We start from the raw sequence: 57,671 nt of genomic DNA, 5'->3' as shown, positions 1-57,671 counted from the left end.
CACTCGAACTCGATGGCCGGCGGAGCGATCGAGGCCACAGCGATCGAGGCCGTAGCGATCGAGCCCGGCCCGGCCGGAGTCGGGGAGGTCGAAACGAGAAGAAGAGGTATCGAACCGGCTGATTCAGGCCAGCCGAATCTCGGGCTCGCCGTCCTCGGAGAGCGTGATGACGCCGTCGAAGAGCTGTTTGAGGGTGTTCATCGCCTGGTCGTCGTGGGAGGTCGAGTCGATGCTGAACAGCCCGAGTCCGTTCACGCTCTGGATGCGCCCGGTGAACACGTGAAGGAACCGAAACACCGTCTGGAGGTCCGAGTACATCAGCAGCGTCGACAGCGAGTGGACCATCACGCGGTTCTCTTCGATGCCGCGGTCGCCGAACGCCTGCAGGAACTCCGAGAGCTTGATCCCGATTCCCGTCATATCCACCGGCGAGGAGGCGTACTTGATCCGATCCGACTCGCGGGCGTCGCTGACGCCTTGTTGGCGCGTGACGCAGTCGACGACGGCGACCGGCTTTCCCCCGTAGGGCGTCCGCTTCTCGTATTCTTTCAGGACGCGGTCGGCGCCGTCCTTCGTGGTCACGACGATCGCGCCGTCGCCGCGGTCGGTCCCGGCGGCCAACACGTCCATCATCATGGACCGCTTGCCGGTCAGCGGCGGGCCGGTGAGGAGGAGGTTCGTCCCGGGGTCGACCTCCTTGTCGAAGTGCGGCCTCAGATCATACATGGGCGCACCTCGACGACGGGAGCGAACCGGGCCACTCATTCGGCTGGCAGGCCGGACGACCAAGACACATCTACTAAGAGATACATACCCAGTCCCGATAATATTCTTTTTGATCGCTCGCGGTCACGAACCCGAGAGCCGTCGATGACGACTATCCGACGCTTCCGAACCGCGGGACTTAAAACGTCTAACGAGATAGCAAACGGTACGGGCGCTTAGCTCAGTCTGGATAGAGTGCTTGGCTTCGGACCAAGCTGTCGCGGGTTCAAATCCTGCAGCGCCCATGTATCTCTGCACCGCGAACACTCGGGTAGCAAGGCGTTTTTCGGCCGATTTAGCCTCCGTTTGGCACCGGCACAACCGTTATGAGTGGCGGAGATGAATCGGATCCCGCATGCGAACCTCGACGATTGTCATCGTGGTGGGCGTGGTCGTGTTCGCTCTCCCGCTTCCGGGAACGTTTATACTCGGCGGGATACTCGTACTCGCGGGCGTCGTCGCCCGCCTGCTCGGCGTCTGAGAGCCGCGGGGTGAACTGAAGCCCAATCGCCGGCTCGCTCCCCTCTCTCACGTCTCTCTGCGAGTTCCCGCGACTCCCGGAGTCGCTCGTCTCGGGTGAGCCGGCGTGTCAGTTCACGGTTCGCGAGCACGATCCCTGAGCCGCCGGGACCCGACCGCTTTTACTTGCATCACTCTCGGCCGTGCGAGTTCGAAACGAGCACCGTCGAAACCCGCAAAACCCGAGGGGAGTGACGGGCGACCGAGGGCATACGTATTACGAGATCGACACGGTCATGCGAGCCGGATGCGGTGCGAGGCGTCCGTCCCGACGGACGGTGAACTCAGTATCCGCCTCCGTCATCGAAACAGCGACCGCATTTCGTGGCGGTCGTCACGAGGCTGTCGCTGGACACTCGACGAAGGTGCTCGTCTGCGACGTTGTACGTGACGCCACACGGAGTTTCGACGGCCGATGCGCCGGGCGTCCGTTTGTGGACTGTGTTCGTTACCTCGTTTAGGATATGATCCATGTGATCAATACACATGCAAGAGGAATAACTCGTTGACTTGGTGGATCAGGGCTCATGACCCCGTCTAACTACTGCTCGGACTAGAACGGCTCCGCGCCCGACGGCCGGCACGGGCCTGCGACTCCCGGGGCGGCGCGATCGATCCGTGCCACCGAGCGATACATTCAGACGAATGAGTCGTCTCCGACGTAACGGCCCGACATTCAGCCGATATTTCGTCACCCCGGGGACGACACCGTCAGTGCTACCGAAGCCCGGGATTCGATCTCTCTCGGCCGAGCTACCGGTTTAATATACCACTATAAGATTTTATGTATTCGACTCCAATCAAAGTAGCGCTCCGTTCACGACTGGAGACAAGAGGTCGGTCCGCGGAGCGTCGCCAACAAAGTTCGTCAGAAACTGACAACGTCCGATAGCGTCTCCCTCGATGAGTTCGCGATTCGCCTCGACAGGCGGAGATATCGGCCGTACGCCGCCGTGGACCCCGGACTGACCGATTCGTCACACGTAGAGCTTGACTTGACGGGATCGAGACCGCCTGGAGCTCGTTCGCGACGATTCACGACGAACACGACGCAGACGGCGCGACCTCGGGCGTCGACGGCGCGGCGTCCCCTCGTCGGTGGCGCGACATCTTCCCGTCGAATACACGACGTTCCCTCGTCGACGGCGTGATACTGTACGTCGGCGAAGCGGTTCCACATCGGCGGTCCTCTGCGAAACCGGTCGTCTGTTTTGGGGACGAACGACGCGGAAATCGGCAGACAGATAGAAGTGTATGTTAAAATATATTACGACGGAAATACCATATTTATATAATAATAAGGCTCCTGAACAGAAACCGCCGATGAGCGGTTCGATCCGGTCGCTTTCAGATGGGCGTCGTTCGTCTGAACGACACTCCGGGACCGATTCGCGAATCTATCCGATCCGTCGTATCGGTTCGGACGCTTCGGCAAGCGGCGACCGTCGACCCCCCCTGCAGTGGGACGCGCGCCCGACGAGTCGGGTTGGACCCGATCTCGGAGGCGTCCGTTTTCGAGCGAAGGACTGCCGGATCGGCGGCCAGCACTCACCTCCGACGGCCGCTGAGCGGAATCGCATGTACAGTCGTTCAACGGAATTCGATACATGACTCCGTATTTTCATATCCGATCCCGACGTGTCGACGGCCATGAACGGCTCTCGGCTGATCGCCGCCTCGCTCGTGGTCGCGGTACTTTTGGCGGTCCCGGTCGCTCCCGCGGCCGCACAGGAGGGGGGCGAAGCGGCGGAGGAGTCGGGTGAAGGCGGTATCGAAGGACAGATCGAGGGCTTCGTCGAGGAGCTCGGAGCGGCGGGCGCCGTGGCCGTGCTCGTCGCCGGTGGCGTCGTACTGACCGTCTGTGTCGAGAAGCTGATAAGTTACCTCACCCGGGCGGCGCTGGGGTTGCGAGTGTCGCTGTTCACCCTCGCGATCATCTTCACCGGGATCGAGTTCGACGACGCGGTCCTCGCGCTCGTGTTGTCCGCGGGCGACCTCGAGGGAGTCGCGCTCGGAACGGCGCTCGGCACGGGGCTGGCGATCCTCGGCTTCACGCTGGCGCTCGCCGCGATCGTCAGGCCGTTCCCGGTCGACCTCCCGACGGACTACGTCGTCCTCTTCGCGCTGGGTCCGATACTGCTGGTCCCGTTCGTACTCGCGGGGACCCTGACGACCGTCCACGGGGTGGTGCTCCTCGGCTTCTTCCTCCTGGCGTTCGGGTACATCGTCCTCCGCGAGCGCCAGCGCGACACGCCGGTGTTTCGCAACACCGAGCTCGGCGAATCGATCAGGGCCGACGGCGGGGTCGCAGCGCCGCGGGCCCTCTCGGAGATTCCGGAAGACCGGCTCGTCGGCGGTCGGTCCGCGTCCGGGTGGCCGTGGATGGCGCTCGCCGTCCTCGCGCTGGCCGGGATCGTGTTCGCGTCGATGCTGCTCGAGGCCGGTTCGGAGGTCGTCGTGGAGGGGTTCGGCCTCGAACAGACCGTCTTCGGCGCCACCGTACTGACGGCGATCCTGACGTTCGAGGACGTCATGCTCACGATCGAGCCGGTGCGGCGGGGCGTCCCGGAGATCGGCGTGGGGAACGTCATCGGGAGCGTCCTCTTCTCGGTGACCGGCAACGTCGGCGTCATCATGCTGCTCAGCGACCTCGAGATCTCTCGGTCGGTCCTGACGTTCCACCTCCCGTCGGTGGTCCTCGTCACGACGCTGGCGGCGTACTTCCTCTACTCGGGAGAGCTGAAGCGCTGGCACGGGGTCGTCCTCGGCGGGCTCTACGCCGTGTACTGGGTGGTCGCGATCCTCGTCTTCGGCGGCGTTCCGATCGGCGGGTGACCGGCGGCGTTCCGATCGGCGGCTGATCGGTGGGAATTCGATCGGTTCGGCCCGTCCCCGAAGACGCGGGCGCCCGCCGGTCGCCGAGGCGAGCATTTTTATCTCGCTTCGACGCATACGTGAACGATGGACACGGTTGAACACTGGGTGCTCGACGGCGACGACCGCGCGCTCGTCGAGCGACTCGCGGCGGGGCTCGGCCGCGACGCGGCGCGCGTGCTGGCGTACCTCCTCCTGCGCCGCGACCACGACCGGATCGAGCGGGCGCGAGCGACGACGATGGCGATCCGCATCGGGACGGGGCTGGGGGAGAAGGCCGTCGGCGACGCCGTCTCGAAGCTCGAAGCGCGGGACTTAGTCGAGCGAGCGACCGTCGAGTCGTCCGGCGGGGGACGGCCGCCGAACGCGTGGCGACCCGTCAGCGGCCGACGGAAGAGCCTCGACCGCGTGTACCGCACCCACTCTGCAGCCCTCCTCGAGCGGGGGGCCGCGGTCGCGGACGTCGAACCGGGACCGACGGAGGGGTCCGACCCCTTGGTCGGACCGGACGACGACTCGGCGATCGAACGCGACCGCGGGGTCGTCGTCGCGCTCAACTGGCGCCCGAACGCGCTCCACCTCCCGCTGTACGCCGCCCTCGAAGAGGGGGCGTACGAGCGACGGGGGCTCGACGCGAGGGTCACCGCCCATCGCGGCTCGCACCGGGCGCTCGAAGCGGTGCTCGACGGGGACGCCGACGTCGCGCTCGTCGGTGCCGGATCGGTCGTCCGGGCGCTGGCCGCGGGCCTCCCGGTCGTGCCCTTGGCCGTGGTCCACCAGCGGACCGCGACGGTGCTGTACACGGTCCGCGACCGCTTCGGCGAGCCGTTCGAGAGCGTTGACCAACTGCGCGGACGGCGGATCCTCACGACCGCGGGCTCGGAGACGTGTCTGCTCGCGAGGCTGTTCCTCTCGCAGGCCGACCTGCTCCGCGACGTCGAACTCGTCGACGCCGACGGCGAGGAGCGCGGCGGGCTGATCGCGGGCGACGCCGACGTGGCGACGGGGTCGTTCGCCGACCCGCTCGAACTGGAAGCGGACGACCGGACGGTCGACGTCCTCTCGATCGGCGACCACTTCCCGATATACGGGCTCACGCTCGTCGGTCCGGCGGCCCCGCTCCGGCGGACCGACGACCCCTGGCGACAGTTCCTCGCGGGGACCGCGGCGGGCTGGGCGGCCGCGCGGACCGACCCCGGCCCGGCGGCCGCGGCCGTGGCCGCGGAGACGGACGACTCCGCGAGCGCCGTGAGCGAGCGCTTCGCGCGCGGGGTCGAGTCGTTCGGGACGGGCGACGCGGTGAGAGACGAGGGGTGGGGGTGGCACGGGCGGTCGACGTGGGACCGGCTGGAAGTCGCGCTGGAACAGGGCGACCTGCTCGGTGAGGGCCCGTGATCGAGATCGACGGCGTGACCGTCGCGTTCGACGACGTGCGGGCGGTCGAAGACGTCGATCTGACGGTCGATGACGGGGAGTTCCTCACGGTGGTCGGCCCGTCCGGCTGCGGGAAGACCACGCTGCTGCGGACCGTCGGGGGGCTCCAGGAGCCGACCGCGGGTCGCGTCCGCGTGAACGGGCGGACGACGGACGCGGCGCGAGCGAACGCGGAGATCGGGTACGTGTTCCAACAGCACACGCTGCTCCCGTGGAAGTCGGCCGTCGAGAACGTCGCGTTCCTCCGTGAGATGGCCGGGAAGCCCGCCGACAGAGAGGGGGCGAGACGGCTCCTCCGTGAGGTCGGACTGGAGGGGTTCGAGAGCGCTCGCCCGGCGGCGCTGTCCGGGGGGATGAAACAGCGGGTCGCCATCGCCCGGGCGATCCACCTCGGGGCGGAGATCCTGCTCATGGACGAGCCGTTCGGCGAGCTCGACGAGATAACGCGGGAGCGGCTGGGCGTCGAGATCCGCGGGCTCTGGCGGGCCGAGCGGAAGACGGTCGTGTTCGTCACCCACAGCGTCCCGGAGGCCGTCTTCTTGGCCGACCGCTGCGTCGTCATGGAGAGCGACCCGGGGCGGATCGTCGAGACGTTCGACGTCGATCTGCCGCGGCCCCGGACGGACGAGGCGTACAGCAGCGACGCGTTCCAGGAACAGGTCGCGGCGGTCCGGGCCGTGTTACACGAGGACCGCTCGAACCCCTCGACGGCCGGGACGACGCTCACGGAACTATGAACGGACGCGTCGGCGAGCCCGGGTCGCCGGTTTCGGTGGCCGACGTGGCCCTCCCGCTCGGCGGGCTCGCGGTAGCGACCGCCGTCTGGTGGGCCCTCGTCGCCGCGGCGGACGTCCCCCCGTATCTCCTCCCCCCGCCTGACGCCGTCGCCGCGGTGCTCCTCGGCAATCCCGGGCTGTTCGTCCGGAACGCCGCCGCGACCGCGCGGAAGATCGCGATCGGCGGCGGCGTCGGGATCGCGGCCGGCTTCGTCCTCGCGGTGTCGATCTCGCGCCTGCGGTGGCTCCGGCGAGCGGTCTACCCGTACCTCGTCACCGTGCGGGTGCTCCCGAAGATCGCGATCGCTCCGCTGCTGTTGATATACGTCGGCACCGGCATGACGACCGCGGTCGTTTTCATCGGACTCATCGCGTTCTTCCCGATGGTGTTGAGCGCGGCGGCGGGGTTCGAACGCGTCCCGGCCGAACAGCGGGACCTGCTCCGCTCGGTCGACGCCGGCTCGCTGGACGCGTTCCTGCGGCTCGAACTGCCGTACGCCGTCCCGGACCTGTTCGCCGGGCTCAAGCAGTCGGTGACGCTCGCCGTCATCGGGGCCGTCGTCGCCGAGTGGATCGTCGCCGACAGCGGGCTCGGGTTCCTCGTCCTCCTCGCCTCGGAGAACGTCCAAGTGGATCTCATGCTCGCCGCCCTGGTGGTGCTCGTCGCGCTCGGACTCGCGCTGTACGGGCTGATCGCCGTCGCGCAGCGCCGGCTCGTCTGGACGCCGACCGCCGACTGAGCGGCCGGGGGACGGCTCGGCCGGAGGCAGGGAGCGCGGACTCACTCGGTCCAGACCGCGCGTTCGAGGAGGACTGGAACGAGGTAGAAGGCGACGCCGAGCGCCGACAGCGCGACCAGCGCGGCGTACGTCTCCGCGGTCCGGAGGCGCTCCGCGGTCACGAACACGCGGTAGCCGATCCCGGCCCTGAGCGTGACGAACTCGGCGACGACGGCCCCGACGATCGACAGCGTCGCTGCGAGCTTGAGCCCGGCGAACACGCTCGGCGCGGCCGCGGGGACGCGCACCCGGAGGAACACGGACGGCTTCGACGCGTCGACGGAGCGCGCGAGCGCGAGGTACCGCTCCGGCGTCGACCGGAGCCCGTCCAGCGTCGCGACGGTCATCGGGAACAGCGCCAGCGTCGCGACCAGCGCCGCGCGGGCGGGAATCCCTCGGCCGAACCAGAGGAAGACGAGCGGGGCGATCGCGATCAGCGGCGCGATGCGGAGCGTGATGACGTACGGTAAGGCGATCCGGGCGGCCGTCCGCGAGTAGGTCATCGCGAACGCGAGGAGGGCGCCGACGGCGCAGCCGGCGAGCAGGCCCGTCGCCGCGGTCGCGCCCGTCACGGCGGCGTCGGCGAACAGCGTGGCGCCGCGGGCGACGAGCGCGTCTGCGACGGCCGCGGGCGGCGGCAGGATGATCGCCGGGATCCCGAGCGCGACGACCGTCCCGTGCCACGCGAGGACGAGCGCGACGAACAGCAGCACCGGCGGGGCGACGCGCTTCGCCGCCGCGAGGAGCCGGGTCCGGACCCGACGCGCTCGACGCCCGGGGCTCCGACGGACGGAGGGCGTCCGCGACTCTCGCGTGCGCTCGCGCTCGGCCATCGCTCACCGCACCTCCCCGACGGAGCCGTCGCTCGCCGCCCCTCGGTCGACGCTCGGCGCCCCTCGGTCGACGCTCGGCGCCGGTCCGCCTGCCCGGGGGGAGGGGACGGGAGTCACTGGTCGACGAGGTCGGCGTAGTCGGCGACGTGTTCGTCGTCGGTGTCGATGTGCTCGTTCGTCCAGACCGCGTCGGGGTCGACCGAGCCGTCGAAGAAGTCCGCGGCGTCCAGCGTCTCGTAGGTCCGCTGCCACGGCTCCGGCTCGCTCCACCCCCATCCCTCCTCGCGGACGGCCTCCGAGAGCATGTACTCGGAGCGCATCAGGTCCCACTTGTCGCGCTGGTTCTCGCGGACCTCCGCGAGTTCGCCCTGCGCGTCGACGAGCGCGTCGATCGCCCCCTCCGGATTCCGGTCGGCCCACACCGCGCCGCGGGCGGTCGCCCGGAGGAACGCGGCCACGGTCTCCGGGTTCTCCTCGGCGAACGACTCCCCGACGGTGAGCACGTGGCCGTAGGACGGGACGGCGTCGTGCACCGAGAGCACGTCGACCTCGGCGCCCTGGTGGCGCGCGTCGACGACGTCGCCGAAGACGCCGCCCGCCGCGTCGATCTCCCCGGCGAGGAGCCGCTGTACCGTGTCGTACCCGGTGTCGACGTACTCCACGTCGGTGACGCCGGCGGCGTCGAAGTACCCGCGCACCATCTGGCGGACCATCCCGGGACCGCTCCCCACCGTCGCGCCCGACAGCTGCGACGGGTCCGTCAGCTCCTCGCCGAACCGCTCCCGCGACGAGAAGACGACGACCGGGCTCCGCTGCATCACGACCCCCACGGCCAGCGGGGAGAGGTCCCCGGCGTTGACGCCGAGGACCTGGTCGCTGCTGGAGACGCCGAACTCGGTGTTACCGAGCGCGACCTGCTGGGCCGAGAAGTCGGACCCCTCGCCGCTCTCTATCGTGACCGACTCGAACCCCTCCTCCTCGTAGAACCCCTGCGACTGCGCGGCGAAGTACGGCGCGTGGAGACCGCTTATCCGCCAGTTGAGCAGCAGCGACGGGCTCTCGACGGCGGGGGCGCTATCGGTCCCGCCGTCGTCGTCGCCGTCGCTGCCGCTCCCCCCGTCGCCGCCGTCAGTGGCGTTGCCGTCGCCGTCACCGTCCCCGTTCCCGCTCCCGTTTCCGCCGTCGACGCCGCCGTCGCCGCCGAAGCGGCCGGTACACCCCGATACCGCTGCCGTCCCGACTGTAGCGAGAACCGCTCGTCTGGTTCGGATCATCCCGTTTGAGGGCATGTGAATGAATATACATAATGGTTTTCCGTAAACATTTATACTAGACCGGGTTCGGCGGCTCCGTGAGCGGCGCGGACTGACCGGTGACCCGCCCGCGCGAGACCGCGGTCAGCCGCTCTCGTCGGCGTCGAGGCGACCCGCGAGCGAGCCCGTCTCGTCGTCAGCGGGCGGTTCGGCCGCCGAGCCCGCCTCGCCGTCAGCGGGCGGTTCCGTGTCCGCGTCGCTCGGGGCGACCGCGTCGAGCGCCCGTTCGAAGTGGTCGCCGGTGATCCGGATCCCGTCGGCGTCGACGTCGTCGCCGCGGACGTACTCCCGCACGGCCTCGGCCGCGGCCTCGCGACAGACCGCCTCGATGTCCGCGCCGACGTACCCCTCGGTCCGGTCGGCGAGGGCGTCGACGTCGACGTCGTCCGCGAGGGGTCGACCGCGGCAGTGGACCGAGAGGATCTCCCGCCGCGCCGCCGCGTCCGGTCGGGGGACGCGGAGGTGCCGCTCGATCCGGCCGGCGCGCAGCAGCGCGTCGTCGATCAGGTCCTTCCGGTTGGTCGTGGCGACGACGACGACGTCCTCCATCTCCTCTAACCCGTCGAGCTCGGTGAGGAGCTGCGAGACGACGCGCTCGCCGACGTTCGCGTCGGTCGACCCGCCGCGCTCGGCCGCGATCGCGTCGATCTCGTCGAAGAAGACGACCGTCGGCGCGTTCTGTCTGGCCTTCGAGAACACCTCGCGGACGCCCTTCTCCGACTCGCCGACGTACTTGTCCAGCAGCTCGGGCCCCTTCACCGAGACGAAGTTCGACCGGCTCTCGTTGGCGACCGCCTTCGCGAGGAGGGTCTTCCCCGTCCCGGGCGGACCGTACAGGAGGATCCCGCGGTCGGGAGCGAGCGAGACGCGCTCGAACGCCTCCGGGTGTTCGAGCGGCCACTGCACGGTCTCGCGGAGCCGCTCTTTCACCGCCTCGAGCCCGCCCACGTCGTCCCAGGTGACGTCCGGGACCTCGACGCTGATCGCTCGCAGCGCCGACGGCTCGACCTCCCGCAGCGCGGTCTTGAAGTCGTCGTCGGTGACCGCGATCGACGCGGTGGCCTCCGGAGGCGCCGACGCCGGGTCGTCGGCGAGATCGGGCCACACGCGACGGATCGCGTTCATCGAGGCCTCCGTCACCAGGTTCTCCAAGTCCGCGCCGACGAACCCGTGGGTGTTCTCCGCGTAGGCGCCGAGATCCACCTCGTCGCTCACGCGGAGGTCTCGCGTGTGCACGTCGAGGATCTCCTCGCGGCCGTCCCGGTCGGGAACGCCGATCTCGATCTCGCGGTCGAACCGGCCCGGGCGCCTGAGCGCCGGGTCGATCGCGTCGACCCGGTTCGTCGTGCCGATCACCACGACGGGGTCGCCCTCGCCCAGGTCGTCCAGCAGCGAGAGCAGCTGGCCGATGAGCCGACCGTTCGCCTCCCCGCCGCGGGGCCGGTCGCCGGCGACGGCGTCGAGCTCGTCGAGGAGCAGAACCGACGGGGCCTCAGCCGTCGCCTCCTCGAAGGCGTCGCGGAGCCGCTCCTCGCTTTCCCCCCGGTACTTCGAGGTCACGTCGGGGGCGCGGAGCCGCACGACGTGGGCGTCCAGCTCGTTCGCCACGGCGTTCGAGAGGAGCGTCTTCCCCGCGCCGGAGGGCCCGTGTAACAGCACGCCGGTCGGCGGGTTCGCGCCGAGCTCCCGGAACAGCGACGGGTTCCGCATGGGGAGTTCGACCGTCTCACGCAGCCGTCGAACGGCCGCGTCGAGGCCGCCGACGTCGTCGTACGTCGCGCGGCCCTCGGGTTCCGCCGCCGGGAGCTCGACGTCCGTCGCGGGTTCCTCGGAGATCCCCAACCGCGTCCCCTCCCGCACGAGGACCGGGCCCGACGGGCTCGTCTCCGCGATCTTCACGGGGACCGTTCGCTCCGGCGCACCGGGGACGGAGTCGAGGCCGAGCGCGACGGGGACGACCTGTCCGGCCGTCAGGACCCGGTCGACGAGCGCGTCGCGGAAGGAGAGCCCGAGCGCGTCGTCGACGTCGACCGCCTCCGGCAGCGCGACGACCGCCTCGTCCGCGTCGCGCGCGACGGCGGGACGGACCGCGACGGAGTCGTCGACGCCGGCACCGAGGGACCGCCGCGTCCAGTGGGACGCCCGCACGGTCCCGTCGTCGTCGGGATCGGCGGGCCAGGCGCGCGCGGCGACCGATCCCCGCGGCCCCTCGAGGACGACGACGTCGCCCCGACTCGCTCCGAGCGACCCCATCGCGTCCGGTCCGATCCGCACCACGCCGTCGTCGTCGTCCGCTTCGCCCGGCGCCGACGCGACGCGGAGGGTCGCTTCGGGCCGTCGATCGTGGTCAGTAGACATGGTGGTTCTCGTCGGGACGACGGCGGGGAGCGTAATGAAACCGTGGGGCGCCGCGCCGACCGCGGGAGGAACGGGTCGACCGACCCCGACGAGCCGGGTCCGACCGGTCCGACGGGCTCGACCGACCGATCGGGACCGACGCTCCCGACCGTACGTTGAAGGGGGTCGCGGACGTGTGACACGGTATGACGCGTCAGAACGCGCGCTGTGCGGACTGCGGTTCGTGGTTCCCTCGGTCGCGCGCCGACACGGGCGGCACGGCCGCGCTGGAGTGCCCGATCTGCGGCTCCGGTCTCGTTCAGGGGAACCCGACCGACGGAGTGCGGATCGACCGGAACAACGCGCGATGCGAGTCGTGCGGGGCCGAATTCCCCCGACGGGAGAGCATCACGGACACGAAGGGCGTCCTCGAGTGCCCGGCCTGCGGGTCGACCGGCGACGTCGTCCTGATCGAGGAGTGACGCGCGAGAGCGAGAAGGGCTCACGCAGCGAACTCGAGGCCCGATGTCGGCGACGGTAACGGACCGCGATCGCGGTCTCGACCGGCGAATGCCACGACCCGAACCGAGCCTCGCGCTGCCGCCGCGGCGACCGACGGACCGACCCGGTCGCGTTGCTATCAGACGAGTGTTATTTTTCCGTGGTTCGCGCGCAGACGAGCGGAGCGCGCCGAGAAGTTATACATTACTGATATGATAACGACAGCCGAATATCAATTACAGACGTAGGACTGTAACGGCCTTCCCGGCGGGTGATCATTGGGGTTGTATTCATAATTAATATCCCTTATAATCAATTCCTTTATATAACAATAATTAAATTTCTGATTCACGCCACGGAGAAATATAACGAAGAGTATAGCTCTCCCCGATATCGGCCGTGATCGGGGCCGATAACGCGACGGCTCTCGTCGCGTCGTCCGCGGGAGCCGTCGCGGTTCGGAGTGCGACGCGTCGCTCTCGCGCCGCCCGGGGCGGCCGGGGATCGGTCCGGCGCAACCCGCGCTCGGGCCGGCTCTCCCCGCGCTCGGGCCGGCTCTCCCCGCGCTCGGCGCCGCCCCTCGACGCGTCACGTGCATTCGGCCGACGATCGTCGGACAGAGGCCCGCGACGCGCCGTCTGGCGCGCATACATATCAATCTGTTATAATAATTATTATATGGTACAAAGTGCCAGTCGATACTGCGGGTGCATGGGGAGTTTCCGCACCACGATACCACTATGACGAGACAACAGATCACGATCGACGGCCGAGACGAACTCACAGACGCGCTCGGCATCAGTCGGTCGGACGTCGGCGAGAGACCCACGTTGTCTGAGCTCAGACAAACGGTCGAGACGGAAACGGACCCGGAGTTCGCCTCGATGGGCGAGGCGATCCGCGACGACATGGCGGGAGCGCTCGACGCCGACCTGCTCGCGTCGGAACTCGCGGCCTTCGAAGAGCAGATCGCTCGGCTCTCGGAGGTCCGCGACGCGGGAATTCCGGAGGGAACGGAGGAGCCGGAGGCGCTGTACCGTAAAATCGTGCAGCCCTCGTGGCGCCTCTACGATCACCTCGTGGAGGCCGGATTCTTCGAGAGCCTCGAGGAGCGGCTCCCCCGGTTCACGCCGGAGCACATCGAGCAGACGGCACACGAGCTCGTCCGGCTCGACGCGCTGAGCGAGGAACTCGACGGTCTCGGGTTCGACGAGCGGGAGAAGACCGTGCTCGTGATGAACGTGGTGAACAACAACACTCGCCTCGCTCGGTGGGTTCCCACGAAAGAGATCCCCAGCGACGTGGAGTTCGACGTCGAACACGTCCCGCCGCTCCACAAGCGCGCGATGGGCGGGGCGCTGCTGTGGGTCAACTCGATGGACGTCCACCTCTGGCAGAAGGAGGTGCTCGTCACCGAGGAGATCCTCGACGACGGCTACTGGGACGTGAAGGCGATGCTCGCCGGCGTGGATCTGATCGCGCGGGCCGCGCTCGACATCGCCGAAAACGGGGCGATGAGCGACTCTCAGCTGGTGGCCGCGCTGACCGGCGGTGCCGCGATCGCGATCGTCAACCAGGAAGAGATCTGTAAGGACGTGTACTGGATCACCGAAGAGAAGCGCAATCCGAGTCCCGCACGCTAGGAGGGTATACCAATGGCAATAGAAGAAGACAGGGCGGTCAAGGCCGCACAGGACACAGTCGTACGTGAAACGGATCAGGGGTATCGGGTGCTCGGATCGCCCGAGGAGTCCGTCACCCACCAGCACGACACGGATCGGATCCCACGGAGGGACATCACCGAGGAGGACATCATCGACTCGGCTGACGATCCGGAGTCGTGGCTCACGTACGGCGGGAACTACGAACAGCACCGTTGCACCACCGCGGACGTGATCACTCCAGAGACCGTCGGCGACCTCGAGCTCGAGTACGAGCTCCACGTCGGCGCGGAGTCCAGCATGGAGGGCACGCCGCTGGTGGTCCCCGGCGACCCGCCGGTGATGTACCAGTCGAACGGACCGAACCACGTCAAGGCCATCGACACGCGGGCCGGCGACGTGCTGTGGAGCTACACGTACGCGGTGCCGTCGGACGTCGTCCTCTGCTGTGACGACAACAACCGCGGCGTGGCGGTCCTCGGCGACAAGGTGTTCATGACGACGCTCGACTCGGGCGTCGTCGCGCTCAACCGGTACACCGGCGAGGAGGAGTGGTACACGAGCACGGCCGACCACGAGTCCGGCTACTCCGCGACGTGGGCGCCGGTCGTGTACGACGGCAAGGTGTTCACCGGCAGCGCCGGCGGCGAGTACGGCGTCCGCGGCTTCCACGTCGCGCTCGACGCCGAGACCGGCGACGAGGTGTGGCGCACGATGACGTCGCCCGACGAGGAGTGGGTCGGCGACAGCATCGAGCAGTCGTGCGCGACCAACTGGATGACGGCGACGATCGACACGGAAAACGAGAAGCTGTACATGCCGGTCGGGAACCCCGGCCCCGACTTCGACGGCTCCGTCCGACCGGGGCCGAACCGGAACAGCGCGGGAACGCTCTGTCTCGACTTAGAGACCGGCGAGCGCGAGTGGTTCCACCAGGAGTCCCCCCACGACGTGTGGGACTACGACTCCGCGGCGCCGCGGCTGCTCATCCCGGACTTCGAGATGGAGCACCGCGACTTCGAGGGCGACGCCGTCGTCTCCTTCGGAAAGACCGCGTGGGGCTACACGCTCGACGCGGACAACGGAAAGCTCCTCAACCGGAGCGAGCCCGGCGTCCAACAGCTGAACATGTTCCGGATGATCCCGCACATCGACGAGGGCCGGCGGATGCCGTTCATGCCCGGCGCGATGGGCGGGAACGACTGGCAGCCGCCCGCGTACAACCCTGAGCTCGGCCTCGCGTACTTCAAGATGAACAACTCGCCCCAAGAGGCCTGGTGGCGCTTCGAGGAGTACGAAGAGGGCAAGAAGTACTGGGGCGGCATCCTCGAAGACGAGATCGACCAACCCCCGGAGGGGTACAACGACCACATCAGCGCCGTCGGCGCCGTCGATCCGGAGACCGGACAGCTGGTCTGGCGCGACTGGATCGACAGCGACGCCTACATCTGGGGCGGGCTGGTGACCACCGAGAGCGGCGTCGTGTTCGGCGGCACGCAGAACGGCGACGTCATCGCCTGGGACGGCGAGACCGGCGACCGCCTCTGGGAGTACTCCACCGGCGAGACGGCGATCTCCGGCAGCCCGATGAGCTGGTACGACCCCGAGACCGAGAAGCAGTACGTGGCCATCCAGGTCGGCGGGAGCGGCTGGCTCCGCCGCGGGACCGCGGGCCGCGACGACCGGCTCTGCGTGTTCTCGCTCGAGGCGTAATCCGCCCGCCGCCGACTTTTTATCGCGCGCACCGACGACCCCCGGAGCGCCGTCGCAGCGACTCCCGGAAGAGCGACGGCCGACTCACGTCGGCGCCGCGACGAGGACGACGTACGGCTCGTCGCCGTCGCGCCGCGGGACGCGCGCGGCGGTCCGGACCGAGAGGCCGGCGTCGCCGACGCGGGTCCGCCAGTACCGCTCCGGGGACGCGTCGACCCGCTCCGGAACGATCGGGAGTTCGAGTATCCCGACCGCGCCGTCTGCCCGGCAGACCCGGCGGAGCTCTCCGAGCGCGTCGCCGTGCCGGTCGGCCGGGAGGTCGTGGAGCACGCGGCACGCCGTGACGACGTCGAACGACCCGGACGCGAACGGGAGGGAGCCGGCGTCGCCGCGGACCGGCTCGACCGCGATCCCCGCCGTCCGGGCGTTCCGTCTGGCGAGCCGGGGGCCGTTCCCGAGTATCACCCTGTCGTCGAAGACGTCGACCCCGACGACCGTCGTTGATCCGGAGAGCCGGGGCGCCAGCCCGACGAGCGACCGCCCGGTCCCGCAGCCGACGTCGAGGACGCGGCCCGCGTCGGTGAGGGGGAGCTCTCGGGCGAGCGCGTCGTACTTGTACCGCTCGAGACGCCACGGCGGGGGCGACGTCAGCGTCGAGAGCGTCCGGACCGCGCGGGCCCCGCCGAGCGCGACGGCGACGGCGGCGAGGGCCCGACTCGCCCGATCTGACCGTCGCCGCGCCAGCGCGACGCCGGCGAGCGCGACGACCAGCCCCTCGCCGACCGCGCGGAACCGACGTCGCCAGTGGTAGAGCCCGAACCAGTACATTTGATCAGTACAGCCGACCGGTGCGTCCCGCCTCCCACCGGTGGAGTCGCCGCGCGATACGTCGCGATACGACGGCGCTCAGGCGACGTCGATACCGCCGCCCTCCGTGCGTTCGGTGAACTCCACCTCGAGTTCGAGCTCGCGCTCCCGCCGAGAGGAGAACTCGACCTCGACCTCGATCGGCTCGGCGAACGCGAAGGGGATCTCCCAGTCGTCCCCGCTGATCGTCAGTTCGTGGCCCTCGTCGAGCGAGTCCGCCACAGACCGGAGGAACGCCGCCGTCTCCTCCGCCGAGAGGTAGACTTCTCGCTCGAAGAACCCGTCCGAGACCGTTCGCTTACCGCTCTCCTCGGACTCCGGAAACTCCACATCGTCTGTCATACGTACACGATACACGTCCCGTATCTTATCTCTTGTGACCGTGTGTCACACCCGGCCCGGGATTCGCCCCTTGGGTAACGTTGATTATCGCTCGTCCGGATCGGATCGGTATGGCACGGATTCCGACGGCCTGCCCAGAGTGCGGCGTCGAGTGGTACCGCGGCGGAACCGCCACGTCCCGGAAGCACCACCGAAAGATCGACGAGGACAGCTGGCAGTGCACCGAGTGTCACGCCGTCGTCCCCGAGCCGTCGGCGACTCCCGACTGACGCCGTCGGTCCCGCCGGCCGCGCGAATCACGCGTCGGACGGTCTCGCGAAGAAACGCTTTTATGTCTCTGTATTGAGGCGTAGACGATGTCGTTGATCGACGCGCTGGGAAACCCGCAGCGGCTCCGGATCATCCAGCACCTGTCGGACGGACCGATGTACGTCACGGAGCTGGCCGACGCCGTCGGCATGAACGGGAAGTCGGCCGTCCACCACCTCGCCGTGCTGGAGGACGAGGACCTCGTCGATCACTACTGGGACGGCAACCGGAAGTATTACCGACTGGTCCGGGCAGTCGAACTCGACATCTCTCCGCCGCCGGAGCGCCGGTTCATCCTGCAGCGTGGCGCGGAGCGAGCGACGGGGCCGGTCGGTGACGAGTGACGTGGGCGGTCAGGACCGGGCGACGGGCCTGGTCGGTCGCTGACGAGTGACGTGGGCGGTCAGGACCGAGCGACGGGCCTGGTCGGTCGCTGACGAGTGACGTGGGCGGTCGGTGACAGGTGACGACTCCGGTCGGTGCCGAGCGACTCGGCGAGTCGCCACCAAAATTTAAGCGGTACTATGTTAATTGTCATCGTATGGCTACGTTGCCTAACACGCCGGACCTGGATCCGGAAGAGACCGAGGAACCGACCGTCGCCGCCGAAGTCGAGGCGGACGACGACCCATCGGCCGACGTCGAACCGGGGCAAGACGGGGAGGCGGCGGGCGACACGGGGGCCGAAACGGGGCCCGACGGGACGATAGAGCGCCAGATAGAGGCGCTGATCGACGAGCGCGTCGCCGAGATAGAGCGGGACATGGAGGCGCTCGAGGCCGAGCTGGAGGAGTTGGACGACTTCGCCCGGATCAGCCTCGGCGAGCGGTATTCGCAGCGGATCGAACAGAACGTCTCGGAGCTCTCCGACTCGCTCACGGGGTTCGCGGAGCGGAACTTCCAGAAGCTGAACAGCGTCGAGGGCCGGGTCGACGAGATGTCGCTCGTGTTGACGGCGGTGATCGAGGCGCTCGACGACGCGGACGTCGACGTCGACTTCTCCGAGGTCCGACGCATGCAGGAGGGGGTCGTCGAGGAGGCCCCGGCCGAGCGACTGGCGGCCGCGAGCCGCGACGAGTGAACTCCGGCGACACCGCACCGGCGCCGCCGGAGCCGTTCCGACGCCTCGTCAGACCTCGCGCTCCCCGATGACGCGGTCCTGCAGGTAGTCGAGGTGTTTGGCGCTGTGGATCACCCGAACGTGGTCCGTCGCGGGCTTGCTCTGACAGGTCAGTCGGATCCCGCGCTCCTCGACCTCCTCGTCGGTGATGATGAGATTCATCTCCATCTCCAGTTCGCCGTCGACGAGGATCCCGGCGCAGTTCGCACAGGAGGCGGCGCGACAGGAGAAGGGCCACTCGAGCCCGTTGTCCTCGGCGGCGTCCAGGAGCTTCCGGTTCCTGCTCACCTCCATCGTGCCGTACTCCTCCTCGGTCAGGTCGGCGGCGGCCGCCTTCTCGAAGAGGTCGTCGTCGTCGATCCCCCAGTCGTTGGCGTCGACGACTTCGTAGTCGAGGTACTCGACGGTCGAAACCTCCGTCTCACCCCCCTCGAAGTCGGGATCCTTGGCCGCGTCGCTTCCGATCTTGACGTTCGGGAGGCTGGCGTCCTCGGACATACCTCCGTGATCCCACCCCACGTACCTAAACGTCACGGGGAGAACCCCCCGACACCGCGGGCGTCGCCGGCGGTCGGACCGCTCCCGTCGCGACGACTGTCCGCGCAGAAACAATTACAATCCCGGGGGACGCACGTCAGCAATGCGCATGAGCGACACCGACGACTACCTGATACTGCGTGAACTGCCCGAGCCGATAACCCAAGAGGAGCTGGACGCGGCCGCCGAGGCGTCCGGCGAGACGCTCTCCGAGCTCCGCGAGGAGGGCGTCGACATCCAGTGGGTCGACTCCGAAGTAATGACCGACGACGACGGCGGAATCGTCGGCACGTTCTGTCACTATCAGGCCGAGAGCGAGGACGCCGTGCGGGAGCACGCGGACCGCGCCGGCCTCCCGGCGACGAAGGTGACCCGACGTGGCGACCCCCTCTCCGGTGAGTGAACCCGGGCGAGGCTCCCGCCGCGGACGGACGCGCGAGGACCGCACGCCCGACGGCCGACCGCGCGGCGGCCGCGCCGGAGGCGGCCCACCGTTCGGACGGCTGACCACGAGCGGACGACTGACCACGAGCGGATGACCGGCCACGAGCGGATGACCGACCACGAGCGGATCGCCGTGCTCGCCCACGATCGGTTCCCCGACGACGCGCGCGGGGCGATCGAACTCGTTCGGTACGGGCGCCCGGAGGTCGTCGCCGTGATCGACACGGCCAGGCGGTCCCCGGTCACCTCCCAGCTCGTCCGGTCGCTCCCGCGGATTCCGATCGTGCGGCGGTTCGACGACGTCGGCGAGCCGGTCGACGCGCTGTACGTCGGCATCGATCTCGCCCGAGACGGCCGGATCGCCGACCTGTCGGAGCCGGTGCGACGGGACGTGCGCGCCGCGCTCGCAGCCGGGTGCGACGTGGTCGTCTCGCGGCCGGGATTCCCCGTCGGCGACCCCGCGTTCGAGCGGGCGACGGCCGCCGGCGGCGGGCGGGTCGTCGACGTCGGCGCCCCGCCGCCGGACCGGTCGGGAGACGCGGGCCGCGACGCCGGGGTCGACGCGGAGGTCCTGCTCACCGTCGGGACCGACCGGTACGTCGGGACCTCCTCGACCGCGTTCGAGCTCGTGGACGCGGCCCGGGAGCGCGGTGTCGACGCGGCCCTCGTGCCGACGAGCCACGTCGGTGCCCTGCTCGACGGGCGGGGGGCGTCGATCGACCGTCTCCCAATCGGGCGGGTCCACGACGTGGTCGACGGGCTGGTCCGCGAGCGGGGCGAGCGCCGCGACCTGCTCGTGGTCGAGGGGCAAGGGGCCATCTGTCACCCCGGGTCGTCCGGGCAGATCTGCGGGCTCCTCCACGGCGCGAGACCGGACGGGCTCGTCCTCTGCCACTCGGCCGGCCGCGAACTCATGCACGGGTACGACGTCGACATCCCGTCGGTCGCGACACACGTCGACCTGTACGAGCGCGTCGCCGCGCCGGTGGCGGAGACGGCGGTCCTCGCGGGGGCGCTCAACACGATGAACGTCGCGACGCCCCCGGCGGCGCGCGAGGCGGTCGCCGACTTCGCCGAGCGCCTCGGCGCGCCGGCGACCGACCCCCTCCGGTTCGACGCGGACGCGCTCCTCGACGCTGTCGGTCTCGGTTGAGAGGGACGCGGTAGCCGAAAAAAGCCGACGCACGACCGCGACGCGGTCGCGTTCAGTCGTCGGCCGGAGCCGCGGAGTCGCCGGCGGAGACGCCGGTTCCGGGGCCGACGTCGATGCCGAGTTCCTCGAGCTTCTCGTCGGGGACGACGCCGTCGACCCAGCCGCGGGTCTCGTAGTACTCCGCCTTCATCTCGTCGAGCTCGCAGAGCTCGCCCTCGCTCCCTCCCTGTCCGGGGACGGCGTCCGGGTGGCCCTCGACGAAGCGCCCGGGGAGGTCGTCGTCCTCGGCGTCGAAGCCGGCGAGGTTGTTGAAGTAGCGTTCGAGGTTGTACACCCGCTCGCCCGCCTCGAACAGCTCGTCCTCGGTGACCTCGCGGCCGGTCATGCCGCTGTACTGGAGGACGTACTCCTCGATCCCCTCGGCGAAGGCGTTGAACTTGCAGATGTCGAACGAGTCGGAGATCGCGTGCAGGTCCTGGAAGGTGGCGGTGAGCTCGCCTTTCCCCTCCCACTCGTACGGGTCGACCTTCTCCGGAATGCCGAGGATCTCGGCGGCCGGCGTGTAGGCCCGGAGGTGACAGGCGCCGCGGTTGGAGGTCGCGTACGCGATCCCCATCCCCTTCATGCAGCGCGGGTCGTACGCCGGGATCGACTGCCCCTTGACGGCCAGCGAGTTGTCGTGGGCGTCCTTCTCGTCGGCGACGCGGTCAGCCCCCTCCGCGAGGAGGTCGCCGAGGTCCGAGGAGCGGTGGCCGATCTCACCGATGAGGTCGATCATGCGCTCGGCGTCGCCCCAGTCGATGGTCTCGACGTCGTCGAGCTTGCCCTCTTCGCTCATCTCCATCGCCATCGCCATCATGTTGCCGACCTCGATCGTGTCGACGCCCACCTGGTTGCAGCGCTGGATCATCAGCGCGACCTCGTCGCGGTGGGTGTGTCCCGAGTTCGGGCCGAGCGCGAACGCGGACTCGTACTCGAACGACTCCATGTGGACGTTCATGTCCTCGCCCTTGTGGTTGAGCTGGACCTCGACCTCCTTCTTGCAGGCGACCGGGCAGGAGTGACAGGTCGGGTCGTTGACGAGGATGTTCTCCTCCACGTTCTCGCCGGAGACGCGCTCGGCGTCGAGATCGGTCCCCTCCGCGTCGCTGTACGCCTCGGTCGAGGTGTACTTCGCGTTCTTCGTGGGGAGGCCGTCCATCTCCTCGGTCGCGTTCATCAGGACGTTCGTCCCGTACACGGAGAGTCCGCCCTCGTTGGGCGCGGTGACCTCCGACTCCTGAATGACGCCCATCGCCTGCTGATACCCCTCTTGGAACGTCTCGGGGTCGGCGGGTTTCGGCATGTCGGTGCCGCTCTTCACGACGACGGCCTTCACGTTCTTCGCCCCCATGACGGCGCCGGTGCCGCCGCGGCCGGACGCCCGGTCGTCCTCGTTCATCACGCAGGCGTAGCGGACGCCGTTCTCGCCGCCCGGTCCGATCGCCATCACGGAGAGGTTCTTGCCGACGGCGCCGTCGACCTCCTCGCCGATCGCGTCGATCGCGTCGTCCGTCTCCTTCCCCCAGAGGTGGGAGGCGTCGCGTACCTCGACCTCGCCGTCCTCGACGAACAGGTAGACGGGGTCGTCGCTCTCGCCGTCGAGGAGGATCCCGTCGAGCCCCGCCCACTTGAGCCGCGCGCCGGACCAGCCGCCGTGGTGCGAGTCGGTGACCGTCCCCGTCAGCGGGGATTTCGTCACGAGCGCGATCCGACCGCTCATCACGGTCTGGGTCCCGGTGAGCGGCCCAGTCATGAACGCCAGTCGGTTCTCCGGCCCCAGCGGGTCGACGTCCGGCCCGGCCTCGAAGAGATACTTCACTCCGAGCCCGCGCGCGCCGATGTACTTCTCCGCGTCCTCCTCGTCGATGCCCTCGTAGCTGACGTCGCCGTCGCCGAGGTCGACCTGTGCCACTCGGTCTCTGTAGCCGCCCATTTCAGTCATGGGAGTGTCCAACGTGATTGTTTGCGCTTCTGTGTGTTAATTATTGTCATCGCTACCCCCCATAAGGGAGGGGTTCGGCGCGTCTGACGGGCGCCTGAAGGGAGACGGGAGGACGACAGAGGGCCGACCGGAGCGCCCGCCCGGCGTGCTCGGCCGGCGTGCCCGACCGCCGTGCCCGACCGCACGCGCCGCGCGCGTCGCGATCGGTCACACGCCCTACGTTTATCACGGTTGACGGGTATCTCGGGGTATGAGCGATCAGAGCGTCGCCGACCGACTCCGCCGGCCGGAGTACACGGGCGAGAACCGGTGTCTGCCGTGCACGGCGTTGAACGTCGCGCTCGCCGTCGTCGCCGCCGTCGCGGTCGGCGCCGGCGGTCTCGTAGCGGGGGCGTCTCGCGTCGCCGCGGTCGGCGCCGGCGGCGTCGTGTTCGCCGTCGCGCTGGCCGCGATCGCGCTGCGCGGCTACCTGATCCCCGGGACGCCGGCGATCACGCGCCGGTACTTCCCCGACCGGGTCCTCGACGCGTTCGGTAAGGGGGAGGCCGACCGTCCGGTCCTCGAGTCGGTCGACGACGAGGCGGTCGTGGCGACGCTGTCGCGGGCGGGCGTGCTGACCGAGGACGGCGACGCCCTCGGTCTCACCGACGAGTTTCGGGCGGCCGTCGGCGACGGGGTCGACTCGGGGAACCCGGACGCGGAGGGCGTTCGCGCGGCGCTGCGTGCGGACGAGGTCGACGCGCTCGGACCGACGTCGTTCGAGGTCGACGGCGAGGGGATCGAGCGCTGGGTCTCGACGGAGGCGGTCGCCGTGGACGTGGCGCTCGCCGCCGAGCTCGACGACCGGCTCGACGGCTGGGCGGACCTCAACCGCGGCGACCGGCGCGACGTGTTGACGGGCCTCCGACTGCGCGTCGAGCGCTGTCCCGCGTGCGACTCCCGGGCGGAGACGACGGTCGAGCGACTCGACCACTGCTGCCGTCGCCCCCACGTCGCCGTTCAGTCGGCCTGCCGGGAGTGCGACGCCCTGCTCGGGGACCGCGTGGTGCCAGCGTCGGCCGCGGACACGTGGATCGAGCGCGTGGACGGCGCCGAGCCGCCGCGAGCTTCGACGCGGTGAGCTGTCGCATCGCGGCCCACCACTCCCCGGCGCCGACCGCGTTCGTCGACGAGGTCGCGCGTGTCCTCGAACCGGGCGTGACCCTCGCCTTCGAGGACAACGTCTCCCCCGCGGACGACGACCTCGACGCCTTCCTCAACGACGTGGAGCGGCTCCGCGACCCGACGCACGTCCGGTCACACGCCGTCGCCGACTGTATCGAGTGGCTCGAGGGCGCCGGGTTCACCGTCGAGACCGCGAGCGTCGCGAGCAAGCGCATCGCGTTCGGCGAGTGGGTCGCGAACGTCGACGCGTCGGCCGAGCGCCGCGAGCGGATCGCCGCCGCGTTCGAGGCGCCGCCCGGCGCCGCGGAGCGGTTCGAGTTCGCCCGCGAGGGCGGGCGGATCGAGTCGTTCGCCAATCTCAAATTGCTCGTCAAAGCGACCCGGTGACTCGCGCGGCGAGACCCGAGCGTCCTCAGTCGACGTCGGCCGGCTCGTCGATCTCGGCGGGGTCGTCGACCGTCGACCCCTCGGCCGGGTGGAAACACGCCGCCGAGTGGTCGGCGTCGGTCCAGGCGTCGAGTTCGGGCTCCGACTCCCGGCAGCGCTCGGTCGCCTTCGGACAGCGGGGGGCGAACCGACACCCCCCCGGCGACCCCTCCGGATCGGCGGGCTCGCCACGGAGGGTGACCCGGTCGCGGCCCCCGCGCGGGTCCGTCTCCGGGACGGCCGCGAGCAACGCCTCCGTGTACGGGTGTCGCGGGTCGCTCACGACCCGCTCCGTCGGCCCGGTCTCCACGAATCGACCGAGGTACATGATCGAGAGCCGGTCGGCGATCCGCGTGAGGCTCGCGAGGTCGTGCGAGATGTACAGCACGCCGATCCCCTCGGTGTTGGCCAGCGAGCGGAGGAGGTTGAGCACCTCCGCCTGGAGCGAGACGTCGAGCATCGACGCCGGCTCGTCGCAGATGAGGAACTCGGGGTCGATGACGAGCGCCCGGGCGATGGCGACCCGCTGGCGCTGGCCGCCCGAGAGCTCGTTCGGGTACTTGTCCAGGTAGCGCTCGGCGGGGGCCATCCCGACCCGTTCGAGCGTCTCCCGGACTGCCGCGTCGCGCTCGTCGAGCCGGTAGCCGTGGATCGTGAGCGGCTCTTTCACCAGCGTCTCGACCGTCAGCCGCGGGTTCAGCGACTCGTAGGGGTTCTGGAAGACGATCTGGAGCTTCTGTCTGAACGACCGGAGGTTCCCGTCCCGGTAGTGCTCGTGCGACTGGCCGTCGAAGGTGAACCCGCCGTCGGTCGGCTCCTCGAGCAGCGCGAGCGTCTGTCCGAGCGTGGACTTCCCGCAGCCGGACTCGCCGACGACGCCCCGTATCTCGCCCCGCGAGACCGACAGGGAGACCCCGTCGACGGCGCGGATGTGCGAGCCGCCGCCGAACACCTCTCGGAGGAGCTCGCCGCGGCGCGCGTACCAGCGACTGAGGCTGTTCGTGAACCCGGTCACCGTCGGCGAGACGCCGTCGACGGGGAGCCGGCCGAAGAGCGACTCCGAGCTCTCGTACCACTTGCGTAAGCCGTCGACTTCGAGGACGACGTCGTCGGCGTCGGGACGCGACCCCTCCGCGGCACCGCCCCACGTCGTCGCTGAGTCGGCCTCTCGGCGCATCTGAGCCGCTCGCTCCGCGTTGTGACACGCGACGCGCTGGTCGCGGTACGGGAGGTCCCGGAGGTCGGGCGTCGTCGTCGCGCACTCCTCGGTCGCGAACGGGCACCGGGGCTCGAAGACGCAGCCCGTCGGCTTCTCGTCCAGTTGCGGCGGTGTCCCCGGGACCGAAACCAGCCCGTCGGCGTCGCCGTCCAGCGCGGGGAAGGCGTTCTTCAGCCCCATCGTGTAGGGGTTCGCCGGGTTGAGGAGGAGGTTCTCGACGCGGCCCTGCTCCATCACCGTCCCGCCGTACAGCACCGACATCTCGTCGCAGGTCTCCGCGATGACGCTCAGGTCGTGGGTGATCAACAGCAGAGAGCTGTCGGTCTCCGCTTGGATCTGGAGGATGTTGTCGATGATCCGGTCTTGGACGATCACGTCCAAGCCGGTCGTGGGCTCGTCCGCGACGACGAGCTTCGGCTCCAGCGCGAGCGCCATCGCGATGACGACACGCTGGCGCATCCCGTCAGAGAACTGGTGCGGGTAGTCGCCGACGCGGTCGGGGTCGAGTCCGACCGTCTCGAACAGCTCGTGCGCGCGACGCCGAGCCCGCCGCTCGGAGACCTCCCGATGCGTCTGGATCGCCTGCCGGATCTGCGCGCCGACCGACATCACCGGGTCGAGGGCGTCGATCGCCGTCTGGGGGATGAACGCGATCTCCTCCCAGAGGAGGTCCTGCCGCTCCGACGGCGCCAGCGACCGCAGATCCCGTCCCTCGAATTCGATCTCGCCGGACTCGATCTCCGCGTGGTCGGGGAGCAGACCGAGGATGGCCTTCGCGGTGGTCGACTTCCCGGACGCCGACTCGCCGGACAGCGCGTAGTTGACCCCGTCGTCGATGGCGAACGACACGCCGTTCACGCTGTGGAGCGGTCCGTCCCGCGCGTCGTATCGTACCGTCAGGTCGTCGACGGAGAGGAGCGTCACGCGGACATCACCCCGTTCAGTGCGACCGCGGGCGCGCTCGGACGACCGCCGCCGCGCGCCGGATCCGGCCCCCGCTGCGTACCCCGAACCATCACGAATGATAGTAGGATTCAGTACCGTTATGAACGCTTGGGTCGAACCGGCCTTCGTGTTCAGATAAGCTGATTCCATGCGAAAGCGAACGATCTGAGCCACTCGTCAGCAGTTTCTGCTTCAGCGTTGCTGAAACAGTTTGAAAATCTGTCAGTTCTGCGTTTTACCTCACGAAAGACACGTTCGACGCTATTCCGATTTCCATGTCGTTCGTCTCTGAAATCGAGGCCATGTTTTTCACCTGCTCGGTGAAGTGGAACCGCTCCATCAACGCGAAAGATCGCGTTATCTACATCGAATTTTTGCGAAGCTCCGCGAAGAACTGATCTGCGATCGCGTTTGTTCGTGTCGATTCAAGCTTTGGGTGGAGCAAATCGTTTGAATCGGGATCGACAGCAGCGTACAGCCAGTATTGTTCATCGTCAAGCTGAATCACAGTTTCGTCAACTGCAACGTGATTCGGGTTTCGACCAGATTCCGGCTGTGAGTCGGCCTTGTGAACCCAGTTATGAACGGTGGATCGAACCATTTCAACGCCGAATATATCAAGAAACGAAACAGTATTCGAAAGCGATAGTCCAGCAAGGTGGAGCTGAATACTGAGCTTCATCAACAGCCGCGGTGTTGCTTCTCGCTCCACAAACTCTAAGTTGATCTCGTCTAAACAGCCGCTGAGGCGGTCGTTTTCGGGCATAGATCACTTTTCAAACGCACCGCTTCACTTTTCAATCCGTATCTGAACACCGTCGAACCGGCCGCCACGATGGCCGTCGAGCGAGCGACGTTCGCGCGTCCGAGCGAGGGAGAGAGACCGACGGCTCTCGGCCGGCCGTGCGGCGGTCGGCCGTGGGGCGGTCGGGATGAAGGTCGGATCCGGCGGTCGAGGGTGGTGACGAGGCGTGGACCGATCGGCGCTCGGCCGGCTGGGCCGGTTCGACGCGGTCGTTCTCACGTCGACGCTGTGGTTCCTCGGGAAGTTCGTCCGGTTCGCGTTCCCGCCGCTCTTCGAGCGGATCGGCGGCGTGTACGGCGTCTCGACGGCGATCTCGGTCGCCCTCTGGCGGGTCGAGTAGGGGACGCGGCCGAGCGGACCGTCGCCGATCCGGGCCGCCTCCGTGATAAAACGCGATGTGTATTGCGCGCGTTCGGGCACAGGTACAGGCGGCTCCCCGCGGAACCGGCGCGTATGCCACGAGACGACGCTCCGACCGCGCCGTCGACAGCCGAGGCGACGCCCACAGCCCCGGAGCTGGACCCGCTCTTCGATCCCGAGTCGGTGGCGGTCGTGGGCGCCAGCCCCGACTCGTTTTACTCGGGGAACCTCGTGAACAACCTCCTCGAATACGGGTACGAGGGCGCGCTCTACCCGGTCAACCCGAACCGGGAGGAAGTCTGGGGCCGCCGGTGTTACGACCGCGTCTCCGGGGTGCCCGAGACCGTCGATCTGGCGGTGGTGAGCGTCCCGCGAGAGCACGTCGTGGACGTCGTCGCCGCGGCCGGCGAACGAGGGGTTCCGGTCGCGCTCGTGCTCTCCGCCGGGTTCTCGGAGGCCGACGAGGAGGGGGCGGAGCTCGAAGCGCGGCTGGCCGAGGTCGCCGCCGACCTCGGGATCCGCGTCGTCGGACCGAACTGCATCGGCGTGATGGCCGCCCGCGGGGCGACGCTCACGTCGACGTGTTCGCGCGCCCCCGAGCCGGGCCGCATCGCCCTCGTCAGCCAGTCCGGCGCGCTGGCGTTCACTACGTTCTTCGAGCGGGCGGCCGACCGGGACCGCCACTTCAGCCACATCGTCTCGACGGGCAACGAGGCCGACCTGACGCTGACGGACTACGTGGCGTACCTCTCGACGCAGGAGACCGTCGACGTGGTGTGCGCCTACGTCGAGGGGGTCGACGAGCCGGAGCGGTTCATGCGGGTCACCGAACGCGCCGTCCGGAACGGGACGCCGGTGCTGACGGTGAAGGTCGGGCGGTCGGAGCTCGCGGAGGCGGCGACGCTGTCGCACACGGGATCGCTCACCGGGAGCGACGACGCCTGGGACGCCGCCTTCGACCAGACGGGCGTACAGCGGGTCCCGGACGTCCCGGACCTGCTCTCGCGAGCGAGCGCGCACGCCGCGTACGGGACGCCGGACGGCGACCGCGTCTGCGTCGCCTCGACCAGCGGGGGTCTCGCGAGCCTGCTCGCGGACATGGCGGCCGAACGCGACCTGTCGCTGCCCGACGTCGACGGCGAGACCGAGGCGACGCTGCTCGGGATCGAGGAGCTCCTGACGTACGGCGGCTTCAACAACCCGGCCGACATCAGGGGGTACGGCGCGGCGGTGCTCCCCGAGATCGCCGACGCGGTGCTGGCCGACGACGCCTTCGACGCCTACGTGTTCACGATCGGGCTGTCGGGCGTCGACGGGCGCGCGGAGACGATCGCCGCGGACCTCGAGGCGATCGTCGACGACGCCGACGACCCGGTGTACGTCCTCTGGACCGGACGGAAGACGCCAGACGATCCGACGGAGACGCCGCCGTACGCTCGCCTGCGGGCGTCCGTGCCGGTGTACGAGGACCCGGGACGCTGTCTGGACGCGGTCGCCTCGACGGTCGAGTACGCCGCCGACCGCGCTCGGGTGAGCGAGCGGCCGTCTCGGGAAGCCCTCGCGAGCGCGCTCGACGTGCCCGGCGGTGTCGACGCGCACGGCGGCGCCGGCGCCCCCGACTCGGAGCTCCCGCGGGGACGCGTGTTGACGTGGGCGGAGGCCGAGCCCCTGCTCGACGCGTACGACGTCCCGGTCGTCGAGACGCGGGTGGCGACCGACGTCGAGGAAGCCGTCGCGGCCGCCCGCGACGTCGGCTTCCCGGTCGTCTGTAAGGTCGACTCGCCGGCGCTCCCCCACCGGAGCGACGCCGGGGCCGTCGCGCTCGGGCTCGACTCGCCCGCGGCGGTCCGGGAGGCGTACGCGGACGTGACGGACGCCGCGCTGGCGCGCGTCGACGCGGACGACGTCGCCGGCGTGCTCGTCCAGCCGATGGTGGGGGACGGCGTCGAGGCCATCCTCGGCGTCGGGTCCGGCGACGTGTTCGGATCGGTGGTCACCGTCGGTCCGGGCGGGGTCCTCGTGGAGGCGCTCGACGAGACCGCGACCCTCGTCCCGCCGTTCTCCCGGGGCGACGCGCGCCGCGCCGTCGAGGCCACGGCGCTCGCGGACCTGCTGACCGATCGCCGCGGGAGCGAGCCGCTCGACGTCGACGCGTTCGTCGACCTGGTCGCGAACGTCGGGGACCTCGCGGCCGCGGTCGACGCGGTCGCCGAGCTCGACCTCAACCCGGTCGTCGTCACGGCCGACGGCCCGGTGGCCGTCGACGCGCTGGTCCGGACGGGACCGACGGGCTAGAGCGTCGGCCCGTCCTCGACGACCTCGCCGACCTCCTCCTCGCGGGCCGCGGCGTAGCGCTCCAACAGCTCGGTCTCGACGTCCTCCACCGGGAAGTAGCAGGCGGCCTCGTGGCCGTCGTCCGCGAACGCCGACCGCTCCGGCTCCTCGCCGCGACACGTCTCTTCGGCCTTCGGACACCGCGGGGCGAAGTTACACCCGCCGGGGAGGTCGACCGGGTTCGGCGGTTCCCCCGGCAACAGCACCCGCCGCCTGTCGACGGCGGGATCGGTCTTCGGCGAGGCCGCCAGCAGCGACGCCGTGTAGGGGTGTTTCGGCGCCGTGACGACGTCCTCCGTGGCCCCGACCTCGGCGATCCGACCGAGGTACATCACGGCCAGCCGGTCGGCGATCTGCGTGAGGCTCGCGAGGTCGTGCGAGATGTAGACGATGCCGATGTCGCGCTCGTCGGCCTTCTCCCTGAGGATGTTGAGGATGTTGGCCTTCAGCGAGACGTCGAGCATCGACGCCGGCTCGTCGCAGATGAGCAGCGTCGGGTCGAGGACGAGCGCCTGCGCGATCGCGACGCGCTGCCGCTCCCCGCCGGACAGCTGGGTCGGGAGCTGGTCGAGGTACTTCTCGGCCGGGCGGAGCCCGACGTCCTCGACGGTCCGCCTGACGCGGCGGTCGATCGTCTCGGCGTCGTGGCCCTGGATCTTCAGGGGCTCAGACACCGCGGCGCGAACCCGCTGGCGGGGATTCAGCGAGTCGAACGGGTCTTGGAAGATGAACTGCACCCGCGAGCGGAACTCCTTGGTGTCCTCGCCGAGGAGCTCGTCGACGGGCGTCCCCTCGATCAGGATCTCGCCGCCGGTGCGGTCCTGGAGCGCGGCGATCACCTCCGCCAGCGTCGACTTCCCGCAGCCGGACTCGCCGGCGACACCGACGATCTCTCCCTCGCGGACGGAGAGGTCGACGCCGTTGACGGCCTTGACGTAGTCGGGGTCGACCCCGCGCAGGTCGTCGAGGATGCCCTGTGGCTGTCGGAACCACTTCTCGAGGTCCCGCGTCTCGAGGATGGCGTTGCCGACGCCCGCCGTCCGGTCGCCCTCGTCGCGGACGTCGATCCCCCACGTGGCGGGGTCGGCGGCCTCCGCCCGCATCTCGTCCGCCCGGTCGGTGTAGTGGCAGGCGGAGAGCCGTCCGTCGACCTCGACCAGCGCCGGGTGACTCCCCTCGCACTCCTCGGTGGCGAACGGACACCGGTTGCGGAACACGCACTCGGTCGGCTCGCGGGTGAGGTCCGGGAGCGAGCCGGGGATGGAGATGGCCTGCTCGTCGAACTGGTCGACCTCCGGGAAGGCGTTCTTCAGCCCGATCGTGTACGGGTTGGTCGGCGCCCCGAAGATCCGGTCCGTGTCGCCCTGCTCCATCACCTTCCCGCCGTACAGCACCGACGTCTCGTCGCAGGTCTCGGCGACGACGCCGACGTCGTGGGTGATCAGGAGCAGGGAGCTGCCGATCTCCTCTTGGATCTCGATGAGCTTATCGACGATCTTGTCCTGGACGATGACGTCCAGCCCGGTGGTCGGCTCGTCGGCGATGAGGAGGTCGGGGTCCAGCGCGAGCGCCATCGCGATGGTGACGCGCTGGCGCATCCCGCCGGAGAACTGGTGCGGGTAGTTCCCGGTCCGGTCGGGGTCGAGCCCGACCATCTCGAACACCTCGGCGACGCGCTCGTTCGCCGTCGCCTTCGAGACGTCCCGGTGTTTGCGGATCGCCTGTCGGATCTGCGCGCCGACGGTCATCACCGGGTCCAGCGAGTCCATCGCGCTCTGCGGGATGTAGGCGATGTCCTCCCAGCGGACCGACTGCCACTCCCGCTCTGAGAGGTCGAGCAGGTCCCGCCCGTCGAACCGGACGCTCCCTCGGCGGACCTCGCCGTTGTCGTCGAGCAGCCCGAGGACGGACTTCGCGAGCGTCGACTTCCCGCAGCCGGACTCGCCGACGAGCCCGTAGTTGTCCCCCTCGTCGATCGAGAAGGAGACGCCGTTGACCGCGTGGACGTCGTCGCCGGGCATCCGATACGCGATCTTCACGTCGTCGACTTCGAGTAGACTCATTCTTGCTCCGTCTGTAGGTCGGGGTTGACTATCTCCTCGAACGCCCGCCCGACCAGGAAGACGCCCGTCGTGACCGCGCCGATGCCGATCGCCGGCGGCAACACCCACCACCACGCGGTGCGGATCGCGCCCGACCGGAACACCTGCTGGAGCATCCGGCCCCAGGAGGTCGTCGTCGGGTCGCCGAAGCCGAGGAACGCGAGCGACGCCCCGGCGACGATCGACCAGCCGACGGCGTAGGCGGTGTAGAGGAACCCGATTCCGAGGACGTTCGGCGCCACGTGGAGGAACATCGTCCGCGCGTGGCCGGCGCCCCTGGCGCGTGCCGACTTGACGAACGTCCGCTCCTTGACCGTCATCACCTCCGAGCGGATGACCCGCGCCGGCATCTTCCACAGGAAGACGACGAGCACGGCGGTGATGAGCCAGACGCTCGGCGTCACGAACGAGAGGATCACCAGCGCCATCGGCAGGAACGGGAGCGCGAACGTGAGGTCGGTGAGCCGCATCAGGAACTCGTCGACTCGGCCGCCGAAGTAGCCGCTCGTGAGCCCGACGAGGAAGCCGAGAACGCCCGTCCCGACGCCGCCGAACAGGCCGACGATCAGCGTCGGCCGCGCGCCGGCGAGGAACTGGCTCAACACGTCCTTCCCGAACGACGTCGTGCCGAACAGGGCCTTCCCGCCGGGCGCCTGGAGCCGCATCATCGACCCGCCCTGCCGGAGCGTGTCCTCGATCGGGTGATACGGGGCCAGGTACGGACCGAAGACGCCCAGGAACCCGAACGCGACGATGACCGCGAAGCCGGCCTTCGCCGCGTTGTCCCGCAGCACGTATCGCAGCGTGCGCCACGCGCGTTCGAGTTCGGACCGGATCCGTTCCCTCGCCGTCTCGGTGTCGAAGCCGTATCCCGACATCAGACGTCACCCGTTTCGACCGTCGGGTCCAGTTTCGCGTACGCCAGGTCGGCGGTGAGGTTCATCACGATGACCGCGAGCGCCATGATGAACACCGCCGCCTGGACGGTCGGGTAGTCCTGATTGAGGATCGCCTGGACGAGCGCGCGACCGATCCCCGGCCACGCGAACACCACCTCCAGCGTGATCACGCCCTGGAACAGCATCCCCGTCCGAAGCGCGAAGTAGGTGACGAGCGGGAGCAGCGAGTTCCGGCCCGCGCGGCCCAGCTGCTCCATCTCCGAGAGCCCCTTCGCGCGGTGGAGCATGAGGAACTCCGACCCCTTCCGCTCGACGACCGAGTTGCGCGCGAGCATCAGGAAGTCGCCGCTGTAGAACAGCACCGTCGCGGTGAACGGAAGGATGTAGTGCCGCAGGAAGTCCACGGAGGCGTACGTCGCGACGTATCCCTGCGGATTGGCCAGCGGGCTTCGCATCCCGAACGCGGGCAGCCAGCCCAGCCCGTACGAGAAGATGATGAGCAGGAAGATACCGGTCACGAAGATCGGCGTGGCGCGGAAGACGGTGGTCGCGACGATGCTCGACTGCTCGAACCACGACCCCCGGTTCCAGCCGGCGTACATCCCGGCGAGGGAACTGAGAATCGCCGTCACGACGAGCGCGGGCAACAGGAGCACCAGCGTGTTGACGAGCGCGGGAACGATGATCTCGCCGACCGGTCGCTGCTGGGTGAGCGAGATCCCGAACTCGAAGGTGAACAAGTTCTCGACGTACCTGAGGTACTGGACGTATATCGGGTCGTCGAGCCCGTACATCGCCCGTACCTGCTCGACCTCCTCCGGCGTCAACGACCCCGAGGCGACGAGCGCGCTGAACGGGTCGGCGGGTAGCAGACGGAGCGTGGCGAAGATGATGCTGACGGCGATCAGCGTCAGCAACGCTGCGATGACCGTCCGCTTTATCAGAAATCGTCGAAAGCTCATGTGAGTCCCCCCCGGTTACGAGAAGTCGGGCTGGTCGAGGTCGGCGCGGGACGCGTGCCCGTTCTCGACGCGCTCGGCGAAGGCGTCCCATGCGTCGCCCTCGGGCCAGACGAGGGTGCCTTCGCCGTCGTAGGTGTATCCGGCCTCCCGAAGCATCGTGCGAGCGGCCTCGACGTCGTACTCGTACGGCTCGGTCTCTCCGTGGAACGGGGTCAGGAGCGGGGTGATCAGGTTCTGCCCGTCGATCGCCTCGCCGCGGCCGCCGAGGGTGTTCTCGACGAATCCCTCCTTGTCGAAGGCGTGGCTCAGCGCGACGCGGAACGTCTTGTCCCGGAAGAGCGGAACGAGGTGGCTGAGGTGGACGTCCGTTGGGACGTAGTTCCGCGAGGTCTGTTTCTCGACGCCGCTCGCGCTCGCCGCGCGGTCGGCCTGCTGGTTCGAGACGGTCGTGCCGATGGCGTCGATGTCGCCGGACTGCATCGCGCCGATGAGCGTGGAGACGTTCCCGACGTTGGCGTGGACCATCTCGTCGATCCCGTCGCCGGGAACGAAGTACTCCCCGAGCAGCTCCTCGCGGACGTCGTCGTCCCACATCCAATTGTTCTCGTGTTTCTCTAAGCGGAGCTCCGCCCCCTGCTCCCAGTTGACGAACGAGAACGGGCCGGTTCCGACCGGGGTATCGGGGTTGTGCTCGCTGGGGCTGTCGACGTCCGACCAGCGGTGCTCCGGGATGATGGCGCTGCGGACGACCCGCTGGGTGAGGAACGCGGCGTCCGGCTCGATGAGGGTGAACCTGACGCGGCCGCCGCCGGTCTCCGAGAGCACTTCGACGGAGTCTATCGTCCGGGTGAACGCGGCCTGCTGGGGCGCGCTGTTCTCCTGGTAGTACTCGACGCTGAACTTGACGTCGCTCGGGCCGAACGATTCGCCGTCGTGCCACTCGACGCCCTCTCTGAGGTCCATCTCGATCGTCGTGTCGTCGACGACGTCGGCGTTCGTCGCCAGCGCGGGGACGATCTCGAGCTGCGGGGAGGCGTCGAAGAGCCCGTCGTAGACGTTCAGGAGTCGTTTCTCCTCCTGGCCACCGCTGGAGAACGGGAGGTTCGTCCCCTGCATGCCGGATGTGACGCCCTTCACCCAGGTCGTCGAGTCGCCCTGCGGCTGGAGGTTGACCTGCGTCCAGATGAACGAGTCCCGCGTGGTTCCGTTGCCGGGCGTCGGGACGTATCCCTCCCAGTCGGCGGTGTCGGCCACCGTGATGACCTCCGGGAAGTTCGCCGCGATGACGTAGGCGTCCTCGCTGAGCAGGCGCTGGACCTCGTGGCAGATCTCGGCGCGGGCCTGCATGTCGCCGATCGTCGACGCCTGTTCGTCGAGGAGCTCGGTGACCTCGTCGTTCTTGTAGTTGTAGTAGTTCCCGCCCGTCTCAGGGTGCGCCCGCATCAGGAACGGGTTCGGGTCGAGCCCGCGCTGCGGGTCCGGTCCGTGGAGGTTCATCGTTATCGGCACCGGATGGCCCACGTCGGCCCGCCAGAACTCGCCGTAGCGGGTGCTCGGCTGGACGTTGATCAGGTTGACGCCGACGCCGATGTCGTTCAACGACTGCTGGACGAGGAGCGCGAACTCCCGCATCCACGGGGTCTCGGCCTGCGCGAAGTGCGTGTCCACCGCCGGGACGGCCTGCCCCTCGACGGCGGTGTACTCGAACTGGATCGCCTCGTCGTTGACGTCGGACCCCTTCGTGTCGACCGGCCACTCCTCCCAGAACCGCGTCTCGATCGACTGGGCCTCGCCGCCGTCCGTGCCGTCGCCGCCGTCGCCGTCCATGTCGTCGCCGTCGGTTCCGTTCCCGCTGTCGCCGCCGTCGCCGCCGTCGTCTCCGCCGAGACCGCCGCAACCGGCCACCCCCGCCATCCCCGTCGCGCCCGCGATCTGGATGAACCGTCGCCGTGATTTCGTGCCCGTCTCGATCTCGAATGTGGTATCTTGTGACATCCCGGTCACACGTATCGCCGTCGATTGGTTGTACCTACTCCCGATACCGGCCAATAATCATCATTCTTTATGAGGGATATCGGCGGCGAGACCGAGCGGGGCGCTCCAGTCGGCCGTTCCGACCGGGAGCGCTCAGCTCTCGACGCGGGACCCCTCGCGAGTGCTCCACCGAGACCGGCGCGTGGGCCCTCGGCGGGCCGCGGGCGGCGATCCGCTCTGCTTCGGGGTGGAGAGCGAGAAGGGAAAGGGACCGCGCGTTCATTCGCCGGGGGCGCCGTCGGAGGAGGAGTCGCCGGCGGCCGAGAAGACGAGGTCGAAGAGCCGCTTCTCGGCGAGTCGCAGTCGTTCGCTGAGCGTCGACTGAGCGATGTCGAGCTCGGAGGCGATGTCGTCCGCCGACACACGTCGCGGAACGTCGAAGTACCCCATCCGATGGGCGGTCCGCAGCACGGTCACCTGCTCGGGCGAGAGTTCGTTACGCAGCGCTCGTCCGAGCTGTCCGCTTCCGAGCGGTTCACCCGTCGTCTCGACCTGGTTCACGCTCAAGAGCTCGAACCGACCGAACCGGTCCTGAATCCTGTCCGCGAGCGCTCGGAACGACTCCCACTCGTTGACGGTGACCACCCCTCGGAAGTAGCCGTTTCGGAGCTCCAGCCGGTTCGGGATGGCGTTCGCGCGTAGGATGACGCCGAGCAGGAACGGATACGGTTCGTGAGCGACGACCGTCAACCGATATGTCGGCTCGTTCGAGTCGCCCACCACCTGCTCGTGGTGGAACAGTTCGACGCGAGAGAGGTCCGTCAACACCGATTCGGGGTCGAACGGCGACTCGGACGTGACGAGTAGCGACTCGATCCAGTCGCCGTCGTCCGCGTAGAACGCGTTCTCGAACGTGATCGAACGCGCCGCTGGAACCCGGTCGGTTATCTCGCCGACGACCCCCGACAGCGACGTCTGGAACTCGATACGAAGGATGCTGATCACCTCACCGCCTACCGGTTAATAGCTACGTAACATATTTAATCTTTTACTTGTCATGCACTGCGGACGCGCCGCCGGAAACGTCTCTGCGGTTTCGACGGCCCCCTCTCCGCGGTTTCGACGGCCTCCTCTCTGCGGTTTCGACGGCCTCGTCTCCAAAGCGGTCTGCGTTCGGTATGGCCGGGGGGCTCACGAGTCGACGGCGGAGCGCTCACGACCGGACCGCCCCGGCCTCGTGTTCAGATAAGCTGATTCCATGCGAAGCTGAACGATCTGAGCCACTTGTTAGCAGTTTCTGCTTTGGTGTTGCTGAAACAGTTTGAGAGACTGGTAGTTCTGCGTTTTATCTCACGGAAGACACGTTCGACGCTGTTCCGATTTCCACGTCGTTCGTCTCTGAAATCGAGGCCATGTTTTTCACATGCTCGGTGAAGTGGAACCGCACCATCAACGAGAAATATCGCGTCATCCACGTCGTGTTTTTCGCGAAGCTCCGCGAAAAACTGATCTGCGATCACGTTTGTTCTTGTCGGCTCAAGCCTTGTGTGGAGTAAATCGTTTGAGTCGGGATCGACGGCGGCGTACAGCCAATACTGTTTATCCTCAAGCTGAATCACGGTTTCATCGACCGCAACGTGATTCGGGCTTCGACCAGCCTCCGGCTGTAGATCGGCCTTGTGAACCCAGTTATGAACGGTGGATCGAACCCGATCAACACCGAATACCTCAAGAAGCGAAACAGTATTCGAAAGCGATAATCAAGCAAGGTGGCGCTGAATACTAAGCTTCATCAACAACTTCGGTGTTGCCTCTCGCTCCACAAACTCTAAGTTGATCTCGTCTAAACAGCCGCTGAGACGGTCGTTTTCGGGCAGAGATCACTTTGAAAACGCCCCGTCTCACCTTTCAATCCGTCTCTGAACACCGTCCGCCCCGGAAGCAACACGATTTATATCAAACGGGCGTAATTGCGAACACGACCGACGCCCCGAAACGCTTCGACTCCGGAACGCGACGTTTCCCGGGCGCACGGACACTGACGTACCAGCATGTCGATCATAGTCACGCTCCACGTGGAGCACGAACGTCTCGCGCTGGTGCCCACGTTACGGCGGCTCGACGGGGCCGACATCGAGGTCGTAACGCAGGGCACCACGGACCCCGGGTCCTCTGAGTTCCCGTTTCTCGTCGAGTACGGGGACCGCGACGGGCTCGAACGAGCACTGGAGTCGGACCCGACCGTCGGGGAGTACGAGCTCATCGAGTGGTCCGACGGGACCGGGGTGTACTACATCGAACACACGTCGGAGACGGAGCTGATCAGCACGGCCGTCTCGGACGCCAACGGGTTCCTCATCCACACCGAGTCCGAGCGGAACGGGTGGCTGGTGCGATTGCTCCTCCCCGACAGAGCCGCGCTGAGCGACGTCTGGGACCACGCCACGGAGAACGGCATGCAACTGGACATCGTCGAGATTCACGACAACGAAACAACGGATTCCGGGCCCTCCTACGGGCTGACCGACGAACAGCGGCAGACGCTGTTGATCGCCTACGAGAACGGGTACTTCGTCGAACCGCGCGAGATGTCGCTCGACGAACTCGCCGACGAACTAGGGCTGTCGTCGACAGCCGTGAGCGGTCGGCTGCGGCGCGGTATGCGGAACCTCGTCGCGGCGACGATCGCCACCGAGGGCCCCGAACAGTGACCGGCAACTCGGCCCTCGGGTGCTGAGCCCCCGAGATCCTCGAGCGGACCGGTCGACGCGATACTACCACGTACTCGAGGCCTGCGAGGGCCGCCGAGACGGGTGCTGTAATAAAAGGGGGGAGTTTTTCATGCTCGGCTTTATTGTTCATTACATTTTCTATCTATAAGAATGTCCCACGAGCAGGACCATCCAAACTATCCGAGTGTTGACCAGTCAGACCGAACGCTACCTCGCAACCTCCGGCAGACCGGAGATCCGGGGATCGAGATGCTCGTCTCGACGCGCGTTCGAAAGTCACCGTTCTTCGATAAATCGTTCAACGAGAACGGCGCTTGGCGGTGTACCGTCTACAACCGTCTCTACCACCCGCGCGGGCTGGTCGAGCCCGAAGACGGGGGCGCTATGGCCGAGTACGAAGCGCTGACCAACAGCGTAACCATCTGGGACGTCGCCGTCGAGCGTCAGATCCGCGTGAAGGGTCCGGACGCCGAGGCGCTCACCAACCACGTTGTCACCCGCGACGTGAGCTCCATGGACGCGATGGACGGCAAGTACGTCATCCTCTGTAACGAGGACGGCGGCGTCCTGAACGACCCGGTGCTGCTCCGGCCGGCCGAGGACGAGTTCTGGTTCTCCATCTCGGACAACACGCTGATGCAGTGGCTGCAAGGCGTAAACGTCGGCATGGACTTCGACGTCGAGATCGACGAGATCGACGTCGCCCCGATGCAGATCCAGGGGCCGCTCTCTGAGGACGTGATGGTTGACGTCGTCGGCGACGAGGTCAGCGAGATCCCCTACTACGGGCTGATGGAGTCGCAGGTCGACGGCGTCGACGTGCTTATCAGTCAGACCGGGTTCTCCGGCGAGAAGGGCTTCGAGATCTACGTCAAGGAGGCCTCGAAGTACGGCGAGCGGGTCTGGGATCAGGTCCACGAGAGCGTCCTCGACCACGGCGGGATGCAGATCGCTCCCGGTCACCACCGACGGATCGCCGCGGGCATCATGTCGTGGGGCCAGGACCTCGACCACGAGACGTCGCCGTTCCAGGTCAACCTCGGCTACCACGTCCCCGACGACAAGGACGTCGACTACATCGGTAAGGAGGCGCTCGAGGAGCAGAAAGAACAGATCGAGAACGGCAACTACCCGTTCAACCACAAGATGATCGGGATGAAGATGGCCGGCGAGCCGATCCACGACTACGCGCCGGACTTCTGGCTCGTCTCCGATCCCGACAGCGGCGACGAGGTCGGCTACCTGACGTCCCCGTGGTACAACCCCGATCTCGAGACCAACATCGGGATGGGCTTCGTGCCAGCCGAGATGATCGAGGCCGAGACCGACGTCCCGCTGAACGACTCGGTGTACGACGAGGACCTCGACCTCGAGTTCGAGGTACATCTGCCCGACGAGTACGCCGAGGAGCCCGGCGAGCCGGTGTTCGCCACCGCGGCGAAGATTCCGTTCAAGGAGTCCGTCAACCCGAGCGCCCGCGAACAGGCCAAGCTCAGCGCGAAGCAGGAGGCCAGCTCGAACGACTGAGCGACACCGTTCGGTTCAGACCCGAGTAGTCGCGGCTCGCCTTGGCCCCTGACCCGCGTTCGGGGAGGGTCCCGAGGCGGGGGTCCCTTCCTCGCCGATCGCGTCGACGTTCGAGAGACCTCAGTCTCACGTTTTCTTTTCTGTCGGCTTCCGAGCGCAGTCGCGGCGTGACGAGTCGCGCTCGACGGGACGCGCCGGCGACGCCGCGAGGGCACCCTCCGCGGCGACCCTGGACGGAAAGTACCGTCGGATACCCGTACGCGGGGACTCGCGGAGACTCGCGGGGACTCGCGGGTCCTTCGAAGGGCGGGGACTCGCGGGTCCCTCGGACAGCGCGGGCCGGTGGGTCCCTCGGACAGCGCGGGCCGGTGGGTCCCTCGGACAGCGCGGGCCGGTGGGGTCGTGAGCTACCGGTAGAGCGGGAACTCGTCGGTGAGGGCGTCGACGCGGTCCGACACCCGCTCCACCGTCGCCCCGTCCTCCGGGTCGTCGACGATGTCGGCGATCAGGTCGGCGACCTCCCGGCAGGCGGCCTCGTCGAAGCCACGGGTCGTCAGCGCGGCCGTGCCGGCCCGGATCCCCGAGGGGTTGAACGCCGAGCGCGTCTCCCCCGGAACCGTGTTGGCGTTGAGAACGATCCCTGCGGATTCGAGGGCGCCCTCGACCGCCTTGCCGGCGGTATCCGGATGGGATGGGCGGAGGTCGGCCAACACGAGGTGGGTGTCGGTGCCGCCCGACACGAGTTCGAGACCGCGTTCCTGGAGCTGCTCGCCGAGCGCGGCGGCGTTGTCGACGACCTGGCGTGCGTACGCCTCGAACTCGGGTTCGAGCGCCTCCTTGAACCCCACCGCCTTGCCGGCGACGTTGTGCATCAGCGGGCCGCCCTGCGCGCCGGGAAACACCGACGCGTCGATGTCGTCGGCGTGCTCCGCGTCGCACATCACGATCCCGCCGCGGCCGGCCCGGATCGTCTTGTGGGTCGAGCCGGTGACGAAGTCCGCGACGCCGACCGGCGAGGGGTGGACGCCGGCGGCGACGAGCCCGGTGATGTGCGCGATGTCCGCGAGGTGGTAGGCGTCGACCGCGTCGGCCGCCGTTTGGATGCGCTCGAAATCGACCTCGCGGGGGTACGCGGAGTAGCCGGAGACCACGATGTCCGGATCGAACTCCGCCGCGGTCTCCCGGAGCCCCTCGTAGTCGATGTACCCGGTCTCGGGATCGACCTCGTACTGTTCGACCTCGTAGAGCTTCCCGGCGAAGTTGGCGGGATGCCCGTGCGAGAGGTGGCCGCCGTGTTCGAGCTCAAGCGAGAGGATCCTGTCTCCGGGGTCTAGCATCGCGAGGTAGACGCCCATGTTCGCCTGCGTCCCGGCGTGCGGCTGCACGTTGACGTGCTCGGCGCCCCAGAGCTGCTTGGCGCGTTCGATCGCGAGCTCCTCGATCTCGTCGGCGCGCTCGCAGCCGGCGTAGTAGCGCTCACCGGGGTACCCCTCGGCGTACTTGTTTGTCAGCTCGGAGCTCTGGGCCTGCATGACGGCCTCAGACGCGTGGTTCTCCGAGGCGATCATCGCCAAGGTGCCCTCCTGTCGCTCTCGCTCGCCGTCGAGCGCGTCCGCCGCCGCCGGATCGACTACCGCGACCGTATCGTACGTCATGTATCACATAGGGGGCGCTGAGCACGAATGAATCTGTCTTCGGCAGAACGTGACTGTCAGTTGACGACCTGTGTCGTCACGGCGCGCCGTGGGAGTCCTTCGGTCTCAGGTCGGTTTCAGCCGATCGCTCGTCTCCCGCCGGTGAGCGGTGTCAGAACGGCCGCGGTGCTTATCCGACTTGATGTCATAAAATGCATGATGTTGGATCGGCTGAAGGCGGCAGCGATGTTCATCCTCGACCCGCCGTGGACTCGTGACGGTCCCGAGACGTTCACTATGGCGGTTCCCGAGGCGCACACGACGTTCAAGCGGGGCAGCGTCGGCTGGGCGAAGCGCCCGCCCGCGGTCGTTCGATGTTCCTCCTGTCGACACTCGTTCACTCACGAGTTTGCCAACGACTTCCTCGACTGTCCGAACTGTACCATGGAGCGCTCCCCCGAGGAGTTCGACGAGTTCGAACTGATCGCGCTCGTCTGTCCACACTGCCAGCGGCGGTTGGACCACGGCATCCGCCATCCCGAGATGATGGACGTGCCCGAGTTCGCGTCCTGCACCGAGTGTCAGTACCACTGGGAGTACCAACACGACTACGAGCTGTAGCGGGACGTATCCGAGTCGCTTTTTGCCCTGCTCAGCCTAACGAAATCGTGACTTACTCGAACAAACCACCGGGCCCAATCGCGGACCGGACCTTCGACGTCGGTCTCTGGGTCGGCGCCGCCGGGGGAGTCGCCTGCGTCGCGCTCCTCTACTGGGCCAACGTGCTCTCCGTGACGGACCCGCTTCACACGACGGTGACCCTCGTGCTCTTTCCGGTGTACGTCCTCTCGGTCGCGGTGTTTCTTGGTTTATGGTTGGGCTACGATACCGACGAGACCAACCTCACGCGGGTGATGGTCGAAGACGAGTCCGACGAGTCCGATAGGTCCTAACGGAACGCTCGAGTGCGTGACGCGCCGCTGCGGCGCCGTGACGGTCAAAAAGAAGCGAAACGAGGCTGCTTCCGACGCGCTACGAGGTGAACCGCGGACGATCAGTCGCCCGGTTCACCCTCCCCGCTCGTGATGTCGGTAACGACCTCGCCGCCCTCTCTCTCGATGACGACTTCGCCCTCCTCGGCCATCTCCTGGACGCGCTCCTGGAACTCCTTCGATTCGAGGATCTGGTACTCGGTGTCCAGTCCCTTCTTGATCGCGTACATCATGAACACGAGGATGAACGCGAACGGTAAGCCGGTCGAGATGGCCGCGGCTTGGAGCGCGGCTAGCCCCTGCGAGCCGCCGGCGATGAGCAGCGTCGAGGCGACGACGCCCTCGGTGACGGCCCAGAAGACGCGCATCGCGACGGGCGCGTCGTGCTTGCCGCCCGAGGTCAGGTGATCGATGACCAGCGACCCCGAGTCCGACGACGTGATGAAGAACGTCGCCACGAGGAGCACCGAGAGCGAGGACAGGATTATCGTCCCGGGCAGTTGCTGGAGCATCGAGAACAGGGCGACTGCTCTCGGCACCTGCACTCCTTCCGCGAACATCGCGGCGCTCACGGCACCGCTGGACAGCTCGATGCTGAGTGCGCTCCCGCCGAGGGCCGCGAACCAGAGCACCGAGAACAGCACCGGCAGGATGAGCACCCCGCTGATGAACTCACGGACGGTGCGCCCCTTCGAGATCCGGGCGATGAACATCCCCACGAACGGCGACCAGGCGATCCACCACGCCCAGTAGAACACGGTCCAGTCGACGAGGAACAGTCCCGCGCCGTCTCCGCCGGGACCGTAGTAGGCCGACCCCTGGAAGTACGGCTCGGTGACCGCACCCGCGTAGAACGCGAGGTCGAAGAAGTTTCCGAAGTACTGTCCGAGCCCCTGCGGGATCATCTCGAAGATGAACAGGGTGGGACCGAGGACGATGACCGCCGTCAGCAACGTGAACATCAAGAAGAGGTTCAGATTGCTGAGCCGCCGGACGCCGCCGTCGAGTCCCGCCGCGACCGATAACACGGCGACCGCGGTCACGCCGGCGATGATCGCGACCTGGACGGGCGTTCCGAACGGGACCGCGGGCGCCGCACCGACGTTTCCGCCGAGGAAATTGAGTCCGGCGTTTATCTGTTGGGCCCCCAACCCGAGAGAGGTCGTCAGCCCGAACAACGTCGCGAACACGGTCAGGATGTCGATGATGTGGCCGGGCCACCCGTAGATGCGTTCACCCAGAACCGGCCAGAAGATCGACCGGAAGGTCAACGGCAGACCGCGGTTGAACGAGAAGAACGCCAGCGACAGTCCCACGAGCGCGTATATCGCCCACGGGTGGAAACCCCAGTGGTATAACGAGACTGCCATAGCCACCTGCGCCGAAGCCTGCGACGCGCTCTCTGCACCCAAGTGCGGGTCGAAGAAGTGCCAGACCGGCTCCGCGACGCCGAAGAACATGAGGCCGATCCCCATCCCGGCGCTGAACAGCATCGCGACCCATGAGATGTCGCTGAACTCCTTGTCAGCGTTGACTCCCCCGAGCCTGATCTTTCCGTACTTGCTCAGGGCGAGGTACACCATGAACACGATGAACACGTTCGCGACCAGGATGAAGAACCAACCGAAGACCTCCGAGATACCGGTCCGTACGTCGTTGTAGAGCGTACTCGCTTGGTCCGGGAACGCCAGTGATAATCCAATGAACGCGACGATCACCAACGCCGAGATGCTGAACACCTGCGGGTGGACGTCGAGGACCTTCGTGTCCCCGATGCTGAACTGCTTGTTCGTGTCGCCCGGCTCACGGTCGGTATCCGCGTTGAACAGCTCTACCTGGAGGCCTTCACCACCGAATCCTCCGTCATCTTCGCTATCACTCATACGATACCTCCCTCGTAATCGTGGTACGTCGCCGTTTGTTCGTCATGATTTGGATCGTTATCTTCGGTCTGGTTGTGCTGTACACGCATCATACGCGTTATCCATACGCATGAGTGGTGTTGACACGTAAGGTGGCTTGGCCGTACCCGTAAGTATGCTTCGGATAATATAAATAAAAAGGAACTTGTTGTTTCGAACAACAGTATCCGCTCCGAGCAACACATACTGTCGGTTTACGTGCATTTCGTGGTTCGGACTCAGTCCGCACGGATCGGGATCACCCGAGGAGACGCCGCCGCGTGAGCCCTCTCGGACTCGATTTCGACGCGCTCACCGCGGTCATCGGTAGGTATCGAGCAGGCCGTGATGCGTCGCTCCGCGGAGTGGTCCCGCCGTCTCGCCGCGAACGCGCTCCGGCGGAACGGTAACCCGATCGCGTCAGTAGTAGTCCCACTCGTCGTCCGGGTTGCCCTCGGTGACCTCGTCGGAATCGGTCGCTTTCTCCGGAGCGACTTCCTGGGGATCACGCATGCCGTCGCCCTTGACCGATCGGTAGATGAAGACGCCGAAGGAGACGAGCCCGCCGAGAAGCAGGAGTCCCCCCGCGATAACCGCGAGAGTGAACGCCCCGCTGAGGAGGTCGGACGATATCTGTACGACGATCATGTCCATACGACGCCCTAGGGGTTGCAGCCTGAAGAGTATTACAAACGATCGGAGCGGGATCCATGTCCGAATAAAACGGAAGCGTCGCTCTCGGGAGCGTCAGGGCCGGCCCGTGCGATGGCGCGGTCGTCCCGTTCGGATCCCGTCGCGTCGATGACTCACTTGGCACCCTTCCCGACGATCGTCACCGGGACGTCCGACATCCGTGCGACCTTCTCGGCGGTACTCCCGATGTACTTGCTTATCGCGCCCCGTCCCTGCTTGCCCGTTACGATGAGATCGATGTCGTTGTTCTCGGCGTACTCCACGATCTCGGCGGCGACGTTACCGGTTCGGACCACGCCGGTCCCGTCGAGGCCGCGATCCGCCGCCCGATCGACGACGCCAGTGACCGTCTCCTCGCCGTACTGCTTGTACTCCTCCATCTCGTCGTCGCCCAGCCCGACGGTCAGAATGTAGGTCGCCTCCGTTTCGACCACGTACACCGAGTGCACGTGTGAGCCGAGCGACTCCGCCAAGTCGAGCCCCTTGCTAACGGATGCCTCCGACTGTTCGCTTCCGTCGGTAGCGATGAGAATGTTCTCGAACATAGGTGCGAACTGATATCACTCAGTACAAATGAAATAGGTTCGGGTATAACACATCCCAGACATGTTGTGCAATACGCGACTCGACTGGGGCCGCTCGGCGTCCGATCGGGGCCGCAGGGCGGGTCGATACGGGGCATCCCCCGATCAGCCCGTTCGGACCCGTCCTGCGCCCCCGAAGTGTTCTTTCACTTATTGGTCTCCCTGATATAGATCGAGAACGCGGTGAACACGAAGAGGGTGCCGGCGACGACCGGGCGCTGCGCGAACAACGTGACGAAGGCACCCACTGCGAGCAGGACCGCGAGAACGGTGGCTCCCTTCGGGACGAGGTCGTCCATCGTCTGCAGTACGTCGTGCGGGTCGTTTATACGTTCCGCAGCCCGGAACGGCCTCCGGCTCCCGGTGAAGAGGCGGGGAAACGCGGTGGCCGCAGGGCGACCCCGGTTCGGACCCCGTCGACGGATCTCGCGACAGTCGCGCCGCCGTCGAGCCCAGCGGCCCGCTCCCGGGAGACGGATCGGGGGACGAGCTACGTCTCGTCCGACGATTCGCGGTGGTCCCACCACAGCCCGAATCCGCCGAGGACCGCGGCGAACACACCGAATACCACCTCGAACAGCGATCCCGTGACCGCGCCCGAGACCGCGAAGACGACCCCACCGACGCACATGAACCCGCGGATCAGCGTTCGGAACTCTACTGACATTCCCTCTGGCCGCCTTGGCGTACCACGACCACGCTCCTAAGCGCTTCGGCCGTGTCGACCTACTCCGCCGAGCGGTCGATTCGGTCGGTCCCCGCGTTCTGCGTCGCCAGTCGGACCGCGTCGTCCGCCGCCGCCTCGATGTCGGTCGCGCGGCGCTCCGTCTCCGCGCGGAACGACTCGTCGTCGGCCGACGCGGCGTTGATCCGCGCGGTGAAGAGCGCGCTCCGGAGCGCGGCGTCGACGAAGGACGCGCCGATCCCGGCGTCGACGACGACGGGACGGTCCGCCACCCCGGTCACGACCGTCGCCGTCTCGAGCACGGCCAGACAGGTCTCGGCGAGCGCGAGCGGCACCTCCGTCGCTCGTTCGTCCATCGTCGGATCCTCTTCGACGCCGTCCGCGCCGAACACCGCCTCGACGACCGCCGCGTCCGCCTCCGCGAGCGTCAACAGGCGCTCCCGATCCGACTCGAGCGTCCGCCGGAGCTCGGCGAGGTCGGCGTCGGTGTTCACCTCCGCCTCCCGCAGGTGGATACAGACCATCTCACAGAGCGCCGTCCCCATCGCCCCGACGACGCCGCCGACGGTGCCGCTGGCCGGCGACACCGACGCCGACGCGACGTCGGAGAGGAGGTCGGCGACCGACTGGGTCTCGTCGTTCATACCCGATCGAGGAGACAGAGACTAATCAAAACCCCCACTCGGCGACGCGGCGTCACGCGTCCGACCGGTGGTTGACCACGTCGACCTCGTACCCCTCCGCGGCGATGCCGTCGACGATGTCGGCCGCGTGCTCCGCGCCGCTCGTCTCGACGTCGAAGACGAGGTACGCCTCCCCGACGTCGAGGTCGTCGACCGATCGGTCGTGTCTAACGTCGTGGATGTTGGCGTCCCAGTCGGCGATGACGCCGGATATCTCCTCCAGCCGTCCGGGTCGGTCGTCGATCCGGACGCGGATACGGAGGATCTGCTTCCGGGCCGCCAGCGCGTAGATGAGCACCGTCCGGAGCTGCGTCATGTCCAGGTTCCCGCCACAGAGCAGCGGCATCACCGTCTCGCCGCTGACGTCGAGGTCGTCGCTCAGGATGGCCGCCACCGAGGCGGCCCCGGACCCCTCGACGACCTGTTTGGCCCGCTCCATCAACAGCAGTATCGCCCGGGCGATCTCGGTGTCGGTGACGGTGACGACCTCGTCGACGTTCTGCTGGATCATCCGGAGCGTCGTCTCGGAGATGCCGCCGGTCGCGATCCCGTCGGCGATGGTGTCGACCTCCTCCAGCGTCACCGGGAACCCCTTGTCCAGGCTCTCGTGGACCGTCTCGGCGCCGGTGGCCTGCACGCCGACGACCCTCGTCTCCGGCGACAGGTGTTTGATCGCCGTCGAGACGCCGCTTATCAACCCGCCGCCGCCGATGGGGACGACGACGGTGTCGACGTTCGGCAGGTCGTGGTACATCTCGATCCCGAGGGTCCCTTGTCCCGCGATGATGTCGACGTCGTCGTACGCGTGGACGAACCCCGCGTCGGTGCCCTCGACGGCCGACTGGGCGTGTGCCATCGTCTCCTGGAAGTCCCGGCCGACGAGTTCGACGGTCGCGCCGTAGCCCCGGGTCGCTTCGACCTTCGCCTGCGGGGCGTTCTCCGGCATGAAGACCGTCGACTCCGCCCCGCACCTCGTGGCCGCGAGCGCGACCCCCTGCGCGTGGTTCCCGGCGCTCGCGGCGACGAACGAGTCGACGCCCGCCTCGACCTCGTTGCGGATTTTGTTGTACGCGCCCCTCGTCTTGAACGAGCCGGTCCACTGGAGGTGTTCCATCTTGAGGTACACCTCCCCACCGACGAACTCGTCGAGCGACGAACTCCGCTCGATCGGCGTCTGCTTGACGACGGTGTCGTCGTCAAGCCGGTCGCGGGCCCGCTCGATGTCCGCGTACGTGACGGGGAGGTCGTCTGAGTTCGTGCTGGTCATCGGGCGAACTGGACGGTCGGGTCCGTGATACTGGCGCTCATCGGAGGATCTTGTCTCGTTCGGCGTCGAAGAGCGGTTCGCCGCGCACCGTCGCGTCGTACGTCTCGCCCTCACAGCGTATCTGCACGGACGTGCCGGCCTCGGCGTACTCGTCGGGGAGGTACGTGTAGGCGACGGACTCGCCGATCGAGTAGCCGTAATCGCCCGCCTGAACGTACCCCTGGGCCTCACCGTCGATCATGACGGGCCGTCCGCTCAGCATGACGTCCGTCGAGTCGTCGAGCGTGAGGGGGACGATCCGGTCGTCGATGCCGTCCTCACGGGCCGCCTGCAGCGCCTCCCTGCCGACGAAGTCGGTGTCCATGTCCACGGCGAACGGGAGCCCGGCCTCGTAGGGGTTCGAGTCGGTGTCGATGTCGGTTCCCCACAGTCGGAATCCCTTCTCGAGGCGCATCGACTCCAAGGCGCCCCCGCCCATCGGCCGCACGTCGAGGTCCCGGCCGGCCTCGGACAGCGTCTCCCAGAGCCGCTGCCCGTACTCGCTCGGCGCCCACAGCTCCCAGCCGAGCTCACCGACGTAGGAGACCCGCAGCGCGACGACCGGCACCTCGCCGACGTAGATCTGCTTGGCCGTGAAGTAGCCGAAGTCCTCGTCGCTGACGTCGGCGTTCGTACACCGCTGAAGCAGGAGCCTGGACTTCGGGCCCCACAGGCCGATCGTCGACCGGGCGCTCTCCTCGATAGTAACCGACACCGTCTCCGGGGCGTGGTCCTCCAGCCAGCCGCCGTGGATGCCCGGCGAGTTGCCGCCGCCGGTCGTGACCATGTACTCCTCGCTGTCGAGTCGGACGACCGTCACGTCCGCGAGGATGTTGCCGCCCTCGTTCAGCAGCAGCGAGTACCGGACCTGTCCGTCCTCGATGTCGACGTCGTTGCTGCACATCCGCTGGAGGAACTCACCGGCGCCGTCGCCCTCCACCATGATGGAGCTGAACGTCGTCATATCGAACATCGATACCTTCTCGCGGGTGTGAAGGTGTTCCGCGCCCTCTATCGCCGACCGGTTGATCCCCTGCCAGCCGTCCTGCTCGGGGATCCGGTCGGCGTAGCGGTCGACGAGGTCGGCGTTGGACTCGTACCACTGCGGCGTCTCCCAGCCCCCGGACTGGTAGAACTCCGCCCCGAGAGCCTGCTGTTGGGCGTAGAAGGGGCTCGTCCGCAGCCCGCGGTGGTCGTCGGGTTGCCACCGCGGTTCGACGTTCATGTACACCTGCTCGTAGCGGGTGTCTCCCCGGTCGACGAAGTAGTCCTTCTCGCCGGCGTGGGGTTCGAACCGTCGCACGTGGATGCCGCCGGTGTCGACGGGACCCGACGGGAGCCGCGGGACGCCGTTCTCCATCCACTCGGCGATGATGCGGCCGTAGCCGCCCGAGTGGGTCCACCAGATGGCCAGCCCGGACCAGAGGCCGTCGACTTCGGTCGGGCCGACCGCGGGCATCCCGTCCGGCGTGAACACGAAGATGCCGTTCTCCGTGGCGGCGTACTCGGCGTCGGCGGTCGCCGGCAGGAGTTCGTCGAACGCCTGCTTCGCCGACTTGTCGCGGTACCGATGAGTCGGCTTCGTCCAGTGTTCCTCGGTGAAGCCGCGGACCGACGCCTGACTCTCCTCGGTGTTCGTTCCCATCGCCTCCGGGTCGACGGACAGGGTCTCGTGGTTGTACGACCCCAGCCCGATCGCGTCGCCGTGGGTCCGGAAGTACAGCGAGTGGTCTTGATCGCGGCCGACCGGTCGGTGCGGCCCCTCGCTCATCTGCTCCTGGATGTCGCGGTTGCCGGGCACGTCGAGCCCCGACGTGTTCTCGCCGACGTTGCTGTCCGCGTCGGCCAGCTCCTCCATCGGTTCCGTGACCACGTACTGGTGCTCGACGGGCGCGATCGGGAGGTCCAGCCCCGCGAGCTGACCCGTCTGGTACCCCCAGTTGTTCGTCGCGATGACGCACCGATCGCACTCGATGCGGCCGTCGTCGGTGACGACCGCGCCGATCTCGCCGCCGGTGACCTCCATGTCCGTCACCTCGACGTTCCCGTAGAAGTCCGCGGAACTGTGTTCAACGTACCACTGGAGCGCGCTGATGCCGTCGACGCGGCCGTCGGTCGGCGAGTAGTAGCCGCCCAAGATCTCCTCTTCGTTCACCAGCGGGAGGTGTTCGGTCACCTCCTCGGGCGACAGTAGCTCGGGCTCCGGCAGGCCGTAGGCGGTCGCCCACTCGACGCGCCGGCGCAGGAAGTCCATCCGCTCCTCGCTCCGGGCCAGCTCGATGCCCCCGACCTCGTCGTACACGCCCGCGTCGGACAGCAGCCGGCTCGTGTAGTGGGCCGTCTTCGTCTGTATCTTCGACGGCGACGTCTGGAACATGATCCCGGGCGCGTGGACCGACGATCCGCCCGTGACGGGGAGCGGCCCCTGGTCGACGACGACCACGTCCTCGGCCCCGAGTTCGCTCAGGTGGTAGGCGACGCTGCAGCCGACGGCACCCGCGCCGATGACGACGGTCTTGGCCTTCGTGGGAGGCTTCGTGCTAGACATTAGTTCTCTCAAAGAATGGCCGTGTCCGTCTCATAAATACATCGGTAAATACGGGCGAAGAACGGTGAAACCGGTAGCGTGCGGCGGTATCGGGGTGTCCGGCGACGACCGGACCGTCTCACGTCCCCGGTGGCAAACCACAACGTGACAGCGATGGGAAACGATCTGTGACCCGACGGGGCACGACCCGGGATCCAGCGGTGCTCCGATCCCTCAGTCGACCAGCGGCTCCTCGCGGACGGTCGCGGCGTAGCGGTCGCCCTCGAAGAGCACGTCGACCTCGGTGCCCGGCTCGGCGTACTCCGGCGGCAGGTACGTGTACGCGACGCAGGCGCCGGCCGTGTAGCCGTACTCGGCGCTGTGGACGTAGCCGATCGCCTCGTCGCCATCAAGCACCGGTCGGTCGTCGAGGATCGTCGCGGTCTCGTCGTCGAGCGTCAGGCAGGCGACCTCGTGGCTGATGTTATCCCCGTCCGCGGCGGCGGCGACGGCCGCCTTGCCGATGAAGTCGGTGTCGAGGTCGACGGCCCACCCGAGGCCCGCCTCGTAGGGATTGTGCTCGGTGTGGAGGTCCTCGCCCCAGAGCCGGAACCCTTTCTCGATGCGGAGCGCGTTCAGCGCGCCGTTGCCGTACGGGCGAATGTCGTACTCTTTGCCGGCCTCGAGGACGTGCTCCCAGAGCTGCTCGCCGTACTCGGAGGGGGTGTAGAGCTCCCAGCCGAGCTCGCCCGCGTACGAGAGCCGCATCGCCCGCACCGGAACGTTGTTCACGAACGTCTCCTGGCTCGTGTAGAACGGGAAGGCCTCGTCGGAGAGGTCGGTGTCAATCACCTTCGAGAGGACCTTTCGAGCGTCGGGACCGGTACAGACCATCGCCGCGAGGTCGGACGTGACCTCGTTGACGACCACGTCGTCGGGGGAGTGGTTGCGGACCCATGCGACGTGGTTGTTCCCGACCTCCCTGCCGGTCGTCAACAGGAGATAGCGGTCGTCGTCGGTCCGGGTGACGGTGATGTCGGCCCGGACGCCCCCGCCCTCGTTACACAGCAGCGTGTACGTGATGTCGCCGACGTCGAGGTCGATCGCGTTCGTACAGAGGCGCCCGAGGAACGCCTCGGCGTCGCTGCCGATGACCTCGATCTTGTTGAACGAGGTCATGTCGTGGAGCCCGACGGCGTCGCGGACGTGCAGGGCCTCCGCGCCCTCGATCGGCGACCAGTACTTCCCCTCCCAGCCGTCGCGGTCGGGGATCCGGTCGGCGTACCGGTCGACGAGGTCGGCGTTGGACTCGAACCACTGCGGTTCCTCCCAGCCCGCCTCGGCCCACAGCTCCGCGCCCATCTCCTTGTGGGTGTGGTACATCGGCGTCCGCCGGATGTCCCGCTGTTTGTCCGTCCAGACCCACTTGGGGTGCATGACGTTGTAGACGATGCGGTACTCCTCGGCGCCGATGTCGCGGGCGAAGTCCCACGACCCCTCGTGGGCGTCGAACCGGTTCACGTCGCTGTCCGCGAGGTCGATCGGGCCGTCGTCGAGCCGCGGGACCCCGTTCACCATCCACTCCGCCAGCGCCTTTCCGGCGCCCCCGGCGTGGGTCACCCAGATCGCTGCCGCGGTCCAGAGCCCGTCGCACTCTTGGACCGGACCCATGACCGGCAGGCCGTTCGGCGATTCGGCGAACATCCCGTTGTACTTGAACTCGAGCTCCTTCCCCTCTGTCGCCGGCAGCAGCTCGTCGCTGGCCTGCCGGGGGGACTTGTGCGGTCGGTCCGGGTGGGTCGCGTTGTTCATGTGCTGGTCGGTGAACTCGTGGACCGATCCCTGCTCGCCGTCCGGATCGTTGCCGCCGAGCTCCATCGGATCCGGCACGATCGGTTCGTGGTTGTACGAGCCGATGCCGTAGGAATCGCCGTGGGTCCGGAAGTACATCGCGTTGTCCTGATCGCGCAGGATCGGACGGTCCGGCCCGACGAGCAACCGTTTCGCCTTCTCGCCGGAGACGTTGCGGTAGTTCTCGAACAGCGGGTGGTTCGCGACGTCGACGGCGGCGTCGCCCAGTTCGTCGAGCGACTCCGTCATCGTGTACTGGTGTTCGACCGGCGTCACGGGCAGGTGGACGCCGAGCTTCTCGCCGAGCTGCCGCGCCCAGATGTTCGTCGCGACGACGACGTCGTCGCACTCGATGGTGCCGTTCTCGGTGACGACCGATTGAACCCCGCCGTCGGCCGTTTCGACGTCCTCCGTGCGCGTGTGCGGAACGAACGTCGCCCCCCGGTCTATCGCGGCCCGCGCCAGCGCGTCGCAGGCGATGACGCCGGAGACCTGCCCGTCGGTCGGCGAGTAGTAGCCGCCGAGGATGCGCTCCTCGTCGACCAGCGGGAGGTGCTCGGTCACTTCTTCGGGGGAGAGCAGCTGCGGATCCGGGATCCCCCACGCCTTCGCCGCCTCCACCCGCCGCTGGAGGAACGCCATTCGCTCCTCGCTGCGGGCGACCTCGATGCCGCCCGTCTCGTTGTACGCCTGCTTGCCGTCGGCGCCCTCGAGCTCCGAGTAGAGCTCTCGGCTGTAGTCGGCGAACTGGCTGAGCGTCTTCGGCTCCGCGGTCTGGAACATGATCCCCGGCGCGTGCGTCGAAGACCCGCCGGTGGTCGGCATCGGGCCCTGATCGACGACCACGACGTCCTCCCGACCGAGTTTCGTGAGCTGGTACGCGACGTTGCAGCCGACGATTCCGGCACCGATGACGACGGTGTCGGCCTGCGTCGGCAGGCTTTCTGTGGGCTGCATAAATACGACTGTATCTCGCTATGGCGGCGGAATATAATTGTCGCATAGGCCGTCTTTGGGGCCCGTTTCCCCTCAACCCGTCCGGCTCCTGTCAGAATGTGGTTTCGCGGCCGTCGCCCGCCTCGCTCGAGTCGTCTGGTGTCCCATCTCGGCGTCCGTCGCGTTGGCGTTCGATGTCCGTCGCGTCCCTCCCGGTTCCCGTGGCGATCGGTCGCGACGGTCCGCGAGGGGATCACGGCCCCTCGACGAACGAGGGTGAGCCCGGGGCTTTTGCCCCTGTACCGCCGGGTCAGACCATGGAGTACGAGCCGGTAACTCATACGACGACCGACCGCCGCCTCAGCCGACATCCCTCCGGCGCGACCGTCGACGCAACGGTCCACCGGTACGCGGGGGGCAGCGGGCCGACCGTCTACCTGCAGGCGGCACAACACGGTATCGAACTCAACGGGCCGGTCACGTTGCGGCACCTCCACGAGCGGCTCATCGAGGCTGACCTCGCGGGCACCGTCGTCGCCGTGCCGGTGGCGAACCCGCTGGCCTTCGATCACCGGTCGTACGTCACGCCGACGGCGTACGACGCGCGGAACGCGAACCTGAATCGGGTCTGGCCGGGCGACGAGACCGGCAGCTTCCAGGACCGGGTGGCCGCCCGGCTCTGGGAGCTGGTGACCGACGCCGACGCGGTCGTCGACCTCCACACCGGGACGCCGGACATGCTGGCACACGTCAGGTTCGGAGAGGGCTCCGACGCGCGCGGGCTCGCGAGGGCCTTCGGGACGGAGTACCTGCTCGCCGACCCGGACGAGGGGCCCACCGGGATGCTCCGGGACGCCGCGGAGCGCGTCGGGATCCCGGCGATCACCGCGGAGCTATCGAACAGTCGAACGGTCGATCGGTCGGCCGTCGAAACCGGCGTTAGCGGCGTCATGAACGTACTCCGGGAGATGCGGGTCCTCGAGGGAGAACCGTCCGCACCGGCGGTTCAGACCGTGCTCCGGAACAGTCTCGAACACACCATCGCCGAGGAGTCGGGGTTGTTTGAGCCCCGACGGTCGGTCGGGGTCGGCGACCGTCTCGAGGCGGGCGACGCGCTGGGTGCGGTGTACCGTCCGACCTCGTTCGAACGCCTCGGGACCGTCACCGTCTCCGAGGCCGGCGTCGTCTACTCGTTGGCTCGCGGGGTCGTCGTCGAGGGGGAGCGTCTCGCGGCGGTCGCGACCCGCGGGTGAGACTCGGCGAACAGGCGTCGACACCACGTGCCGCCGGTTTAAAGAGCTTCACGTATTCGATTATTATATTAAACGGGTTCAGTATTCCCCACGCACGCTTATTGTACGTTATGTCATAGAATAGCATTGTCATGGGGCTCCAGACCACCTTCGACGTCCTCTCGACGCTCGTCGGGAACCAGCAGTCGCGCGGCAGGTCGGTCCGGAACGTCGAGGCGACGACGGACGGCTCCACGCTCCGCGTCGATATGGAGGTGCTGGTGCCTCTCCGCTCGACGCCGACTGACGAGACGGACCGGGAGCCGACCGTGGAGGCCACGTCGCTCACCGACGACGGCGGGCTCGCGGTCGAGTTGACGGTGCCGGAGCTGGTTCCGCTCCCGACATCGACGGCGGCGACCGTCGAGGTGAGCGGACGAACGGTCGAGGTCACGCACGGGGCGCTCGAAGTGGCCCTCGACCTGACCATCGATCCTCCAGCCGCCGGGCCTGCGGAATCGGAGGGTAGTGTGACGGGCGACGCCGTCACAGACGGCAACGGCGGATCGATGGTCGAACACGCTCGCCGTGAGGCCGTCACCGACGCCGTCGGCGATGTCGAACCGGCAGAGAGTAACCCGTCCGAGACTGATCCGGTCGGGAGTGATCCGGCCGGTGGTGACCCGTCCGAGAGTGACCCGTCCGAGAGTGACCTGTCCGAGAGTGGCCCGTCCGAGAGTGACCTGTCCGAGAGTGGCCCGAGTGACGGCGTGGAGGCGGTCCGCGACGAGTCGATGCCGCCGTACGAGGACGTCGATTACCTCCGGGCGCTCTACGCGGAGTGCGATACGTTCTCCGAGATGCGGGACGCGATCGCGATGGACGTCTCCGCCGAGACGGTCCGGCGGTACATGATCGACGCCGGGGTCCACGAGCCGACCGCCTACGAGACGGCGACCACAGACGGGCGGACCGATCAGGGGACGGCGGACGGACCGTCGGAACGGGATGAGGCGTCCGAACGGGACGGGTCCCCCGTGGAGTCTTCCTCCGTGGAACCGTCCACGGAGGAGGACTCGCGGCGGTCGTTCCCCGACGCCAAACTCGTCGCCGACGGTATCGGCCTGCCGGACGACGTCGAGATCGGAGATGTCATCGAGTCGGTCGTGCGGTCGTCGACCGTCTACGAGGTCAGACGGGACCTCGACCTTGACGACGGCTACGCCCGGGAACTGCTGGACCAACTCGACCTCCTAGACCTCGTGATGTGCCGCCTCTCTAAAGCCCCCGACAGGGAGGTTACCTACGAAGAGGCCGCCGCACGCGTTCGGCAGTGTACGACCGCGAGCGGATGACGCTGCGACCCGATTCAAGCCGCGATCGGACGGCGCTACGCGGCGATCCGGGCGTCGAACGAGTAATGGTAACGACTACCATTTAAACTGGTTGACTGGGGAACCCACAGATGGAAATAGGTCTACCACTTACGTATGAACAGTAATGTCGGCTGGAACGCAAGCGATCAAGCGGAGTGACGGCGTCGGAGCGCTTCTCACTGACGCACGATTCGAACTGATGCCGTTCGAGAGCTTCGAGGACGAGATCCGGCACCTGCCGGACGACGCGACGATCGCCGTCACCACGTCTCCGCAGCTCGGGATCGACACCACGGTCGAGCGCACCGAGCAGGCGGCCGCACTCGGATACGACGTCTCGCCGCACATCGCCGCGCGCTACGTCGAGGATCGCGACCACCTCGATGAGATCGCCGAGCGCCTCACCGACGCCGGCGTGACGGACATCTTCGTGCCGGGCGGCGACCGCGAGGAGCCCGCCGGCGAGTTCGAGTCCGCACACGACCTGTTGGTCGCTCTCGACGAGTTGGGCCACTCCTTCGACGAGGTCGGCATCACCGGATATCCCGAGGGACACGACTTCCTCGACGCGGAGGCCCTGTCCGACGCGATGGCGAAGAAAAGCCCGTACGCGACCTACCTCGTCACACAGCTCTGTTACGACCCCGACGCCGTGCTCGAGTGGATCGACGACATCCGCGACGACGGCGTCGACCTCCCCGTCGAGGTCGGCATCCCGGGCGTGATGAACTACCAGCGCCTGATGCAGATCTCACAGAAGGTCGGCGTCGGCGACTCGATCAAGTTCCTTCGGAAGACGACCGGCATACTCGGCTTTGTAAGGCAGCTCGTCGGATCGCGGGGGGTGTACAAGCCCGACGACCTCATCGACGGGCTCGCGCCGTACGCGGACGACGATCACTACAAGATCAGGGGGATCCACATCTACACGTTCAACCAAACGCCGGACACCGAATCGTGGCGCACTGAACGGCTCGGCCGATAGCGGTTCTCGTCCGTGGCCGTCGTTCGTTTGATCCCCGCTACGTCGTTCGTTTGACTCCCGCTAGCGTAATTGCTGTCCGCGTCGAGTGACCTCACCGGACGGACGCGTGACGAGTAGCGTTTCGAACGAGGAGTTCCCGGAGAGCGGTCGACGGGCCGGGGAACGCGAGGACGTGACCGCTCGTCGGCGCTCAAAACCAGAGGAACAGGGATCCGAACCGGTAGGGGGTCGACACGAACGAGATGACGAACACGAGTAGGGCGAGGAGGAATGCGACTCCAGCGAGCCTGACGAACAACAGTGACAGGAACGGGAGCAGTAGCACGGCCGTCATCAGGATGATAACGGCCATCAACAGCGCGAGGGCGACCCGAAGCCCCTTGGACTTCGGGTTGAAATAGCAGCTCGGACAGGTATCGTGCCCGCTCTCTACCTCGTGTCCGCATCGTTTGCAGTTCTGCGCTCCGCCGATGAGTGATGACATGATCTTCCGCTCCGGTTCCCGCCGGATATGAAAATGTGGAGGCAACCGCGCATAAACCTTTGTGCGGACGGGACCGCCGTGTTAAGTTAAGA

General features: G+C 67.7%; 49 protein-coding genes, 1 tRNA gene and 3 pseudogenes. 25 read left to right on the top strand and 28 right to left on the bottom strand.

All coding sequences use genetic code 11. The features are described from left to right. Positions 1-123: 123 nt before the first annotated feature. A complete protein-coding gene (locus DJ74_RS17090; protein WP_094528028.1) occupies positions 124-726 on the bottom strand; it encodes a recombinase RecA in 603 nt (200 codons plus the stop codon). 209 nt (positions 727-935) lie between these two features. Here DJ74_RS17090 and DJ74_RS17085 point away from each other — a divergent pair. Then, positions 936-1,010, top strand: a tRNA-Arg gene (locus DJ74_RS17085). A 110-nt stretch (positions 1,011-1,120) separates the two neighbouring features. Beyond that, positions 1,121-1,246, top strand: coding sequence for a hypothetical protein (locus DJ74_RS19770; protein WP_254922195.1), 126 nt, complete (start codon positions 1,121-1,123; stop codon positions 1,244-1,246). A gap of 322 nt (positions 1,247-1,568) precedes the next feature. Here the strand turns inward: DJ74_RS19770 and DJ74_RS17080 are convergent, their stop codons facing one another. Beyond that, positions 1,569-1,757 (bottom strand): hypothetical protein, encoded by a 189-nt coding sequence (locus DJ74_RS17080; RefSeq protein WP_094528027.1) that lies wholly within the window; start codon positions 1,755-1,757, stop codon positions 1,569-1,571. Positions 1,758-2,934: 1,177 nt separating this feature from the next. On the opposite strand from DJ74_RS17080, the gene DJ74_RS17075 reads away from it, so the two are divergent. The 4 genes from DJ74_RS17075 to DJ74_RS17060 all read left to right on the top strand — a co-directional run bounded on the left by DJ74_RS17075 (position 2,935) and on the right by DJ74_RS17060 (position 7,108). Next, the gene (locus DJ74_RS17075) at positions 2,935-4,119 is read left to right on the top strand and encodes a sodium:calcium antiporter (protein ID WP_094528026.1); all 1,185 of its coding nucleotides are present in this window, start codon (positions 2,935-2,937) and stop codon (positions 4,117-4,119) included. A gap of 126 nt (positions 4,120-4,245) precedes the next feature. After that, positions 4,246-5,553 (top strand): ABC transporter substrate-binding protein, encoded by a 1,308-nt coding sequence (locus tag DJ74_RS17070; RefSeq protein ID WP_094528025.1) that lies wholly within the window; start codon positions 4,246-4,248, stop codon positions 5,551-5,553. Next, positions 5,550-6,329 (top strand): ABC transporter ATP-binding protein, encoded by a 780-nt coding sequence (locus DJ74_RS17065; RefSeq protein WP_094528024.1) that lies wholly within the window; start codon positions 5,550-5,552, stop codon positions 6,327-6,329. Before DJ74_RS17070 ends, DJ74_RS17065 begins: the two co-directional genes overlap by 4 nt. Next, on the top strand, positions 6,326-7,108 hold the full coding sequence (locus DJ74_RS17060; RefSeq protein ID WP_094528023.1) for an ABC transporter permease: 783 nt from the start codon (positions 6,326-6,328) through the stop codon (positions 7,106-7,108). Before DJ74_RS17065 ends, DJ74_RS17060 begins: the two co-directional genes overlap by 4 nt. Before the next feature lie 41 nt (positions 7,109-7,149). On the opposite strand, the gene DJ74_RS17055 is transcribed toward DJ74_RS17060, so the two are convergent. From DJ74_RS17055 to DJ74_RS17045, 3 genes are all read right to left on the bottom strand, one after another. Beyond that, entirely contained in the window at positions 7,150-7,980 is an 831-nt protein-coding gene (locus tag DJ74_RS17055) for an ABC transporter permease (protein ID WP_094528022.1), read from the bottom strand. A gap of 113 nt (positions 7,981-8,093) precedes the next feature. Beyond that, entirely contained in the window at positions 8,094-9,269 is a 1,176-nt protein-coding gene (locus DJ74_RS17050; protein ID WP_254921574.1) for an ABC transporter substrate-binding protein, read from the bottom strand. 108 nt (positions 9,270-9,377) lie between these two features. Beyond that, positions 9,378-11,651: an AAA family ATPase gene (locus tag DJ74_RS17045; protein ID WP_094528020.1), complete on the bottom strand. Its 2,274-nt coding sequence runs from the start codon at positions 11,649-11,651 to the stop codon at positions 9,378-9,380. Between the two features lie 185 nt (positions 11,652-11,836). Here DJ74_RS17045 and DJ74_RS17040 point away from each other — a divergent pair, with 185 nt between their 5' ends. The 3 genes from DJ74_RS17040 to DJ74_RS17030 all read left to right on the top strand — a co-directional run bounded on the left by DJ74_RS17040 (position 11,837) and on the right by DJ74_RS17030 (position 15,505). Then, on the top strand, positions 11,837-12,112 hold the full coding sequence (locus tag DJ74_RS17040; RefSeq protein WP_094523192.1) for a hypothetical protein: 276 nt from the start codon (positions 11,837-11,839) through the stop codon (positions 12,110-12,112). 759 nt (positions 12,113-12,871) lie between these two features. Continuing rightward, entirely contained in the window at positions 12,872-13,774 is a 903-nt protein-coding gene (locus DJ74_RS17035) for a hypothetical protein (RefSeq protein WP_094523190.1), read from the top strand. A gap of 12 nt (positions 13,775-13,786) precedes the next feature. Then, positions 13,787-15,505: a PQQ-binding-like beta-propeller repeat protein gene (locus DJ74_RS17030; protein ID WP_094523188.1), complete on the top strand. Its 1,719-nt coding sequence runs from the start codon at positions 13,787-13,789 to the stop codon at positions 15,503-15,505. 84 nt (positions 15,506-15,589) lie between these two features. On the opposite strand, the gene DJ74_RS17025 is transcribed toward DJ74_RS17030, so the two are convergent. Together DJ74_RS17025 and DJ74_RS17020 are read right to left on the bottom strand one after the other, a co-directional pair. Beyond that, positions 15,590-16,333, bottom strand: coding sequence for a class I SAM-dependent methyltransferase (locus tag DJ74_RS17025; protein ID WP_094528019.1), 744 nt, complete (start codon positions 16,331-16,333; stop codon positions 15,590-15,592). 78 nt (positions 16,334-16,411) lie between these two features. Next, positions 16,412-16,714 carry an amphi-Trp domain-containing protein gene (locus tag DJ74_RS17020; protein WP_094528018.1) on the bottom strand — a complete coding sequence of 101 codons (303 nt, stop codon included), beginning with the start codon at positions 16,712-16,714 and terminating at the stop codon, positions 16,412-16,414. 110 nt (positions 16,715-16,824) lie between these two features. On the opposite strand from DJ74_RS17020, the gene DJ74_RS19350 reads away from it, so the two are divergent. From DJ74_RS19350 to DJ74_RS17010, 3 genes are all read left to right on the top strand, one after another. Further along, a complete protein-coding gene (locus DJ74_RS19350) occupies positions 16,825-16,983 on the top strand; it encodes a hypothetical protein (protein ID WP_170938365.1) in 159 nt (52 codons plus the stop codon). 87 nt (positions 16,984-17,070) lie between these two features. Next, positions 17,071-17,367, top strand: a complete 297-nt coding sequence (locus tag DJ74_RS17015; RefSeq protein ID WP_094523182.1) for a winged helix-turn-helix domain-containing protein — start codon at positions 17,071-17,073, stop codon at positions 17,365-17,367. Between the two features lie 197 nt (positions 17,368-17,564). Continuing rightward, positions 17,565-18,104: a hypothetical protein gene (locus DJ74_RS17010; RefSeq protein ID WP_094523180.1), complete on the top strand. Its 540-nt coding sequence runs from the start codon at positions 17,565-17,567 to the stop codon at positions 18,102-18,104. A gap of 48 nt (positions 18,105-18,152) precedes the next feature. Here DJ74_RS17010 and fer read toward each other — a convergent pair whose 3' ends face one another. After that, positions 18,153-18,641, bottom strand: coding sequence for a ferredoxin Fer (fer, locus tag DJ74_RS17005; protein WP_249269160.1), 489 nt, complete (start codon positions 18,639-18,641; stop codon positions 18,153-18,155). 148 nt (positions 18,642-18,789) lie between these two features. Here fer and DJ74_RS17000 point away from each other — a divergent pair, with 148 nt between their 5' ends. Next, entirely contained in the window at positions 18,790-19,083 is a 294-nt protein-coding gene (locus DJ74_RS17000) for a DUF4242 domain-containing protein (protein WP_212589856.1), read from the top strand. Positions 19,084-19,215: 132 nt separating this feature from the next. Next, complete coding sequence (locus DJ74_RS16995; protein ID WP_094528017.1) at positions 19,216-20,277, top strand: DUF1611 domain-containing protein; 1,062 nt, start codon at positions 19,216-19,218, stop codon at positions 20,275-20,277. 52 nt (positions 20,278-20,329) lie between these two features. Here DJ74_RS16995 and DJ74_RS16990 read toward each other — a convergent pair whose 3' ends face one another. Continuing rightward, positions 20,330-22,261, bottom strand: coding sequence for an aldehyde ferredoxin oxidoreductase family protein (locus DJ74_RS16990; RefSeq protein ID WP_094523212.1), 1,932 nt, complete (start codon positions 22,259-22,261; stop codon positions 20,330-20,332). A gap of 250 nt (positions 22,262-22,511) precedes the next feature. Here DJ74_RS16990 and DJ74_RS19765 point away from each other — a divergent pair, with 250 nt between their 5' ends. Together DJ74_RS19765 and DJ74_RS19760 are read left to right on the top strand one after the other, a co-directional pair. Next, positions 22,512-23,381, top strand: coding sequence for a hypothetical protein (locus DJ74_RS19765; protein WP_094528016.1), 870 nt, complete (start codon positions 22,512-22,514; stop codon positions 23,379-23,381). Next, positions 23,378-23,812, top strand: a complete 435-nt coding sequence (locus tag DJ74_RS19760; RefSeq protein ID WP_176451372.1) for a hypothetical protein — start codon at positions 23,378-23,380, stop codon at positions 23,810-23,812. The genes DJ74_RS19765 and DJ74_RS19760 overlap by 4 nt, the downstream gene beginning before the upstream one ends. Positions 23,813-23,837: 25 nt before the next feature. Here DJ74_RS19760 and DJ74_RS16975 read toward each other — a convergent pair whose 3' ends face one another. Further along, positions 23,838-25,994: an ABC transporter ATP-binding protein gene (locus tag DJ74_RS16975; protein WP_094528015.1), complete on the bottom strand. Its 2,157-nt coding sequence runs from the start codon at positions 25,992-25,994 to the stop codon at positions 23,838-23,840. Between the two features lie 152 nt (positions 25,995-26,146). Next, positions 26,147-26,781 (bottom strand): annotated as a pseudogene (locus DJ74_RS16970) (IS6 family transposase). A gap of 205 nt (positions 26,782-26,986) precedes the next feature. Here DJ74_RS16970 and DJ74_RS19345 point away from each other — a divergent pair. Then, positions 26,987-27,130: pseudogene (locus tag DJ74_RS19345) on the top strand (MFS transporter); the annotation flags it as partial. 143 nt (positions 27,131-27,273) lie between these two features. Next, positions 27,274-29,475, top strand: a complete 2,202-nt coding sequence (locus DJ74_RS16965) for an acetate--CoA ligase family protein (RefSeq protein WP_094528014.1) — start codon at positions 27,274-27,276, stop codon at positions 29,473-29,475. Here the strand turns inward: DJ74_RS16965 and DJ74_RS16960 are convergent. The 6 genes and pseudogenes from DJ74_RS16960 to DJ74_RS16935 all read right to left on the bottom strand — a co-directional run bounded on the left by DJ74_RS16960 (position 29,472) and on the right by DJ74_RS16935 (position 37,328). Continuing rightward, positions 29,472-31,577, bottom strand: coding sequence for an ABC transporter ATP-binding protein (locus DJ74_RS16960; RefSeq protein ID WP_094528013.1), 2,106 nt, complete (start codon positions 31,575-31,577; stop codon positions 29,472-29,474). The two genes, DJ74_RS16965 and DJ74_RS16960, sit on opposite strands and share 4 nt — an antisense overlap. After that, positions 31,574-32,494: an ABC transporter permease gene (locus tag DJ74_RS16955; protein WP_094528012.1), complete on the bottom strand. Its 921-nt coding sequence runs from the start codon at positions 32,492-32,494 to the stop codon at positions 31,574-31,576. The genes DJ74_RS16960 and DJ74_RS16955 overlap by 4 nt, the downstream gene beginning before the upstream one ends. Next, entirely contained in the window at positions 32,494-33,477 is a 984-nt protein-coding gene (locus DJ74_RS16950; protein ID WP_094528011.1) for an ABC transporter permease, read from the bottom strand. The genes DJ74_RS16955 and DJ74_RS16950 overlap by 1 nt, the downstream gene beginning before the upstream one ends. Positions 33,478-33,492: 15 nt before the next feature. Then, complete coding sequence (locus DJ74_RS16945; RefSeq protein WP_094528010.1) at positions 33,493-35,472, bottom strand: ABC transporter substrate-binding protein; 1,980 nt, start codon at positions 35,470-35,472, stop codon at positions 33,493-33,495. Positions 35,473-35,730: 258 nt separating this feature from the next. Next, entirely contained in the window at positions 35,731-36,456 is a 726-nt protein-coding gene (locus DJ74_RS16940) for a helix-turn-helix domain-containing protein (protein WP_254921575.1), read from the bottom strand. 236 nt (positions 36,457-36,692) lie between these two features. Further along, a pseudogene (locus DJ74_RS16935) lies at positions 36,693-37,328 on the bottom strand (IS6 family transposase). Between the two features lie 174 nt (positions 37,329-37,502). On the opposite strand from DJ74_RS16935, the gene DJ74_RS16930 reads away from it, so the two are divergent. Further along, positions 37,503-38,162, top strand: coding sequence for a helix-turn-helix domain-containing protein (locus DJ74_RS16930; RefSeq protein ID WP_094523161.1), 660 nt, complete (start codon positions 37,503-37,505; stop codon positions 38,160-38,162). Between the two features lie 171 nt (positions 38,163-38,333). Next, a complete protein-coding gene (locus DJ74_RS16925; protein ID WP_094523159.1) occupies positions 38,334-39,710 on the top strand; it encodes a glycine cleavage system protein T in 1,377 nt (458 codons plus the stop codon). Positions 39,711-40,117: 407 nt separating this feature from the next. On the opposite strand, the gene glyA is transcribed toward DJ74_RS16925, so the two are convergent. Beyond that, a complete protein-coding gene (gene glyA / locus DJ74_RS16920) occupies positions 40,118-41,365 on the bottom strand; it encodes a serine hydroxymethyltransferase (protein ID WP_094528009.1) in 1,248 nt (415 codons plus the stop codon). A 195-nt stretch (positions 41,366-41,560) separates the two neighbouring features. Here glyA and DJ74_RS16915 point away from each other — a divergent pair, with 195 nt between their 5' ends. Together DJ74_RS16915 and DJ74_RS16910 are read left to right on the top strand one after the other, a co-directional pair. Further along, positions 41,561-41,965 (top strand): hypothetical protein, encoded by a 405-nt coding sequence (locus DJ74_RS16915; protein WP_094589381.1) that lies wholly within the window; start codon positions 41,561-41,563, stop codon positions 41,963-41,965. Positions 41,966-42,012: 47 nt separating this feature from the next. Further along, positions 42,013-42,297 (top strand): hypothetical protein, encoded by a 285-nt coding sequence (locus DJ74_RS16910; protein WP_094523153.1) that lies wholly within the window; start codon positions 42,013-42,015, stop codon positions 42,295-42,297. A gap of 101 nt (positions 42,298-42,398) precedes the next feature. Here DJ74_RS16910 and DJ74_RS16905 read toward each other — a convergent pair whose 3' ends face one another. The 9 genes from DJ74_RS16905 to DJ74_RS16875 all read right to left on the bottom strand — a co-directional run bounded on the left by DJ74_RS16905 (position 42,399) and on the right by DJ74_RS16875 (position 53,523). Beyond that, positions 42,399-44,219 carry a BCCT family transporter gene (locus DJ74_RS16905; protein WP_094528008.1) on the bottom strand — a complete coding sequence of 607 codons (1,821 nt, stop codon included), beginning with the start codon at positions 44,217-44,219 and terminating at the stop codon, positions 42,399-42,401. Positions 44,220-44,657: 438 nt separating this feature from the next. Then, the gene (locus DJ74_RS16900; protein WP_094523149.1) at positions 44,658-44,891 is read right to left on the bottom strand and encodes a hypothetical protein; all 234 of its coding nucleotides are present in this window, start codon (positions 44,889-44,891) and stop codon (positions 44,658-44,660) included. Positions 44,892-45,043: 152 nt separating this feature from the next. Then, on the bottom strand, positions 45,044-45,475 hold the full coding sequence (locus DJ74_RS16895) for a universal stress protein (RefSeq protein ID WP_094523147.1): 432 nt from the start codon (positions 45,473-45,475) through the stop codon (positions 45,044-45,046). Positions 45,476-45,660: 185 nt separating this feature from the next. After that, complete coding sequence (locus tag DJ74_RS19340; RefSeq protein ID WP_170938284.1) at positions 45,661-45,813, bottom strand: hypothetical protein; 153 nt, start codon at positions 45,811-45,813, stop codon at positions 45,661-45,663. A gap of 191 nt (positions 45,814-46,004) precedes the next feature. Beyond that, positions 46,005-46,181 (bottom strand): hypothetical protein, encoded by a 177-nt coding sequence (locus tag DJ74_RS19335; RefSeq protein ID WP_158217267.1) that lies wholly within the window; start codon positions 46,179-46,181, stop codon positions 46,005-46,007. Positions 46,182-46,240: 59 nt separating this feature from the next. Beyond that, positions 46,241-46,843: a cyclodeaminase/cyclohydrolase family protein gene (locus DJ74_RS16890; protein ID WP_094528007.1), complete on the bottom strand. Its 603-nt coding sequence runs from the start codon at positions 46,841-46,843 to the stop codon at positions 46,241-46,243. A 52-nt stretch (positions 46,844-46,895) separates the two neighbouring features. Further along, entirely contained in the window at positions 46,896-48,149 is a 1,254-nt protein-coding gene (gene ilvA, locus DJ74_RS16885; protein ID WP_094528006.1) for a threonine ammonia-lyase, read from the bottom strand. Positions 48,150-48,186: 37 nt separating this feature from the next. Beyond that, the gene (locus DJ74_RS16880) at positions 48,187-50,736 is read right to left on the bottom strand and encodes an FAD-dependent oxidoreductase (protein WP_094528005.1); all 2,550 of its coding nucleotides are present in this window, start codon (positions 50,734-50,736) and stop codon (positions 48,187-48,189) included. Positions 50,737-50,949: 213 nt separating this feature from the next. Further along, the gene (locus DJ74_RS16875) at positions 50,950-53,523 is read right to left on the bottom strand and encodes an FAD-dependent oxidoreductase (protein ID WP_094528004.1); all 2,574 of its coding nucleotides are present in this window, start codon (positions 53,521-53,523) and stop codon (positions 50,950-50,952) included. Between the two features lie 296 nt (positions 53,524-53,819). Here DJ74_RS16875 and DJ74_RS16870 point away from each other — a divergent pair, with 296 nt between their 5' ends. The 3 genes from DJ74_RS16870 (at position 53,820) to DJ74_RS16860 (ending at position 57,095) form a co-directional block, all read left to right on the top strand. Continuing rightward, the gene (locus DJ74_RS16870; RefSeq protein ID WP_094528003.1) at positions 53,820-54,755 is read left to right on the top strand and encodes a succinylglutamate desuccinylase/aspartoacylase family protein; all 936 of its coding nucleotides are present in this window, start codon (positions 53,820-53,822) and stop codon (positions 54,753-54,755) included. Positions 54,756-54,886: 131 nt separating this feature from the next. Continuing rightward, positions 54,887-56,089: a hypothetical protein gene (locus DJ74_RS16865; protein ID WP_094528002.1), complete on the top strand. Its 1,203-nt coding sequence runs from the start codon at positions 54,887-54,889 to the stop codon at positions 56,087-56,089. Between the two features lie 145 nt (positions 56,090-56,234). Beyond that, positions 56,235-57,095, top strand: a complete 861-nt coding sequence (locus DJ74_RS16860; protein WP_094523133.1) for a methylenetetrahydrofolate reductase — start codon at positions 56,235-56,237, stop codon at positions 57,093-57,095. A gap of 190 nt (positions 57,096-57,285) precedes the next feature. Here DJ74_RS16860 and DJ74_RS16855 read toward each other — a convergent pair whose 3' ends face one another. Next, complete coding sequence (locus DJ74_RS16855; protein WP_094523131.1) at positions 57,286-57,579, bottom strand: hypothetical protein; 294 nt, start codon at positions 57,577-57,579, stop codon at positions 57,286-57,288. Positions 57,580-57,671 lie beyond the last annotated feature (92 nt).

The organism is Halorubrum sp. Ea8, assembly GCF_002252925.1.
Taxonomy (GTDB): domain Archaea; phylum Halobacteriota; class Halobacteria; order Halobacteriales; family Haloferacaceae; genus Halorubrum.
This window is presented reverse-complemented; position numbering and strand designations above follow the sequence as displayed.

Coding starts and splice junctions, on each gene's coding strand:
- DJ74_RS17090 (WP_094528028.1), bottom strand. CDS start 726: ATGTATGATCTGAGGCCGCACTTCGACAAGGAGGTCGACCCCGGGACG.
- DJ74_RS19770 (WP_254922195.1), top strand. CDS start 1,121: ATGCGAACCTCGACGATTGTCATCGTGGTGGGCGTGGTCGTGTTCGCT.
- DJ74_RS17080 (WP_094528027.1), bottom strand. CDS start 1,757: ATGGATCATATCCTAAACGAGGTAACGAACACAGTCCACAAACGGACG.
- DJ74_RS17075 (WP_094528026.1), top strand. CDS start 2,935: ATGAACGGCTCTCGGCTGATCGCCGCCTCGCTCGTGGTCGCGGTACTT.
- DJ74_RS17070 (WP_094528025.1), top strand. CDS start 4,246: ATGGACACGGTTGAACACTGGGTGCTCGACGGCGACGACCGCGCGCTC.
- DJ74_RS17060 (WP_094528023.1), top strand. CDS start 6,326: ATGAACGGACGCGTCGGCGAGCCCGGGTCGCCGGTTTCGGTGGCCGAC.
- DJ74_RS17055 (WP_094528022.1), bottom strand. CDS start 7,980: ATGGCCGAGCGCGAGCGCACGCGAGAGTCGCGGACGCCCTCCGTCCGT.
- DJ74_RS17050 (WP_254921574.1), bottom strand. CDS start 9,269: ATGCCCTCAAACGGGATGATCCGAACCAGACGAGCGGTTCTCGCTACA.
- DJ74_RS17045 (WP_094528020.1), bottom strand. CDS start 11,651: ATGTCTACTGACCACGATCGACGGCCCGAAGCGACCCTCCGCGTCGCG.
- DJ74_RS17040 (WP_094523192.1), top strand. CDS start 11,837: ATGACGCGTCAGAACGCGCGCTGTGCGGACTGCGGTTCGTGGTTCCCT.
- DJ74_RS17035 (WP_094523190.1), top strand. CDS start 12,872: ATGACGAGACAACAGATCACGATCGACGGCCGAGACGAACTCACAGAC.
- DJ74_RS17030 (WP_094523188.1), top strand. CDS start 13,787: ATGGCAATAGAAGAAGACAGGGCGGTCAAGGCCGCACAGGACACAGTC.
- DJ74_RS17025 (WP_094528019.1), bottom strand. CDS start 16,333: ATGTACTGGTTCGGGCTCTACCACTGGCGACGTCGGTTCCGCGCGGTC.
- DJ74_RS17020 (WP_094528018.1), bottom strand. CDS start 16,714: ATGACAGACGATGTGGAGTTTCCGGAGTCCGAGGAGAGCGGTAAGCGA.
- DJ74_RS19350 (WP_170938365.1), top strand. CDS start 16,825: ATGGCACGGATTCCGACGGCCTGCCCAGAGTGCGGCGTCGAGTGGTAC.
- DJ74_RS17015 (WP_094523182.1), top strand. CDS start 17,071: ATGTCGTTGATCGACGCGCTGGGAAACCCGCAGCGGCTCCGGATCATC.
- DJ74_RS17010 (WP_094523180.1), top strand. CDS start 17,565: ATGGCTACGTTGCCTAACACGCCGGACCTGGATCCGGAAGAGACCGAG.
- fer (WP_249269160.1), bottom strand. CDS start 18,641: ATGTCCGAGGACGCCAGCCTCCCGAACGTCAAGATCGGAAGCGACGCG.
- DJ74_RS17000 (WP_212589856.1), top strand. CDS start 18,790: ATGAGCGACACCGACGACTACCTGATACTGCGTGAACTGCCCGAGCCG.
- DJ74_RS16995 (WP_094528017.1), top strand. CDS start 19,216: ATGACCGGCCACGAGCGGATGACCGACCACGAGCGGATCGCCGTGCTC.
- DJ74_RS16990 (WP_094523212.1), bottom strand. CDS start 22,261: ATGACTGAAATGGGCGGCTACAGAGACCGAGTGGCACAGGTCGACCTC.
- DJ74_RS19765 (WP_094528016.1), top strand. CDS start 22,512: ATGAGCGATCAGAGCGTCGCCGACCGACTCCGCCGGCCGGAGTACACG.
- DJ74_RS16965 (WP_094528014.1), top strand. CDS start 27,274: ATGCCACGAGACGACGCTCCGACCGCGCCGTCGACAGCCGAGGCGACG.
- DJ74_RS16960 (WP_094528013.1), bottom strand. CDS start 31,577: ATGAGTCTACTCGAAGTCGACGACGTGAAGATCGCGTATCGGATGCCC.
- DJ74_RS16955 (WP_094528012.1), bottom strand. CDS start 32,494: ATGTCGGGATACGGCTTCGACACCGAGACGGCGAGGGAACGGATCCGG.
- DJ74_RS16950 (WP_094528011.1), bottom strand. CDS start 33,477: ATGAGCTTTCGACGATTTCTGATAAAGCGGACGGTCATCGCAGCGTTG.
- DJ74_RS16945 (WP_094528010.1), bottom strand. CDS start 35,472: ATGTCACAAGATACCACATTCGAGATCGAGACGGGCACGAAATCACGG.
- DJ74_RS16930 (WP_094523161.1), top strand. CDS start 37,503: ATGTCGATCATAGTCACGCTCCACGTGGAGCACGAACGTCTCGCGCTG.
- DJ74_RS16925 (WP_094523159.1), top strand. CDS start 38,334: ATGTCCCACGAGCAGGACCATCCAAACTATCCGAGTGTTGACCAGTCA.
- glyA (WP_094528009.1), bottom strand. CDS start 41,365: ATGACGTACGATACGGTCGCGGTAGTCGATCCGGCGGCGGCGGACGCG.
- DJ74_RS16915 (WP_094589381.1), top strand. CDS start 41,561: ATGATGTTGGATCGGCTGAAGGCGGCAGCGATGTTCATCCTCGACCCG.
- DJ74_RS16905 (WP_094528008.1), bottom strand. CDS start 44,219: ATGAGTGATAGCGAAGATGACGGAGGATTCGGTGGTGAAGGCCTCCAG.
- DJ74_RS16900 (WP_094523149.1), bottom strand. CDS start 44,891: ATGGACATGATCGTCGTACAGATATCGTCCGACCTCCTCAGCGGGGCG.
- DJ74_RS16895 (WP_094523147.1), bottom strand. CDS start 45,475: ATGTTCGAGAACATTCTCATCGCTACCGACGGAAGCGAACAGTCGGAG.
- DJ74_RS19340 (WP_170938284.1), bottom strand. CDS start 45,813: ATGGACGACCTCGTCCCGAAGGGAGCCACCGTTCTCGCGGTCCTGCTC.
- DJ74_RS19335 (WP_158217267.1), bottom strand. CDS start 46,181: ATGTCAGTAGAGTTCCGAACGCTGATCCGCGGGTTCATGTGCGTCGGT.
- DJ74_RS16890 (WP_094528007.1), bottom strand. CDS start 46,843: ATGAACGACGAGACCCAGTCGGTCGCCGACCTCCTCTCCGACGTCGCG.
- ilvA (WP_094528006.1), bottom strand. CDS start 48,149: ATGACCAGCACGAACTCAGACGACCTCCCCGTCACGTACGCGGACATC.
- DJ74_RS16880 (WP_094528005.1), bottom strand. CDS start 50,736: ATGTCTAGCACGAAGCCTCCCACGAAGGCCAAGACCGTCGTCATCGGC.
- DJ74_RS16875 (WP_094528004.1), bottom strand. CDS start 53,523: ATGCAGCCCACAGAAAGCCTGCCGACGCAGGCCGACACCGTCGTCATC.
- DJ74_RS16870 (WP_094528003.1), top strand. CDS start 53,820: ATGGAGTACGAGCCGGTAACTCATACGACGACCGACCGCCGCCTCAGC.
- DJ74_RS16865 (WP_094528002.1), top strand. CDS start 54,887: ATGGGGCTCCAGACCACCTTCGACGTCCTCTCGACGCTCGTCGGGAAC.
- DJ74_RS16860 (WP_094523133.1), top strand. CDS start 56,235: ATGTCGGCTGGAACGCAAGCGATCAAGCGGAGTGACGGCGTCGGAGCG.
- DJ74_RS16855 (WP_094523131.1), bottom strand. CDS start 57,579: ATGTCATCACTCATCGGCGGAGCGCAGAACTGCAAACGATGCGGACAC.